Origin of the sequence: Glaciihabitans sp. UYNi722 (assembly GCF_040549465.1) — a bacterium.
Taxonomy (GTDB): domain Bacteria; phylum Actinomycetota; class Actinomycetes; order Actinomycetales; family Microbacteriaceae; genus Lacisediminihabitans.
Map to the genome: position 1 here is coordinate 1 of NZ_JBEPTL010000023.1, position 53,762 is coordinate 53,762.

The following is a 53,762-nucleotide window of genomic DNA, read 5'->3' on the forward strand; positions in this document are numbered from 1 at the left end:
ACACGGTCCCACTGCTCATCAGTTAGTAACGAAGTACGAGACATCGTAAAAGCATCTCAACCAACCACCACAAAGGTTAGGAGACACGCCCTAGGTGCTGGAGTTAGACGGCCGACGAAAGCCGATGAACCTCATCCTGCAGTCGTGATCGTGCGCCATGTTCGACAAGATTCGGAATATAGGTGCTGATCCGGCTATCGGAGAGTGCAGCGTATTCTTCGGCGACAGTCGACGCAATGTGCTCCCGGTGCGTCTTGGGAAAACGAAGCGCAAGCCGGTCGACGAGTTTCGCGACAGCAGATTCCGTGGTCAGTGGGGACATGCCCCAATTCTGCGCTCCGTCTGCAGAGCGCGTCAACGCCTGTCGCAGGCGAACCTCTCCAGGCGTCTTCACCCGGCAGTCGGCGACTACGTCGTCGCCTCGATTGGGCGGAGGGTCGGCGCCGAGGTGAGGCTGGTGATGATCCTGCCGACCCACCACGGGTTTGCCGCGACCGTATGAACCCTCGGTGAGCTCGCTAAGCGCAGCATCGCTGCGCACTATTTCAATGAGATCGACCAGCGATTGGGATAACGAAGCGACGACGAAAGTGCGCACAGTCGGGACTTACGCCTCTACAGTCGCGAAAAACCGCGACCACGCTGGGACGTAGACCACTAGCGGGCAGGCGCCCATGTGCACACAGAGCACCGAAACGGCCCCGAAAGGCGCCGCACAATTCCCTAGCTCGACCATTCAACCGCAACAACACGTCTCAGAGAGAAGCAGACAGAGAGAAGCAGACATCGTGACCACACTCATCAAACCGACCACGCCTCGCGTCCCGCCGCCTGCGCCTCACGGATCGCGGCGTCCTCACCGGGCTCGCCGGATCGTCTTCATCGTGACCGGGGCAATCGTCGCCGTCATCGCCGCGGCGCTTGCGATTATCTTGATTGCCGGGGGAATCTTCGTGCCTGCGAACTATCTGCAACCTTGGGCGAAGAGCTACCCGGGCAAGTTCACCGATCCACGCATGAAGCTGGTGGCATCAGCCCTGCTGGCACCGAGTGGTCACCATATGCAACCGTGGTCGATAAAGCTCGACCCGAGCGATCCGAATGCGCTCTACCTTTACACGGACCCGAAGCGTCTCACCCTTGCGGTGGATCCGCTCGCCCGCCAGACCGTCGTCTCGGACGGCACGTTCCTCGCGTACCTCCGCATCGCCGGTCAGCGCGCCGGATACTCAGTCGCGTTCAACCTTTTCCCCAACGGAACCTACGACGAGTAGCATCTGGCCGCGAGCATGACAGCCCTGCCGGTCGCCAAGATCACCCTGAACCGTAAGGGCGGTGCGAGCGCAACAGCGGCGGCGAAAGACTACGACTCGCTGTATCTCTCGGACACCAACCGCGACCCTTACACCAGCACGCCGGTGACTGCCGCACAGTCCAGCGAGCTGACTTCCCTCGCCAACGGCACAGGTGCGACCCTTCAAATGTTTTCGGACAAGAGCGACATCGCAACCTTGGGCAACTTCGGGAACGAGGGAACCGTGCCATCGCGCTGACCGCATCGGAGGTTTCCCACACCACCGACTACGGGATGATCAGCACGCCAACCAACACGCGAGCAGATCAGGTTCGTGCGGGCATCCTGTATGCCGACTTCTCATTGCGAGCGCGGACCCTTGGCCTCGTCATGCAGCCACTCAGTCAGGTGTTACAGGAGTACCCGACTATGTCCGCGCCATACGCCGCCATCCACGCCGAGTACGCGGCCAATGGCCAAACTATCCAGATGCTCGTCCGCGTCGGTACCGCAACCACCCAGTACCCGGTCACGATGCGCCGGGACGCCGAGTCGCTCATGGTGCGCTAGGGCGTGTTGACCTGTCCTGAGTTTCCCGGACGGTTTCTTTGTGTTGAAGTCGTCATCCACAGTTTCGAGACACCGGAGAGCAGCGCCTGGGAAGGTCGCTCGGCCAGGCGCGAAGTGCGGACAAGTTACCTGTCATAACAAACACCAAGGCGTCGCCGCGGATGAGATGTCAACGGGAAAAGTCAACGTGTCAGAGGGCACGTTGCCTAGTTCTTCGCGAGGAAGTCCCTGCTCGTCTCGTCAAGTCGGCGTTCGAGCGCCGTTCGGAGAGCCGGATGCCCGTCCAGCGACGGATCGTCGGCAAGAACACCCTGCGCAAGCGCCCTGGCCTCGGTGATGAGATCACCGTCCTTCGCCACCCGCAGCAGCCGAAGGGATGACCGGCCACCGGACTGCGTACTGCCGAGCACATCGCCCTCCTGCCGCAACTCGAGATCCTTCTGCGCAAGCTCGAATCCGTCGAGGGTCGAGGCGACGGCGTCAACACGCTCGCGGGCCGGGGTCTCCTCCTCGGCATCCGTGACCATCAGGCAGATGCTCGGCACACCGCCGCGCCCCACCCTGCCCCGCAACTGATGCAGCTGCGAGACGCCGAACCGATCGGCATCCAGGATGATCATGGTGGAGGCGTTCGGCACGTCCACACCCACCTCGATCACCGTCGTGGCGACCAGCACGTCAACCTCACCGGCCGCGAAGGCGCGCATTAGCGAATCCTTCTCATCGCTCGGCAGCCGCCCGTGCAGCGCCTCGATGCGCTTACCCGCCAGCAGCGGATTGGCGCGCACCTGCGCGAGCACGTCGGTAACGTTGGCCACCCCCCCTGAGCGCTCACCGCTCCCTGAGCCGGTCGAGGGGCGCCCGCCACCCCCCTCGCCAAGTTCAGGGAGCGGCGACTCGATCTGCGTCGAGTCGATCGCCGGGCACACCACGAACCCCTGCCTGCCTGTGGCGAGCTCTTCGGCGAGACGTTCCCAGACCCGATTCACCCAGCCCGGCTTCTCGGCGAGGGGCACCACAAACGTCTCGATCGGCACGCGACCGCTCGGCAACTCGGCAATCGTCGACACATCCAGGTCGCCGAATACCGTCATGGCGACAGTGCGCGGGATCGGGGTCGCCGTGAGAACCAGAACGTGCGGTGGGGTGGTTCCTTTGCGCCGCAACGCCTCGCGTTGCTCGACACCGAAACGGTGCTGCTCGTCGACCACCACCAGACCGAGGTCGAAGAAGCCGACGGAATCACTCATCAGGGCGTGGGTTCCGATGACGATCCTCGCCTGCCCCGTCACCGCGTGCAGCATTGCCTTACGTCGCTCGGCGACAGTCAGCTGACCGGTGATCAGCGTCGGCATCAGTTCGGCAGAAAGTTCGGGGCCGAGGGTCTTTGCGATCGAACGCAGGTGCTGGCCCGCGAGCACCTCCGTCGGTGCGAGAAGTGCGGACTGTCCACCGGATTCCGCCACCGCGAGCATTGCTCGAAGTGCGACGAGAGTCTTACCGGAGCCGACCTCGCCCTGCACCAGCCGGTTCATCGGCACGGCCGCCGCGAGATCGGAGGCGATCTCCTGCCCTACGGCCACCTGGTCGGCCGTGCGCGTGAACGGCAGGGCGGCATCAAATCGCGCCAGCAGGCCACCGGTCTCCGGGATTCGCGGCTCCGCCAACTGCGCCCGCACGATGGCCCTCTGCTGCAGCAGCGCCGCCTGCAGCACGAAGGCTTCCTGAAAGCGGAGAGCCTTGCGAGCGGCACCCCAATCAGAATCCTTCTCCGGCCGGTGAATCAGCTCGAGCGCACGCGAATACGCCATCAGCTTGCGATCGCTGCGCACCGCATACGGCACAGGGTCGGCAAGCGATGGCAGCGTGTCCAGCACCACCCCGATCGCTTTCTGCAGCTGCCAGGAGGCGACGGATGCTGTGGCCGGGTAGATCGGGATCGGCAGCTCCGCCCACTTGCGGGCCGTGTCGTCGCTCGCTTCTGCGGCATCCGCTTCGAAGAGTTCGTAGTCGGGGTGGGCGAGCTGCATTGTGCCGCGGTAGTCGCCGACTTTGCCGGCGAAAATGCCACGGACCCCGGGGCGCAGTTCTTTGGAACGCCAGGCCTGGTTGAAGAAGGTGAGGGTGAGGATGCCCTTGCCGTCCGTGATGCGCACCTCGAGGATCGATCCGCGCTTGGCCCGCATCGGCCGCTCGCGCACCTCGATTACCTCTGCCACGATCGTGACGTTCTCGTCGATCGGCAACTGGGTAAGTGCTGTCAGTTCTCCGCGGCGCGCGTAACGACGCGGATAGTGGCTGAGCAGGTCTCCGACCGTCGCGAGCCCGAAGCCCTTCTCGATCGCGGCTGCGGTGCGACCGCCCAGCGCGCTGCTGAGCTTCACGTCGAGCGGGGAATCCACCCTCCGAGGTTACCCGGCACCGCGGATGCTCGTGGTCGACTCCCGAGCGTCGACACAGTCCGGGTTAGAGCCAGTGTTTCTTCTTGAAGATGGCGTACAGGGTGGCGCCCACCACGAGCATGAGGAGTATGGCGATCGGGTACCCGAACTGCCAGCTCAGCTCGGGCATCAACCGGAAGTTCATGCCGTAGATGCCGGTGATGATCGACGGCGCGAAGAGTATGGCGGCCCAGGCTGAGATCTTGCGGGCCTCCTCCGCCTGCCGGTTGCTGGCCTCGCCCACCTTCTGCATGTCTTCGTTCTGCCGCTGGGCCACCAGCGTCGCGTTCACCGTCAGGATGTCGCGCAACAGGATGCGGAACTCCTCGATGCGGTCGACGGCATGTGCCACATGGTCGGCGACGTCGCGCAGGTACTGCTGCAGATCTTCGCCGATGTCGTACTTTTCGAAGCCGTTGGAGATCTGCTCGAGCATGCCGACCAGTGGCTGGGCTGCGCGCTGGAAATCGATGACCTCGCGCGACAGCTCGTAGATTCGGCGGGAGACGCTGGGATCCCCAAGGAACACCTGCGTCTCTATCTCGTCGATGTCGTTGGCAAGACCGGCGACGACCGGCTGGTAGCCATCGACAACCGCATCGAGGATGGCGTAGAGCACGGCCTCGGTGCCGCGAGCGAGCAGGTCGGGCGTTGCCTCGAGCCTAGAACGCACCACCGAGAGGTCAGGCGACTCACTGTGCCGAACAGTGATGACGAAGTTGTGTCCGATGAATACGTGAAGCTCGCCGAACTCCACCTCCTCTTTGTCATCGAGGTAACGCGCAGCGCGCAGAACCACGAAGAGCGTCGATCCGTAGCGCTCGATCTTGGGGCGCTGGTGGGCGAGGATAGCGTCCTCCACCGCAAGCTCGTGCAGGCCGAACTGTTCGGCGAGAGACGTGAGCTCCTCGGTGGATGGGCGGTAGAGACCGATCCAGGCCATGGCGTCGGGGTGGGCGTCGAGAGCGGCATAGGTCGCGCTCAGCGAGGACGGCGTTTCGACGCGGCATCCGCTCTCATAAATGGCGTTGTTGATGATGCTGGAACGGGATTCCGACTGCTCGTCCTCGTCGGCGACCGCGGTTGTCGGTGTGGGCGCCTGGCGTCCGCGAAAGGAGATCGCTCGGAACGGTCTGCGGAAGTCGGGTGCCATGGATAAACGCTAAACCCGCGCGGTGAACAATCGGTGCGGGCACACGGCTGTCCCATCGCCGAAAACGCAGGAGATTCGAGCGCCACGGACGCGAATCGAACCGTTTCGTCGTTGTCGGTCGCCGATCTCCTGCGTTTTCAGCACGCCGCGACTCGCTACCGTTGAATCGTGACTCGCATCATCGCCGGATTCGCCGGTTCCCTGACCCTGTCGACGCCCGGCGCGGGCACGCGGCCCACGAGCGACCGGGTGCGTGAGGCCATCTTCTCCGCGCTCGAAGCCAGAGATGCGATCGAGGATGCGCGCGTGCTCGACCTCTACGCGGGATCCGGCGCCCTCGGCCTCGAGGCGGCCAGCCGTGGCGCAGCCATGGTGCGACTCGTCGAGCGCGGAAACAGCGCGGCGGCCATCTGCCGCAAGAACGCGGGCGTGGTGCTGCGCCGGGCGCCCAGGTCGAGCGCGCTGCGCATCGAGGTGACGGGGCAGCCGACGCAGGCTTTCCTCTCGTCGAACCGGGAGACCTGGGACCTGGTGTTCATGGACCCGCCCTACGACCTCGGCGAGACGGAACTGCTGCACAACCTGCAGTCCCTCGCATCGCTGATGGCCCCCGATGGCACACTCTGCCTCGAACGCAGCAGCCGTTCGCCGGAGCCCGCCTGGCCGGCCGGCATCGAGCTCGACCGGCGCAAGAACTACGGCGACACGACGCTCTGGTGGGCGACCGCCCGATAGGTCGCCATGACGCAGAAAGGGCCAACTGCTGCCGATAGGCCGCAGCACATCCGGAACGGTCGCCTCAGCCGGCCCCGCCGCTCCAGTCGCGGTAGGGGTCCCAGCCCGCAGGATCGTAGGGTTCGCCGTCCACGGTGATCCCGTCGGCCGTGCAGACACCGATCTGCCGAAATGGTGCTGGCAGTTCGGTGTCGGGTGGAAAGGCCGCGAGCAGCGAGTGGTCCTCTCCCCCAGCCATCGCTGCGACCGGATCGTCGCCGAGCATGGCACTGGCAAAGTCGATGCCGACACCGCTCGCTGCGGCCAGCCGTCCGGAGTCGATCGCGAGGCCGTCGCTGAGGTCGAGCATGGCCGTCGCGCCGGCGAGAGCCGCTATACGGCCCGCGAAGATCGGCGGGGTCGGGGCGAGCTGTGACGCCGTCCTTGTACGCAATGGCGTGGCGAGGTCGGCATCCGGAAGCCCGTCGACGTCGACAGCTTCGGTGAAGAGCAGCCGGAGAGCGGTGCCTGCCTCCCCGAGAGCCCCCGCCACCGCGACGATGTCGCCCCCGCGAGCGCCCGAGCGCACGACGGGTTTCCGGCCTTCGAGGTCACCGAAAGCCGTCACGGCGATCGTCAGAGTCGGAGAGACCGACAGGTCGCCTCCCACCACCCCGCAGCCGGGCGCGAGGGCGGCGCAGGCCTCGCGCAGTCCGTCGGCGATGCCCTCCAGCAGTGTGACGGGCGAGTGCGCCGGAGCTGCGATCGCCACCACCATGGCCGTCGGCACAGCACCCATGGCAGCCACATCAGAGAGATTGGATGCCGCGGCCTTCCACCCGAGATCGTGCGGGGTCGACCAGGCCAACCGGAAGTCCGGCCCGTGGATCATCATGTCCGTCGTCACCACGTACCGGCCGTCGGGAGCTGCGACCACCGCGGCGTCGTCGCCAGGGCCGAGCAGTTCGGATGCCGACGCCGGCAGCCGCGGAAAGATCCTGGCGAGCACTGCCGCCTCGCCGACTGCTCCGAGTGTGTCGTGAATCGGCGGCTCTGGCTGGGACGGCATGTATCAAACGGTAGCCTGAAAGCGATGAACTCGAAGCTGCGCGCGGGCGCACTCCTCGCGATCGTGCCGCTCATCCTGGCGACGCTCGCCGCCTGCGCACCCACCGTCGCACTGGAACCCGCTGCTCACGCCACCAACCCCGGATGCGCGGAGATCATCGTTCGCCTTCCTGACTCGGTGGACAACCAGGCGATCCGGCAGACGAATGCTCAGGCTACGGGCGCCTGGGGCAACCCCACCTCGGTGCTGCTGCGCTGCGGCGTGGCACCCCCCGGACCGACGGCTGCCGCCTGTTATACCCTCAAGGGAATCGACTGGCTCGTCGACGACTCCAAGGCGCCACGATACGTTTTCACCACCTTCGGCCGCGATCCGGCCACCGAGGTCATCGTCGACTCGAGTCATCTCACCAGCGGAACCGCCGCCCTTCTCGAGCTGGCCAACGCCATCGGCAGCATCAAGCAGACCAAAGAGTGCACCACCCGCGAGGATGTGCTCGGCGGCTCGGGCTCGACCTCGACCCCGGGTAATTAGCGCCGACGACTCCTCGCCCACCAGGGTCCGTGCTGATAGTCCGTCCAGTGCCAAATGAAGGCACTCTCGCACTGTACATCCCGAGTTTTCGGGAACGAGATCGCCACAGAGGCACAGATTGCCTTCATTTGGCACTGCGCCGTTGACTGGCACTGTGCAGCCGGCGGGCAGAAGCGCGGCGGGCACGACCCTCGGCAGACACGACCGCGGCGGCTACTCGACCAGGACCGCCGGGGTCGCGCTGTCGGTCGTGAGGTGCGGGGCGATGTCCCGCGGATCCATCGTGCCGGCGAGCACCTCGGCCACCTGGGCGACGATGGGCATCTCGACGCCTTTCGCCGCCGCGAGTTCGAGGATGGGAGCCACCGAGGAGAGGCCCTCCGCCGTCTGGTTCATCTGCTTGACGACATCCGTGAAGCTGTAACCCTGGCCGAGCAGGCGACCGGCGGTGTTGTTGCGCGACAGCGATGACTCGCAGGTCGCGATGAGGTCCCCGAGACCGGCGAGGCCGGAGAGCGTCTGGGGCAGGCCGCCGTAGGCGACGGCGAAGTCTGTCATCTCTACCAGGCCGCGGGTGATGATCGACGCTTTGGTGTTCTCCCCGTAGCCGACGCCGTCGACGATGCCGATGGCCACGGCGATGAGATTCTTGAGCACTCCGCCGAACTCGGTGCCGATGACATCCGTATTCACGAAGGAGCGGAAGTAGGGATTGGTCGCCACGGCCGCGACGGTGGTCGCGGTCTCGAGGCTGGTGGACGAGACGACGGCGGCCGTCGGCTGCTCCTTCGCGATCTCGAGGGCAAGATTGGGGCCGGATGCCACGGCGATGCGGTCCGGATCGATGTCCAGTTCCTGCACCATCACCTCGCTCATACGAAAACGGGTGCCCTTCTCGACGCCTTTCATCAGGCTCACCACGATCGCGTCGGACGGGATCAGCTCCCGCACGATCCGCAGGTTCTCCCTGAGCGACTGGCTGGGGATGGAGATGAACACGATCTCCGCGCCATCCATCACATCGGGGATGAGCGAGCTCGACCACAGGTTGCGTGGCAGGTTGATGCCCGGCAGGTAGTCGCTGTTGCGCTTGGACTGCGAGATCTCGCGCGCCAGTTCGGCGCGGCGGGCCCAGAGCGCCACGTCAGAGCCTCCGTCAGCGAGTACTTTGGCGAATGTTGTGCCCCAGCTGCCCGCGCCGAGCACAGCGACTCTTGGCACTCCGGGGCGGGAGATGCGGATCGGGAGGGTCATCGGGTTGGGATTAGTCAAAACGGCCGATCTCACTCTGGTTGTGTTTGGCCGGGTCCCAGACCTCGGCGGGCGGGGTCTCATCACGGAGGTCGGCCAGGAGGACGGTGATGGCGGCCATAAGTAACGCGGTCGCCTCGCGGAGGGTTGCGGGATCAAGTCCACGACCGGCGAAGGCCGACAGGTCGACAGGGTCGCCGATTTTCACACGAATGGTCTTGCGCGGAAAAAGGCTGATCTTCTGGCCGTAGCGCGGCATGATCAGCTGGGTGCCCCAGTGCGCGACCGGAATGAGCGGCACGCCGGACTGCAGGGCAAGGCGCACGGCTCCGGTCTTGCCACGCATTGGCCAGAGGCCCGGGTCACGCGTGAGCGAACCCTCCGGGTACACCACGACAGCTAGGCCCTCTTTCGCGAGCTTGGTGGCCGAGGCGAGCGGATCGCTGGCGCGTACGGCGCCGGTGCGCTCCACCGGCACCTGCCCGGATTTGCGGAGCACCCAGCCCACCACCGGCATCCTGAACAGCGAGGCCTTGGCGAGATAGCGCGGGGCGCGACCCAGCTTCCACATCACCCGCCCCACCACAACCGGGTCGAGCTCGCTGAAGTGGTTGGGCGCACAGATGAATGCGCCGTGTTTCGGCATCTTGTCGCCGTCGATGATCTCGAAACGGGCGAGCAACTCCATCGGCGGGATGAGCACTCCGGCCAGCACCCGGAAGATCGGTATTCTCTCCGATTTGTAGCGCTCGACCGACGTGGACTTCGGCACCGCGGCTTAGCCCTCGAAGACGAAGTCAGCCCCGAGCACCTCGAGCTTGTCGATGAAGTGCTCGTAGCCGCGGCTGATGATCCCCACGTTGCTGATGGTTGAGACGCCGTCCGCACTCAGGGCGGCGATCAGGTAGCTGAATCCGCCACGAAGGTCGGGAACACGCACATTGGCACCGCGCAGCTTGGTGGGCCCGGTGATGACGGCAGCCTGCTCGAAGTCACGACGGGCGACCCGGCGCGGGTGGTCGGGCAGACCCTGCTTGTGCACCACGATCTGCGCACCCATCTCATTGAGCGCCTCGGTGAAGCCGAAGCGGTCCTCGTAGACGGTCTCGTGCACGATTGACGTGCCGGTGGCCTGGGTGAGGGCCACGATGAGGGGCTGCTGCCAGTCCGTCATGAAGCCAGGATGCACATCCGTCTCGATGGTGACCGGCTTGAGTTCGCCACCGGGGTGGTAGAAGCGGATGCCGTCGTCTTTGACATCGAAAGCACCGCCGACCTTGCGGAAGACGTTGAGGAAGGTCATCAGCTCTGACTGCTTCGCGCCCTCGACGAAGATGTCGCCCTTGGTCACGAGCGCTGCGGCCGCCCAGCTGGCCACCTCGTTGCGGTCGAAGAGCGCACGGTGGTTGTAGCCTTCGAGACGGTCGACGCCCTCGATCAGGATCACGCGGTTGGGCTCGACGGAGATGATCGCGCCCATCTTCTGCAGGATGGCGATGAGATCCATGATCTCCGGCTCGATGGCCGCGTTGGTGAGCTCTGTGGTGCCCTTGGCACGCACGGCCGAGAGCAGAACCTGCTCGGTCGCGCCGACGCTCGGGTAGGGCAGCGTGATGTTCGCGCCGTGCAGGCCGTCAGGGGCCGTGATGTAGATGCCCTCGAAGCTCTTGTCGACGATGGCGCCCATGGCACGCAGCGCGTCGAGGTGGAAGTCGATGGGACGGTCGCCGATGCGGCAGCCACCGAGGTCCGGGATGCGCGCCTCACCGAGACGGTGCAGTAGAGGCCCGCAGAACAGGATCGGGATGCGGCTGGAGCCGGCGTGCGCGTCGATCTCGGCGAAGTGCGCCTTCTCGACGTTGCTCGTGTCGAAGAGCATCTCTCCCGGAACCGGGGTGGAGACGATGACACCGTAGACCTCGAGGAGGCCGCGCACCACCTCGACGTCGCTGATGTCGGGGACATCGCGCAGAACGCTGGGTGTCTCTCCGAGAAGCGCTGCCACCATGGCTTTGGTTGCGAGGTTCTTCGCGCCGCGGACGGCGATCCGACCCCTGAGAGGGTTGCCCCCGGTGATGGTTATCTCATCGGATTTCAATCCCACTCGCTGACCTGCCTTTTGGGCGTTCACAAGAGAGCTCATTCATTCACCTGCACTGGATTGGTTCGTAACAGCATGTTGTACCGGAAGTGTTCTCGGACGCCAGGATTCCCGGCCTTCTTCGAACTGTGTGATCTGCGCCTCATTGCGCAGTGTTAGCCCGATATCATCCAGGCCCTCGAGCAGCCGCCACCTAGTGTAATCATCGATCTCGAAGGGAACTGTGAGGTCGCCGATGCTCGCTGTCTTAGCAACAAGATCGATCGAGGCTTCTATTCCGGGGCTCGCCGCGATGATCGCCCAAATCTTCTCGATGGCATCCTCGGTGACCTCTCCGGTGAGCAGTCCTTGCTTGCCTGAGTTACCGCGAAAGATGTCCCCGAAACGGGGGCTCAGCACCGCATCGAAGCCGTAATCGCGTAGCGCCCATACGGCGTGCTCACGACTCGAACCGGTACCGAAGTCGGAACCGGCGAACAGGATGCGCGCACCCGAGAACTCCGGCTTGTTGAGCACGAAGTCTGGATCCTGTCGCCACGCGTAGAAAAGCGCATCGTCGAATCCGGTCTTGGTCACTCGCTTGAGGAAGACTGCGGGGATGATCTGGTCGGTGTCCACGTTGGAACGCTCGAGGGGCATTGCCACGCCGGTGACTGTCGAGACCTTGTCCATTACGCGTTCACCCCCTGCGAACTGGAGCCCACTGTGCTTGACGGCTCTTGGCTCGACGGTACACCCGCGTTTCCCAGATCCCACGGGCTTGACAGCGTGCCGCGAATAGCCGTCGCGGCGGCCACCAGCGGGGACACCAGGTGGGTGCGTCCGCCTTTGCCCTGCCGACCCTCGAAATTGCGGTTGGAGGTGGATGCGCAGCGCTCGCCCGGTGCTAATTGGTCGGGGTTCATCCCGAGACACATCGAGCAGCCGGCGAAGCGCCACTCGGCCCCGAACTCCTCGACGATCTTGTCGAGGCCTTCGGCCTCGGCTTCGATGCGCACGCGGGCGGAGCCCGGTACGACCATCACGCGCACGCCATCCGCCTTCTTCTGGCCTTTGATGATGGAGGCGAAGGCCCGCAGGTCTTCGATACGGCTGTTGGTGCACGAACCCATGAAGACCGCGTCCACATGGATGTCTTTGAGCGGGGTACCGGCTTCCAGATCCATGTACTCGAGTGCACGCTCGGCGGAGGCGCGCTCGTTCGGGTCGATGATGATCGACGGATCGGGGATGCGCTGGCTCAGCGACACGCCCTGGCCCGGATTGGTGCCCCAGGTCACGAAGGGCTCGAGTTCGTTGGCGTCGAGGAAGACCTCGGCGTCGAACACGGCGTCGTCGTCGGTGGCTAGCGTGTTCCAGTACTCGATGGCGGCATCCCAGTCGGCGCCCTTCGGCGAGTGGGCACGGCCCTCGAGGTAGTCGTAGGTGACCTGGTCTGGCGCCACCATGCCGGCGCGGGCACCGGCCTCGATCGACATGTTGCAGACGGTCATGCGGCCGTCCATCGACAGCGAGCGGATGGCGCTGCCGCGGTATTCGAGCACATAGCCCTGCCCGCCGCCGGTACCGATCTTGGCGATCACGGCCAGGATGATGTCTTTGGCGGTTACACCCGGGCGCAGCGTGCCCTCGACGGTGATCGCCATCGTCTTGAACGGCTTGAGCGGCAGCGTCTGCGTGGCGAGAACGTGCTCGACCTCGCTGGTGCCGATACCGAAGGCCATGGCACCGAAGGCACCGTGGGTGGAGGTGTGGCTGTCGCCGCAGACGACGGTGATGCCCGGCATGGTCAGCCCGAGCTGTGGGCCGACGACGTGCACGATGCCCTGCTCGACGTCACCGAGCGAATGCAGGCGCACACCGAACTCCGCGGCGTTCTTGCGCAGCGTGTCAATCTGGGTACGGCTGGTGAGGTCCGCGATCGGCTTGTCGATGTCCAGCGTCGGGGTGTTGTGATCCTCGGTAGCGATCGTCAGGTCGGGTCGCCGCACCGGCCGGCCGGCCACGCGCAGGCCGTCGAAGGCCTGCGGACTGGTGACCTCGTGCACGAGGTGCAGATCGATGTAGAGCAGGTCGGGGGTGCCGTCTTCACCCTTCACCACGAGATGGTCGTCCCAGACTTTTTCAGCCAGTGTGCGGGGTGAGTGGGTCTCTGCGCGCGACTGGCTTCTTTCGTGAGATTGGCTCGCGGGGGTTTCTGTGCTCATAGTTTCGTTCCTTCTTCGATCGAGTGGTCAGCCGACGCAAGAAACTCCGCGACGAGGGTGGCCGAATGACTAAGCCTCGTCGCGGCTACGAAGGAGCGTGAGCCGATCGAAAAACATAGTTCGAGAGTATCACCCGAAAGCGATACGACCGCTGCGTTGCCGCCTGTCGACAGCTTCGGTCAGCGTGCCTCGACGAGCATTCGATAGCGGCCGAGTTCGATCGTCGATCCGCTCGGAATGGAGGCCCGCTCCCCCGGATCGAGCACGCTCTCGACACCATCCGGGGTGGTGACGGCGACGCCGTTGGTGGAGAAGAGGTCGGTGATCCAGAATTCCGGTCCGGTGCAGTCGATAGCCGCATGGGTCTTCGACACCGATTTCTCTGGATCGTTGATGCGTAAGAGGCCGGCCGAGGTCCAGTTTTCGACGCGGGCGGGGTCACGTCCGAGCAGAAGCGTTCCCGAGACATGGATGACAGAGCCGTCATGCAGCCCGAGGCTCCACTGTCCCTGCGGTTTCTCGACGGCCGGGGTGCCCTGTGTCGGTTGCGGCACCGGCACGACCGGGCTCGGCGCGGTGGGAACGGCGGCAGGGGGCAGAATCTGGGGCGCGGATGCCGGCGGCACCGCCGGTCCTGCGGGCACGAAGACGGGCAGCAGCGGTTTGCGCTCCGTTACCCGGATCGTCTCCGAGATCTCGCTGGGACTCTCCGGAATAAGCCCAGGGGGCGGAGTTATGTAGCCTGGCTTGTCCACGACACCAACCTATAGCTCGGCCGCAGGTTGTGCGGAGGTGGGTCGGAAGCGAGACCAACCGCGACGCTGGCGGCCTGTCTTCCGATCGTTGGTTCGACGGTAGCGGAATGACGCGATCCGGCGGCGAAGCCAACCTGCCGACTCCAACGACGCGCTCGTGGTGGAGTCCGTCAACTCCCAGATCGACCCGACCACCTCTTCAGAGGGTTCAGAGTCGCCGAAGACGACGCTGTCGACGCGTGCCGCGAGCGGCGCGAATCCGGTCTCCGGCACGACGAGTCCCTGGGCGCGTGCCTGCGTCCCCAGCACTTCTGCGGTCTGCGTCCTGGTGGCCCGCCGTGGCAGTTCGAGGCCGAGCTCTGCATAGCTATCGGTCAGTTCATCCCATGATCCGGCCACCCGCCGGTCAGGAGGGCCGGTGTCGAAGCGTTGACGACGTCTCTTGCGTTTCAACGCGGCGATGATCAGGAAGGGCACGAAGTAGGCGAGCAACGGGATGCCGATGATCCCGGCCACCACCCACGCCCAGGCCGGGATCTGGAAGCCCGCATTCTTGTCTTGGGGATTCTTGTCGCTGATCTTCACCGGGGTCAGCAGGTCTTCCTGCTTCTGGTCGGTGCGGGGTGGCTGACGCACCTGGGGCTGCGGCTCGATCTTCGGCTTTGTGGTCTGCTCCTTCGGGGCATCCGTCTTGGTCGGGGTCGGATAAAACGGCACCCAGCCGACGCCCGTGAACGCCACCTCGTCCCAGGCCGTGATGTCCTTGCCGGTCACGGTCACCGAGTTCTGGCCGCTGCCGACCTTGGGCGCGAATCCCATGACGACGCGCGTCGGATAACCGAGATGGTTCGCCATGAGGGCGAATGCCGAGGCGTACTGCTCCTCATCGCCCACCATCGGCTCTTTGGTGAACAGCTCCGACATCCGGTCGGCGCCTTCGCCGGCGCGTGACGGCACCGGATCCGAGGCGAGACCGTGGCTGAGGTAGCCGACGGTCTTGAGCGAGCGCTCGAGGTTGCGCAGCTGCTGGATCGTAGTCTTCGCGCTGCCGGCATATTCCTCGGCCTTGGCAGCGACGACGTCGGGAACGTTGGTCACCGGCGGCATCAGGATGCTTGAAGCGGGAACTTTGGCCAGCTTCTTGTCGTTCGGGATCGACGGGGAGACCACGCCCACTTTGTAGACCAGGCCGCGGCTAACACCACTGGTGACGGCCGAGGTGCCCGTCGTCGTGTTGATGCGCACCGTGGTGGTCGGATCTGTTCCGTCGTGCTTCTCGAAATCGAGAGTGGACGGATACTCGGCGTTCGGAAGCCACACGTCTTTGTAGCCGCTGATGGTGAACGTCAGATTCGAGCGGGATCCTGCGGTGAAGAGCGACGGCTCTGGAATGTTTCGGCCGAGCAGCTCGAATCCGCCGGATCCGTTGGTCTGGGTCTCGGGGCTTGCGACGCTCCATACCTGTCCGTCGTAACTGTCGAGGGTTGCCATCCGGATCTTCTGGCCGGTCTCCAGGCCGGTGACGGTGAAGAGGTCGGTCTTTTCGAGCGTCTTGGTGAAGGTACGGTAGCCGGCCAGCGGGCTCGGATACTGCAGCGGATCGAAGGGTGGCGTCACCTCCTGCCGCAGCACGAAGCGCGAAGCGGCCGCGGGAGCGAGCAGCACTCCGCCGACGCCGCCGATCGCGATCGCGCCGAGCACGACGATCGCGACGCCGACCAGGCGACGTCTCTTCATCGCGCCCTCGACGGTGATCGCTACGACACCGGGTTCACGTCGTCGCCAACCGAGCCAGACGAGGGCGATGGCGGCGAAGCCCACACCACGCAGCCCGGCGAAGTAGGGCTCCTCGGTTCCGAGGAGGATGCCGGCGAGAAACAGCAGCGCCGGCGCGATGAGCAGGATGCTCGCTCGCGGCGGTGTTCTCTTCTTACGCGGGAGCCACCTCAGCGATAGGGAAACGCAGATCAGCGTCACGAGCCAGGTGGCGAAGTACGGTACGACCGCGATGTAGGCGGGCGCTTCGACCGGCGTCTGCAGGGTGACGATGTCCGCCCAGCCGAAGATGGCCCCCTGGAACAGGCCGAGGAGGCTCTGCCCGCTCGGGATGACACCGAACAGCGTCTGCGCCGGCATCGTCAGCGGCGAGCCGAGGAGCAGATAGGCGAGGATCGCGATGCCGATGGTCGGAAGTATCGACAGGCGGAAGAGGAAGCAGCCGAGCGCGACCACGGTGCCGACGACGAAACCGCCGAAAGCGGCGAGCAGGTAGTTGTAGGGGCCGAAGGCTGGCTCGAACCCGGCGATGGCGATGAGGCTCAGAACAGTGAGCACCGCGAGGTCGGTCCACATGGTGGCGGTGACGGACGCGCGCAGGCCTGCGGTTCCGAAACGGGCCGAGGCGGCGGTCGTGGCGCTCATCGGCCAGTCCGATCGAGTATGGCCGGCAGGTCGGTGAGGCGTCCGACGGTGGCGAGCACTGTGCCGCCCACCTTCGACAGTCCGGCGGGTTCGCCGAGGGCAACGCGCACGGCGATCATGATGGTGTCCTGGCCGTACAGGGTCGACACCGATCGCACCTCGTGAGTCGAAACCTGTGAGCCGACGACGAGTACGGCGAGCGAAGGAACGGGAAGTTTGCGAGTGGTGGCGCGCACGAAGTCGCGCAGCGTGGGAAACTCGCCGCTGGTCGGCTGAATGCGGCACGAGTCGTCGAGCAGGGCCGTCACCGAGCGACTGCGCAACGCCGCCCTCTCCCAGATGACGTCGAGGTTGGTCTTCTCCCGGATCACCTGGCATCCGATGGACGCCATCACCGAGATGCCGAGTTCGAACTCGTCCTCCGACGCGTAGTGGCTGGTCTCCGCGCTCTGCATCAGCAGCAGCTGCGAACGCCTGGTCTCCGTGTACTGCCGCACCATGAGCTGCCCGGTGCGGGCTGAGGTACGCCAATGGACGTTGCGGATGTCGTCGCCTGGCTCGTACTGCCTGAGCGCATGGAAGGCCAGATCGCTGTTGGTGATGACCGCGCTGGTCTGACCTTCGAGGTCTCGCACCAGTCCACGCGCGGTCGCCAGCAGGCGGGTGGTCTGCGGATGCACGAACAGCTCGACCTGCTCGGTCCAGCTGACCGTCCGACGGACGAGACCGAGCTGGTCACCGCGCACGGAGATGGCCGGACCGGCGAGGATCAGGGCGCGCCGATGGGTCGGCATGGCGAAGAGCTCCTCGCTCTCCGCTCCGGGCGCCAGGCGGGGCACGATGAATTCGGCGACCCCTGACCCGACGGGCAACTCCATGCGGGTGGGAAGAAGCGCTTTCTGCCCGGAGTTGGTCACCAGCATCCGACCGAGTGCACGCTGGCCGGCGACCACCCGTCGGGGATTCAACTCGATCAGGACCTTATAGGTCGCTCGACCGAAGACGAAGCCTACGGCGATCAGGAAGCCGGCGAGCAGGGTGGCACCGAGGAAGGTGAACTCGACCCAGCCGAGTACACCGCTGATGATGAAGGAGACGACGGCTGCGCCGAGCACGATCCATCCGACGGTGCTCACCGACGCGACCGCCGGTTCGAGGTAGCGCCACACGACGCTGATCGTGGGCCGCACGAGCCGCCCCAGGGCCGACAGCCCGGAAAGGATGGCGCGCCACAACTGTCGCAGCGCGAGAAGCGTCTGCGACGGTTTGCGTGGGGCGTCGGTGGTCGTGGTCATGCGGTCAGGCGGCGCGATAGGCCGGGGGCTCGATGTCGACCAGGGCCTTGTTCACGATGTCGATGCCCGAGACGCCGGCGAAGTCGGACTCCGGGTCGACGATGATGCGATGCGCGAGTACCGGGACCGCGAGCTCCCGCACGTCGTCCGGCGTCACGTAGGTGCGGCCGGCAGAGATCGCCCAGGTTTTCACAGCACGGGCGAGCGCCAGGCCGCCACGGATGCTGACGCCGAGGGCGGCATCCTTATCGGACCGCGTGGCGCTAATCAGGGTGCTGACGTACCCCATGATCGAGGCGTCGACGTGCACTTCGCTGGCGAGTTTGGCCATCGCGACGATCGACTCCGACGCGATGATCGGCTGGATGGAGGACGCGCGGGCGCGGTTCGACGAGTCCATCAGCAGGCTGACGGTGGTGTCGTGGTCGGGGTATCCAAGCGAGGTTTTGATGAGGAAGCGGTCGAGCTGCGCCTCGGGGAGCGAATAGGTTCCGGCCTGCTCCACAGGGTTCTGGGTCGCGATGACCACGAACGGCGCACCGACCGGGTGGCCAACGCCATCCACTGTGACGACGCCCTCCTCCATGACCTCGAGCAGTGCGCTCTGGGTTTTCGGGCTGGCACGGTTGATCTCGTCCGCGAGCACCACGGAGGCGAAGATCGGCCCGGGATGGAACTCGAACCGGCCGTTGCTCTGGTCGTAGATGGTGACGCCGGTGACGTCGGACGGCAGAAGGTCCGGTGTGAACTGGATGCGCGAGTTCGTGCCGTCCACCGTGTTGGCAAGCGCCTTGGCGAGCACCGTCTTGCCGGTGCCCGGCACGTCTTCGAGCAGCACGTGCCCGTCGGACAGCATTGCCGTGAGCACCAGCCTGATGCTCTGCTCCTTGCCGAGAATGGCCTTATCGATGTTGCCGACCAGCTGACTGAACGCGTTCGCGAACCAGTCGGCCTGCTCTTGGGTTACGGGCATGAGAGTGTCGTCCTTTCGAGGGCGATGGCTATGGCTATGGCTATGGCTATGGCTATGGGCGGAAGTCCACGGAACCGCTGGATACCCCGTTGACGGTCACCGATGCGTTGTCGTAACCGCAGCGGGATGGATCACTCCCGTCATCGTTGCTGTCGTGGGTCGCCTTTCCGTCGGCCCCAACAGTGATGGTGTGCGGGAATGAAGAGAGCGGTTGTCCCTGGCAGTAATAGACGATCCGATACGTTCCGGGAGTGAAGCCAGTCACGGAAGTGCGATAGGTGTAACAGCCGAAGCTACAGGTCTGCGTCGTGTAAGTACCCTTCTGCAGGCTGACCGAGGGATCGGGATCCTTCACGGAGACGCTGTTCGAGGTCACAACGTCGCTCTCGATGTTGCCGGGGTTCCTGGCCTGCACCTGGAAGGAATAGGTGCCCTTGTTCACATTCATGTCGACACTCCGGGTTCCACTCCACCCCGACCATCCGCCGCTGTTGAAGTTGTAGCGGTATTCCGCCGTGCCGCCGCCGGTGTTGTCGGGAGATCCCCACGTCATACGGAGGGTGGTCGGCGCGTCGCCACCGGTATTCCTCAGGTTCACGGAGGTGGGCGGCCCCGGCTTGCCGTACGGCGTGACAGCCGCACTCGCCGGAGACGCGCTGCTCGGACCATCCGAATTGCTGGCGATGACCGTGAACCTGTACGCGGTCCCGTTCGTAAGCCCCCCGGCGGTGTAGGTACCGGTGGAGGTCATAGTCCCTGACTGGGATGCCGGGCTCGACGTGATCGTGTAGCCGGTGACGGGCAGACCGTGGCTGTCGGTCGGCGCGGAGATGGTCATCGTGGCCTGGCCGTCGGTTGCCTTGACATTCGACGGAGCCGGCGGTGCCTCCGGCACATCGTGAATCGTCACGTTGAGTTGTCCCGTGACGTTTCGCGTCTTGTCTTTCGTGCCGTCCTGAACCGTGTACGTGATGTTGACGTTGCCGGTCTTGGCCGCAGTGCCGGCCGTCACGGTGATGGCCGACGCGGTGTGGGATACCGTCACGCCCGCCGGTGCGGCCGCGGCGGTCGCATCGAGGATTACCAGCGGCGTCTCGGGGAATGGGTTGATCCAGTACTGGTCGGAGACCGCGTTGGAGAAGGTCTTACCGCCTGCCGTGTTCCGCTTGAATTCAGCCGTCTGCGGAGCGTTCTTCTGCTGCGCGAGCGGTCGTGACGATGACACCACACGCACGTTCACAGAACCCGGGATCGTGAAGTTCTGGTATTTGACGGTGAATTTGATGGTCACGGTTGTGCCCGGCTGCACGCCGAGTGGAGACGAGATCGACAGTTGCGAACCGCTCGGAGTGGCGACGACGTCCTTCGTCGATCCGCTGAAGCCGTCATAGGTGACCTGACTGAGCGCGGTCGGGTTGGGGTGATAGGTCGATGCCCGAAGGTCGACCACCTGCGCGGCCTCACCCGCCTCGACCTGGATGTTGGGCGGCGTGAAGGTTGGTGCCACGTCGGACTGGTCAGGATTGCCGACGGTGATCGGCAGGGTCAGCAGCGTTATGCGGTCGCTGGTGGTACCCGCGTCGCGCCCGTCATCGACCCGGAACGTGATAGCTGCGGCTCCTCGATAACCCTTCGCGCCGGTGAAGGTCAGCGTCTGCGCGTCGACGAATGGTGAGCCCGTCGCACTGTTCGTGGCGCTGGTGCCGGACGCTCCGGTCATCTTGACCGGGCGACCGGACGGCACATCGAGGATCTGGCTGAGCGTGAAGGTCTGCGTGCCGTTCATCGTGATGACCGGCGTATAGCCCGGCTTGATGCGCGGCGGCGCCGTGGATGCTTCGGCCGAGCCCGGCTTTGGCGGCACGACGATGAAGGCCTCGCCCGCGAGTCCCGTGGTCTCGTCGGTGAGCGAATAGGTGATGGCCATGCGATGCTCGCCCGGAGTCACCACGATCTTGCCTCCGGTGGCAGCCACATTGGCCGCTCCGGCGTTCGGGCCCTTGACACCGACCTTCAGGTCGGTCACCAGGCCGGAGGGGTTCAGCGCACCGGACAACGCATCGACAGAGATGGTGTCCTTGCCGGTAAGGTCCTGGATGTCGATGATGTGATCGGCGGCCGACGGGTAGGTGGGTTTGGCGTCGTTCGTCACGATCACCTGGATGAACGCGGTCGCCGATCCGCCCTGTCCGTTGGTGATCTGATAGCGGATCACATAGGCACCCTCGTTACCGGGGGCTGTGACCAGCACGGTCGCTCCAGCGACCTTCGCTTTCAGCGGCTCCTGCACCTCTGGCAGCTTCGGCAGCAGGCTCACCGTGTAGCCGTTCGGATCCGAGTCGTTCAGTAGCACCGGTACGGATGCGGTCTTGCCGGGCTTGACCTCGATACGGTCGTCGACGGCCGTCGGCGGCTTCACCGTCGAGGGGCGCGGGATCACTCCGACATTGATCGACCCGATGGCGGTCTTACCCGCAGTGTCTTGCACGCGGTAGGTGAACGTGTCCGTTCCCGCCGAGTTCGCATACGCCTGGTAGGTGAAGGAGGTGGGGGTGGTATTGGTGATGCGGCCGAGGGTCGGCGGAGTCTCGATACCGTCGAGCGATACGGAGTCGCCGTCGGGGTCGAGCCCATCGAGAGGCACGACGACCTCGACCTTCGCCCCAGCGAAGGCTCTCGCGGTGAGAGTGCCGAGTTCGGGCGGGCGGTTCTTGCCCCCCCTCGCTGTGACCAGGAAGGTGACGGTGGCGTTCGCCTGCTGCTTGAACTTGTCGGAGATGCCATAGGTGACGCTGTAGGTACCGGGAGTCGTCGGCGCCTGGTAGCGAACGAGCGAGTTGCTGATGAAGGCGGTGGCGCCGGTGCCGGCGTTGGTCGAGTCCACCAGCGTCGGATCCAGGACGAACGGCTCGTTGTCCGGCGAATGGTCGTTGGCGAGCACGTGCACGCTGGCGATATCGCCGGCCCTCACCGTGACGGTGTCATCTTCGGCGACCGGTGCCTGGTGATTGACGAGCGGCGGGATCGGAACCACAGTAATGCCTGCCGTGGCACTCTTCACTCCGTCTGAGACCGTGTAGGTGAGCTGTACCTGCTGGGAGAGAACACCGGGCGCGGTCACCCTGACTACGGAGTTCGCGAGCACTTCGACGTTGAGGGCGCTGGCATCCGGCCCGCTGGCGACTGACTGCAGCACGAGAACGCGCCCCGACGGCGAGACGTCGTTGTCGAGCACGCTCACCGTGGTCGGCTCACCCGGGCGCACGTAGATGTTGTCTTTGACCGCGATCGGCGGTAGCTGGCTCGACGAGGGATCCGAGACGTTGACGAGTATCAGACCCTCGGTCTGGTGGGAGCCTGCGGCGAGGGTGTAACTCAGGTAGTACGGGCCAGGGGTGTTCGCCTGGAAAGAGATCGTCGATTTCGACTGGTCGGCGGAGACGTTGGCCGCGCCACCGGTCGAGACCTTCGCATCGACCAGAGACAGCGGTGCGCCCGACGGGGACAGGTCGTTGTCCAGCGGGTTGATCACGATCGGAGTGGATGAGACGGCGGTCGAGAAGTCCGGCACGGCGACGGGATCCAGGCTGCCGACCGGCTTGACGTCGACGTCGAGACTGCCGGTGGCTGTGGCGTGCCCGTCAGACACAGTGAAGGTGACCTTCTTCGCGCCGGTCTGGCCTGTCTTGCTGGTGAACGTGATCCGGCCATCCGGGGTGAACTGCACGGAGTCCGGCGTTGTCGGCGCTGCACCGACGAGATAGATGTCGTCGCCGTCGGGGTCACGCCAGTCGCCAAGCACGTTGTATTCGATGGACTGCCCGACCTCCACTGTTGACGCGCTGCTGCGCGCCGCCACCGGTGGCAGGTTCGCGGAGAGGGGACGGATGCCCACATTCACCTGCGCGGAGCCGAGCCCGCCACGACCGTCGCTCACCGTATAGCGGAAGGACGCGCTCGAGATATCGCCGGCCGGTGCCGTGTACTGCAGCGCGCGACCACCCTCGATGACATCGACCACGCCCTGGCTGCTGTCGATGCCTTCGACCTTGGTGATGGTGAGGATGTCGCCATCTTCGTCGGTGTCGTTGTCGAGCACCGGCAGCACCGTGGTGCGGCCGGGCCGGGCGCCGAAACTGTCGTCGACGGCTACCGGTACATGGTTCGTCTTCGTGCGGTTGGCGAGGGCATCCACAAAAGCCTGCTTGACCGGCTTCTCCTTGCCGGTGTCACCATCTTTTGTCACCTCGTCGGGGTTGATCTGCGCCCAATTGTTCACGAGTCGGATGTTCGACGAGACGATCCACGCGTTGCCGTTCTGCAGATTGTTGAGCGCGATCACGCCGTGGTTCACCCGAAACTCGAGATCGCTGCCGCTGGTCGGCTCGCCGATGTCCTGTGGTTTCGGCGGCTTGCCATCACAGGCATAGAGGTACTTCTGAGCGGCTGCCCATGCGCCGTAGGCACAGCCGTTGAGAAATACCGGCGCCGACACATCGGCCGTCCCGGTGATTGTCTGCTTGATCCCCGCCTGCACCGCCGTGACGTCGCCGCCGCCGAGAGGCACCTGGAGGAGGGATTTGCCGGTCGCAACCAGCACGTAGCTGTTGTCAGGGCCAGCCTGCTGGATGCGGATTCCCTTAGCGGGCAGCGCGGTCGTCGATCCGTCCTGCTTCACCAGGGTGTTCGCCTTACGGTCGAGCACCACGGGATGGTCGCCGACGGCCGAGAGCTGAAAGTTCTTCAGTCGCGGAAAGTCGGCCTGGGATGGGGTGCTGTTCGGCCGATCAACGGCGAAGAGCTTCTTCAGACTCGGCGAAACGGCGAAGACCCTGCCCGACTTCGTGACCACGACCTGGGCATCCGCCCCCAGCTTGGCGACAGGCGCCGTCTTGGCCGCATCGAAGGTGAGGTGTTGGCTCGCGTCGAGCACCCAGAGTTTGCCGTCCGCAGAGAGGATTGCGAGGGTGTCGAGTCCGTACGACAGCTGCGACCCGACGGGCACGGTGATCTTGTCGGTGAGGGAGACGAACGACGGGTCGATCATCTGCACCGAGCCCTGTGAGGTATCGGTCAGCAGCGTCGCACCGCCGTCCTGCAGCACATCGAGATGGCTGGAGGAACCGTTCACCTTCGCGTCGAGTTCGCCGATCTGGTGGTTGAGACGGCCACCGAGCAGCTTTTCGCCGTTGGTGACCCACACGTTCTGCGCCTTGAGGTCGACCTCGGTGACGGGAAAACCCTGGTGGAAGATCGCGAGCGACAGCGGCACTCCGGCGAGTACCGCGATGACCACGGCGGTAACCAGAGACTTGCGGCGTCGTATCCACGCTGCGAACGCCCCCACGGTTACCCCGACTCCGTTACTCTCAGCACCCAGTGCCCCACGCAAATTGCCGAGGTCAACGGTAACATGACGAGGTTTCGGGTCCGAACCGAGTAAATCCGACTGAACGCCGCACTTCTCTCAAACACTCGGCTCACGTTTCCAATCCAGCATCGGTAGGTCTTCGCCGCTCACGAGATGGGTCGACACGGCGTACTCCACCAGGCGAGCGCGGCGATTATTGGCCAGCTTGCCCTTGCCCCCGCGGAGCCCTGACACACCGACCTTGTCAAGCTTCTCGCAGACGTTGTCGAGCTTGCGGTTGAAAGTCGTCATGCTCCAGCCGAGCCTGGCCGCAGCCTCCGCGGAGGTCGGTACCTCTCCCCTGCCCGGAATCGACTGGGTCAGCACGTGTTCCGCGAGAGACAGGATGAGCTGCTTCTGGGTCGTCGTGAGCGAAACAGGCATGATCGTCGTCGAATTCACATTCGTCGAGGCGAAGGCCGAAGTGCTGAAGAAATCCTCTTCTGCATGGATGGAGAAATCGTAGGTGGTCGACCCCGCGCTGAACATAACGTGCATGGTCTGGAAGACCAGGGGCAGCCGCGCGCCCGACGACAGCCAGGCCTGCACCGACCCTGTCGAATCGGTCACGGTCGCGGTGAGCAGGTTGCCGACATTGCTCAGCCACCACATATCGTGGTCTTCGTAGATCCGCAGGAACTGGCGGTGAAGGTAGGGATTGTCGTCGATCGCCAGGTCGCCCTCGCGACCCACGAAGAAGTCTTTCGGGGATTCGACGGTGTACCACTCGCCGCAAAATTCGACCTTCAGCGGTTTCACGGGTTGCAGACCTCAAGAGGGTTCGGCGACGTCTTCCCGTCGCGAAGCACCTCGACGTTGATGCAGACGCGCGAACCTGGCACGACACCCGTCACCACCGCCTGCGCCTCGGCCGTCGGGGTCTTCTTGCTCGGAGCCTCGGCCATGGCCCAGAGAAAGCTGTCGTCCTTCTTCGGCTTCGGGTTCTTCCAGGTGAAGGTCACCGAGGTGCCATCGGCACTGGCAGCGGATGAGACCAGCTCGGGCTTCGGCACTGTCGGAACGTCGATGACGCCACCGCCCGTTCCACCGGAAGCGGAACCGGGATCGGGCTGAGGCCCGGGGAGACTCGCTGGTATAACGATGGCCAGGACCACCCCGACCATCACCAGGATTCCGACAACGCTTCCGATGATGAGACCGAGTCTCCTCTTCACCGGGACAACGGTCTCCTGCCCCTCAGCCTCCGAGGCAACGTCGACAACGGCAGGACCCGGCGCCGGCGGGGTGGGCCGTGTTCGTGGCCGCCGCACGGTCTGGTCCACCGGGACCGCGCCGCGAATCCGGGTGGCTTCGATCGGTGCTTCCTGCTGTGGCGGCTGGATCGCGTGCGGGGCGGCGATGGGCGGCCGGATCATCTCCTGCACGGCGATCGTCGAGACGGAACGTGCGCGTGTCGCGTCGTCGTCATCCTCCGCGCCAGCGCGGTCCGGTGCCTGGATCAGCAGGTTCGGAACGTCGATGGTGGTCGGCGCGTAGCCGAGTTCCAACTCAACGCGCTGTAGTGCCCTGGCGAAGTCGACAGCGGTGGCGAAGCGGTCGGCACGATCGGAGGCCATGCCCTTCTTCAGCACGGCCAGCAGCGACTGCGGCACATCGTCGCGCGTCATCGGCGTGATGGCCCCGCGTTCGATGCGCCCGATCAGGTCGAGGGTGCCGTTCGACCGGCCACGCACCTCAAAGGGGGTCTGGCCGGCGAGGATCGTGTAGATCGTCGCCGCCAGGGAGAAGACGTCGGAGCTGACATCGGGGTCAGGGTCGTCTTCGAACATCTCGGGCGGCGACCACGGCACGGACATGCCGATCGACTGGCTTCCTGTACTCCCGGATCCGGTGTCGTTGAGGGCGTCGGCAAGGGTGCCGGTGTGCACAGGCAGGAGCTCGTCATCCACTGCCGAAGAGATACCGAAGTCGGTAAGTGCCGGCCAGCCGTAATCGTTGGTAAGCACGTTGGCTGGCTTGATGTCGCGGTGCAGGATGCCGGCGGAGTGGGCAGTTGCGACGGCACTCGACAGGCGCACCCCCGTTCGCAGCGCATCCGAGACCTCGAAGGTGCTCTGTTTGTACCGCTCGGCGAGGCTCGGACCGGAACAGTACTCCATCACGAAGTATGGCCGGTCGTCGGCCGCGACATCCGCCTGGTAGATCGTGACGATGTATGGATGCGTCGACAACTGGGCCATGAGGTTGGCCTCTGCTGCGAAGGAGGCCCGGTTCGCGACCGTCAGCTCCTCGGTGAGAAGCACCTTGACGGCGACCCGACGCTTCGGCAGCTTCTGCTCATAGAGGAACACATCGGAGAATCCTCCGGAGCCCAGCACCTTGACATAGGTGTAGCCCGGAAGCTCCGGTGGCTGCGAAGACGGACGGCGCATCAGTCCTCTTCCACGGTGAGGGTGATGCCGCCACCGAGGTCCAACACCGTTCCGACGATCACCGAGGTCGGCTCGCCTGCGCGGAGTTTCTGCGGTTCCTTGCCCGGCAACACGACCAGCGTGCCGTTGCGGGAGTGTAGGTCGGTCACCACCACCGTGTCGCCTTCGAGGGTGATCTGCGCATGGTTGCGCGAGATGTCCTGGTCGGCTCCCCCGATGGTGACGAGACGCGGGATCTGGGCGCCTGAGACCTTGCTGACGCTCGGAGAGCGGCCGACGAGAATCGTCTGACCGAGAGTCTCACGAGTGCCGTTCGGCAGCACGAGAGAGATGGATGGTCCTGGCTTGGCGCCGGGCGGGAGCGTCGTCGCCTTCGGCGCTGTGCTGCGCCGTTCCGCACGAAGCTTGGCGATGTCTGAGGTCATCACCGTGTGGCCGTCGTGATCGCCCTCGGCGGTGAGATCCGTCTCGGGGCCTTCCGCTGAACCGGGTGCGTCTCCGGCCGAGCGGAACATCGTGTCACCGACAACAGTGTCGTCGACGGCCTCAGCCGTTGCTGGCGCTTCGCTCACCGTCGCCTCGATGTCCACCTCGGCTACCGGAGCGGTCGGTGGTTCCGGAGCGGTCGGTGGTTCCGGGGCGGGCTTGGGAGTTGGCGCGGCCGCCTGCCTGGCCGCGACCGCGTCCTTCGCTCGAACCGGCTGTGCCGGCGCGTCTGATACGGAGTCCGGACCAAAGCTCAGTGAGGCGACCCACGCGGCGCCAGCCACCAGGGGAAGGGTGCCGGCGGATGCCTCGGCGACCGCTCCCGGAACCTCGAGCGAGAGGGCCGTCACGCCGCTCATCGCACGTTCCATCCAGGTGGACACGCCGGCGCCGGCGAGCTTCTGCTCGCCGCTGGCGTCAGTCACGGTCACGATGACCTCACCGCGGACGATCACGCGCGCGGCGCCGCTGGCCTCCCATTCGGCGAGCGCGAAGGACGGGGTGGCTGCGAGGCCGTTGCTAGTGAGCAGGTCGAGCAGTGCCTGGAAGCCGTCGGGTCGGGTCATGGCCGCGTAGGCATTGTCGGCGAAGCCGGCATCCGGAACCCTGGCCAGCACGATGAGCCGCGCATCGGAGGCGATAGCGAGCCAGCCTCCGGCGGCAGCTGGCTGAAAATGCAAGCTGGTCACGGTGATCCCTATCCCCTGGGCCTGGTCTCTTCGAGAAACCTCGGCATGCCATTGCGGTCGACGGTGTCGTCGGTCGACGCGGCCACCGCCGCACCGACGATATCGGACTCCACCACCACGACAGTGACGTTGTCGGAACCCCCGGCGGCGATTGCCGCGTTCACGAGACGCTCGGCGAGAGTGATCGGCAGTCCGTCTGATTCGCGCAGTTCCTCGGCGTTATGGAACACGATGATACGGGCGATCTCGGCGTCGTCGAGCTCCTTGGTCAGGCCGTCGGAGCAGAGAAGGAAGGTCTGGTGTGCCCGCGCCGGAAGTAACCAGATGTCGGGATCGACGTCGGTGTCGGCGCCGAGCGCGCGAGTGACGACGTTGCGATCGGGATGCCGCGCCGCCTCGCGTGGGGTGATCTGGCCGAGATCGATCAGTTCCTGCACGGCGGAGTGGTCGACGCTCACCTGGCGGAGGGTGCGGCCGTCCCAGCTGTAGATGCGGGAGTCTCCAACGTTGAACGCCATCCAGTGGTAGTTCTCGTTGCCGATGTCGACGAAGGCGACGCCGGTGAGAGTGGTGCCAGAGATCACATCGGCGAACTCAGAGCCGTCGGTGATGCTGAGCACCGCCTCGTTCGCCCGTCGTACGGTCTCGAGCACCTGCTGGGGATTCGCGGGTCTGTCGGTTTCGAAGTCACCGGCGAATGCCGCGATCGCTGTCTGGCTCGCACGATCGCCAAAAGCGTGACCGCCCATCCCATCGGCCACGATGAAGAGTGGGGCCGCGCTCAGGAAGCTGTCTTCGTTGATCCGCCTGACAGCTCCACGATCAGAGGATGAGGTGTAGCGGAACCGCGCCGTCGCCTCGGCGAGCACGAACTCCTGCCGAACCTCTACGGACATCACACCTCCCCCGCCTTACAGAGTGTGGGCACAACTCTATTGGCATCCTCGCGGAATCACCTGCAACCGATCAATGGGGAGCACTGCCCACCTCACGCCGACGGTCCATTCTGATCTTGATGAGACTCGCTCCCACAGCTACCGCCATCGAGACCACGATGACCCCGAGCGAGGTGAGCGTGGGTATCTCGGGCGCCCAGTCGAAGCCCTTGCCGCCGTTGATGAAAGGCAACTCATTCTCGTGGAGCGCGTGCAGCACCAGCTTGACGCCGATGAAGGCGAGGATGAACGCGATGCCGTACTTGAGATACACCAGTTTCTCGATCAGGTCGCCGAGCAGGAAATAGAGCTGCCGGAGTCCCATGAGTGCGAAGACGTTGGCGGTGAACACGATGAAGGCGCTCGTGGTGATGCCGAAGATCGCGGGGATCGAGTCGAGGGCGAAGACGAGGTCGGTGGTTCCGATGGCGATGAAGACGACCAGGATCGGCGTGAACATGCGCTTGCCGTCCACGACCGTGCGCAGCTTTGCGCCGTCGAATTCCTGGGAGATGGGGATGCGACGACGCAGCAGGCGGATGACGCCGCTCTCCTTGTCATCCATTTCTTCGCAGTTCTGGAAGGCCTGCTGGATGGCGGTGTAGAGCAGGAAGGCGCCGAAGATGTAGAAAATCCAGCTGAAATTCTGGATGAGCTGCGCGCCGAGCACGATGAAGATGCCACGGAGCACCAGCGCGATGATGATGCCCACCATGAGCACCTCCTGCTGGTACTTTCTCGGCACGGAGAACCTGGCCATGATGATGACGAAGACGAAGAGGTTGTCGATCGACAGGCTGTATTCCGTGAGCCAGCCGGCGATGAACTGGCCGGCGTGCTCCGCTCCGGCGAAGAAGAACATCAGCACGGCGAAGATCAAGGCGAGCAGCACGTAGAAGCCGACCCACAGGCTGGATTCACGGGTCGATGGGATATGCGGTCGCTTGTAGGCGAGCACGAGGTCGGCGATCACGATGAGAAGGAGCACGGCGATGCTCGTGATCTCGAACCAGAGCGGGAGTTGGAGTTCCAAAGAGGGACCTTCCACGGAGAGTTAAGTTAACTGTCGGATGTCCGAAAGTCTCTTCCGCACCGACAGGCCCGACTCGGACCTGCAGGTGCCGCCGCAACCGGGCCAGCTTCAGCGGTGACCGTATTGACGAGTGCGGCGCGGTGGAATACTCCCCTTCGCGCTGGCAAGCCTAGCCGACGAGTTCCTGTGTTTTCAGAGCAGTGTGTTCCGTCACGCTCTTTGGGCTCTGCGGCACGACGTCGTCCAGCCCACCCGTCCCGCCGATCCGCCGTCATTTGTCGCTTCCGGTGGTTTCTAGGCAGCCAGGCCACAGTTTGCGACAAGCGACGACCTGATTGCGATGCCGCCGAGATCGCCGCGGCGCATCAATGAGAATGTAGCCACGCCGCGCGACCCGGTGGCCGGATGCACTCGCTGCGCGACAGCCGAACCTCGCGGGCCGACTTTCCGCGCTGTCTGACACCGAGATCACCGCTTCACACTGCATTCTCTGACTCGCCGATACACAAGAAGCACACGAGCTGCCTCGGGACGGCGATGCTGATTTGGGGCCTTGCGGAAACCGGCCGCGGAGCGAGACGGCAAGCGTCGCGTGCGGCCTCCTCAACACCAAGGTTGGGACCACAAACGTGCCCCCTGAAGAGCAGGTCTTCTCGAGTCATGCACACTCTAATTGGAACTTGGCAACGATTGGTCAAAGATAGTCCCGCCACGTTGCCGTGAAGGATCCATCCCTTAGGGCGAGCCACGTCTTCAGTGGTTCCGTTCGTGCTGTCGCATTCTGCGAACGCCTTCGCGGCGGCGACCACCACGGCGCCACCGCGAAGGGCGAGTTTGGACTGCCCCTACGACCGACCGATCATGGGCTCGACTCGCCGCACAGAATCCTGGTCCCGAGGGACTAAGAAATCGAAGTCCGCACCGTGGGGGGCCTGAAGAACATGCTCGTCGTACAGGCGCGGCCAGCCGCGTCGGTGTCGCACCTCGGCGGGTTCCCATGCCTCCAGCCGGCGGGCCGGTTCCGAATCGTCGATATCCACAGTTAGCCGCCCGGCGAATGCGTCGAGCGTGACCATGTCACCTGAGCGCAGGATGGCCAGCGGTCCCCTGCTTGACGAGTCGGGAGCTACGTGAAGGACGCAGGTTCCGAAACTAGTGCCGCTCATTCGCCCGTCGCTGATACGGACCATATCTTTGACGCCTTGGCGGGCAAGGTATGACGGGATGGGGATCATTCCCCATTCGGGGAAGCCATCCCCACCTCGAGGCCCGCAGCCTCGGAGTACCAACACACGGAATAGGACAGCCGCATCAGGCGGGGCTGGATGCGGTCGGGGTAGGCGAGTGCGAGTTGGGCGAGGGCCTGTTTTCAGTTCGTGGTGATCTGGCCCTCAACGAGGCGTCCTTCGGCGTTGCGTTTGACTCCTCGGGCTCGTCCGCGTGCCTTGAGCCGGTCGCGGGCCCGTTTGTCTTCGATGTCGCAGATCGCGAGCCAGAGAAGCTTCACGACCGCGTCGTCTGAGGGGAAGTGGCCTCGGTTTTTAATGATCTTGCGCAGTTGGTAGTTGCGCGACTCGATGCTGTTCGTGGGTAGATCACCCGCCGCAGCATTGGCGGGAACGCGAGTAACGGGGTGAACCGGTCCCACGCGCTCTGGAACACCTGAACCGTATCCGGATTCGCTTGACCCAGGTCGCTGGCGGCGAACTCGGTCAGTGCGACCGAGCCAGCGCTTCGATTGCCTCGACCAGCTCCGGCGCGATCCGCCTCGTGCGTCGACCCGGCGGGGACCCTCCAACCCGTGAGAAAGTCGGGTCAGCCCGAAACTGGGTCGACCAGCGGGCGAGGGTACGAACTGGCACCCCGGACTCGGCGGAGATCCGGGTCCATGGGGCTCCGTCATCGTGTTGGCGCAGGAGGGCGAGTTTCGTCTCGACCGTTCTCTGCACGCGGGAAGTCATCGCCTATGCGGAGCTGGCATCTTCGCCGAGGTGCCGGTAGATGGTTCCACGCGAGACCCCGAATGTCTCGGCGATCTGCTGCACCGTGTACGTCTTCTCGTCATACATCGCTCGCGCCTGCCGGGCCTTCGTGACCATCATCTTCGAGCGACCGCCGCCTTTCCGGCCGCGGGCCCTCGCAGCCGCCAATCCGTCTTTGGTGCGTTCGACGATGAGATCGTGCTCGAACTCAGCGATCGCGGCGAGCATGTGGAAGAACAACCGCCCGCCTGGAGTTGTCGTGTCGATTCCTTGGGAGAGGGCTTTCAGGCCGGCACCTCGCCGCTCGAGCCCGTCGACGACTTCTTTCAGGTTGCGGACGGACCTGCCGAGCCGGTCAAGCTTCGTGACCACAAGAGTGTCACCATCCCGGAGACAGTCGAGCGCATCATCCAAGGCCGGCCGTTTCGCCAGAACCCCAGAGGCCTGCTCGATGAACACCTTCTTGCATGCATGCGGCCGCTTCGAGGGCATCCGTTTGCGCGTCGAGATTCTGCTCTCGAGTCGAGTCGAGACGCGGGCGTAGCCAACGGATGCCATACCTAAACTGTCCCTCTGAGGTACCTCCCAGTACATAGGTCTCGGACACGAGCGATGGAACACAACACGCCGATTCGGCGTCTTGATGACCAATGTGTCTCGTGGACGGTCGTCCGTGGGCGTGCTGGAGTTCGCCGGGCTGGGGGGGCTGCACCGAGGGTGCCGACGCGCTCGGGCTTAGGTCGCTTTCACGACTGAGCGCGTCGTTGGCCGGTTATTGTCCGATCTTGTCGAGTTCGGCGATGTCGTCGGCTGAGAGCGAGAGTCCAGCGCCGGTGATGTTTTCGCGAAGGTGGGTGACAGATGAGGTCCCGGGAATCAGCAGGATGTTGGGTGAGCGCTGCAGTAGCCAGGCGAGAGCGATTGACATAGGTGTGGTGTCCAGCCGCGACGCGACCGCGGAGAGCGCGTCAGATTGGAGCGGGCTGAAACCACCGAGTGGGAAGAAAGGCACGTAGGCGATTCCCTGTGTGTTGAGCATGTCGATCAGTTCATCGTCCTGACGGAAGGCGAGGTTGTACATGTTCTGCACGGAGACTATCGGCGCGATGTCCATGGCCTCCGCCACCTGCTCCGGGGTCGCGTTGCTCACACCGAGGTGCCGGATCAGTCCCTGTTCTTGCATGTCCACGAGGGCCTGGAATGACCTCACCTACCGGGCCTGCCACGAGGCCCTCTCCGTTGCCGAGCCGGAGGTTGACAAGGCCGAGCGTCTCAAGGCCAAGGGCTTTGAGATTCTCCCCGATCTGCTTCCGCAATTGGTCAGGCTGGCGGGCTGTTGGCCAGCCGCCCTGATCGTCCCGATTCGCGCCGACTTTGGTGACGATGTGAAGTGATTCAGGGTAGGGGTGGAGCGCCTCACGGATGATGTCGTTGGTGACACGTGGCCCGTAGGCATCACTCGTGTCGATGTGCGTGATCCCGAGGGCGACAGCCTCGCGAAGCACCGCAAGCGCCGCGTCACGGTCGGCCGGCGGACCCATGACCCAGGGGCCGGCAAGCTGCATTGCCCCGTATCCGAAGCGGGAGACGGTGAGGTCACCGAGGTTCCAGGTGCCTCCGGGAAGCGTTAGGGGAAGAGTGGTCACGAGTATTGCCTTTCGCACGAAACTGGGGATGGTGCCGACTGGCTCCTTGAGCGAGTATGAGGTAGTAGCTTCCTGTTCGGAAGTACGCACTTCCGGGTGCGTTAGTCACCCCAGAGCGAGACGGGCAACCCATGACCACGATGACGGCATCCGAGAAGCGAGCCGAGAGCAAGGCAAAGTACAACGCGTTTCTTGCGGTGTGCCCCAGTCAGAAATTGCTGGACCGGATCTCTAACAAGTGGGTGACGTTGATATTGACCGCTCTCGGCAGCGGCCCCGACTGTGCGGGGACGGCCGGAGCATTGCGCTATTCAGAGCTTTCGCGCACACTGGCGGGCGTCAGTCCGAAGATGCTCACCCAAACACTTCGATCGTTGGAGGCCGATGGCCTTGTCTCCCGGACGGCGACGCCGACCGTGCCGGTCACGGTTTCTTACGAACTAACCGAGCTGGGGCTCTCTCTGCAATACACCATCCGCGGCCTCAAGTCTTGGGCCGAGACGTATATGGACGAGGTCCTCGCCAACCGGCAGAAAAGCATCGCCTGAGCGCCCGATCGCTTGAGGCTGGCAATCGTGCCTACAGACGCGCCAGATAGTTCTGCGAAAGCCACGCCAGTTATTTCTGCGACTCACATCGTTGACCCCCGATGCGGTCGACGAGATGCCTCGTAACCCTAGGGGTACGAGACATCGAACGCTTTCAAGATCTGCTCGATGGTGGATTTCAACGGGCCGCTCCGGTCGCCCATTGGGTCAGGCGGGTGATGCCAGACGCTTCGAGAGTGCGTGCGCCTCTTCGAGGAGGATCCTCCCTATCGTGGGGCGGCGATCTGCCGAGAACCGTGACTCGATGCCTGTGACGCTGAGCGCGTAGAGCGGTCGGCGCGCATCGTCGAAGACTGACGCCCCCATTCCCCAGCTGCCCTCGACGATGAGGCCGGGGTTCACGGCGAACCCACTCCGCCGGGTTCCGGCGATGCGCGCACGGATGTCAGCGGCCGAATGGCTCAGGCCCCACTCGCTCTCAAGCCGAGAGGCGCGACGCAGGTACGCGTCGACTTCGGAGTCGGGCAAGAACGACAGGATGGCGAGCCCGGCAGACGCCACGCCGAGTGGGAACCGGACACCCTCGTAGAGCACGAACGAACGCACCGGAAAGCTGCCTTCCTCGCGGATCAGGCACACGGTCTCGTCGCCGCGGCGCACGGAGAGGAATGCGCTTTCGCCCGTGAGGGCGGCGAGGCGTTGCACGAATGGCGCGGCCGTTGCGGTCACGTCATAGCGGCTGGCCGCGACCGCCCCCATCACGAACAGCTCGGGTCCGAGCAACCAGCACCCAGTGTTGGAATCGAGGTCCACGAACCCTTCAGCCGCGAGGGAGCGCAACATTCGGTAGGCGGTCGGTCTGGCTAGGCCGAGGGCGACAGCAAGCTCGCTCGTGCGAATGCCGCTGGGGCCGCTGATGCTGAGCTCGCGGAGGATGCTCGCGACGCGGGCCACGACTTGCCCACCCTGGATTGTGCTCACTATGTGGTCAGGCTACGGCAGTTCCGCCACATGTTGCTCAGATTTCGATCAAACCGCCTGCGTGCTGGCAGTCTAGGATCGTCCACCTTGTGAGCAGGAGTCTTTCAATGTTGAAATTGTGGCCAAGCGCGCGTGAGGCCCTTGAGGGGCTGCTCGTTGATGGAATGACCCTCGCCGTCGGCGGCTTCGGGCTCAGTGGTATCCCCGCTGATCTCATCGACGCCGTCCGTGACACGGGGGTCAAAGATCTGGTCGTCGTGTCGAACAACATGGGAGTTGATGGCAAAGGACTCGGAATCCTTCTCGAGAGCGGGCAGGTCCGCCGCGTGATCTCCTCCTACGTGGGCGAGAACAAGGGATTCGCTGCCGCATATCTGGCGGGCACCCTCGAGGTCGAGTTCGCCCCGCAAGGAACACTCGCTGAACGACTGCGCGCCGGAGGTGCCGGGATCCCGGGCTTCTACACGAAGACCGGCGTCGGCACCCCGATCGCCGAAGGTAAGCCGACCAGGGAATTCGACGGCGAGGAGTACCTCCTCGAACTTGGAATTGTCGCCGACGTCGCTCTGGTTCACGCACGCCGCGGCGACCTGGAAGGCAACCTCATTTACCGGCACACCGCGCGCAACTTCAACCCGCTCGCCGCAACTGCCGGCCGCGTCACCATCGCCGAAGTCGAAGAGCTCATCGAGGATAGCTACCTCGACCCAGACACAGTCGTCACCCCCGGTGTCTTTGTGCAGCGTCTCGTGACCACAACGCGCGACAAGGACATCGAGCAGCGAACCACACGACCACGGAGGACGAACTGATGGCCTGGACACGCGACGAGATGGCAGCGATCGCTGCCCGCGGTCTCAAAGACGGCGACTACGTGAACCTCGGCATCGGCATCCCGACGCTCGTGGCCAACCACATCCCTGCTGGGATGCGCGTGACGCTGCAAAGTGAGAACGGCATGCTCGGCATCGGCCCTTTCCCTTTCGAGGGCGACGAGGACGCAGACCTCATCAACGCCGGCAAACAGACCGTCACGGCAAACCCGGGCGCAAGTTTCTTCGACTCTGCGACCTCGTTCGGCATGATCCGCGGCGGACACATCAACGCCGCCGTGCTCGGCGCACTGCAGGTCTCGGCGCGGGGCGACCTCGCCAACTGGATGGTGCCCGGCGCGATGGTTAAGGGCATGGGTGGGGCGATGGATCTCGTCGCGGGCACCCCCCACGTGGTCGTCATCACCGACCATCTCGCCAAGGACGGCCGCCCGAAGATCGTCGAGAAGTGCACCCTCCCCCTCACCGGTCGCCGCTGCGTCGACGTGATCATCACCGACCTCGCTGTCTTCGATGTGTCGGATGCAGGACTCACCCTGCGCGAGATGGCACCCGGGGTGACCGTTGAAGAACTCGGTGCGAAGACCGGAACAACGTTCGCATGAGCACCCTGATCGTCGGTTACGCGCGGACTCCTTTCGTCAGGTTCAATGGTGTCTTCAAAGACGTCCCCGCGCCGACCTTGGGTGCACATGCTGTAGCCGCCGCCCTCGCCGCCGCCGGGATAACCCCAGAGGGCGTCGAGTACGTCGTGGCTGGGCAGGTGCTTCAAGCGGCGGTAGGACAGAACCCCGCACGGCAAACAGCGGTAGCGGCCGGCATCCCGATGTCTACGCCGGCGATCACCCTCAACGCGGTGTGCCTGTCTGGCATGGAAGCGGTTGTCGCCGGCCACCGGATGATAGACGCAGGGGAGGCGGACGTCGTTGTCGCGGTTGGGCAGGAATCGATGTCGCTCGCTCCGCACGTGCTGGTTGGTTCACGCCAGGGCACGAAGTACGGCCCGGCTGCGCTGATCGACACGCTCGAGTTCGACGGGCTCACCGACGCATTCGAGCGGCGCAGCATGGGCCTCTCGACCGACGAGTTCAACACGTCACTGTCGTTGGGCCGTGAGGAACAGGACGTGTTCGCCGCGTCCTCGCACAGCCGACTCGCGGCATCACGGGTGCTGGTCAGGGAGGAGATTGCCCCATTCACGGTCCCTGGTCGAACGACTGTGACGGTCACCGACGATGACGGCCTCCGCGCGGAGACCACTCCTGAGAGCCTCGGTAGGCTCCGCGCGGCGTTCCGCGAAGGGGGCACCGTCACCGCGGGCAACTCCTCCCAGATCACTGACGGCGCAGCCGCGGTAGTCCTCGTGAGCAGCGACTACGCTGCCGCCAACGGGCTCACTGGCCACGCTCGCATCGTGTCGCACGCCTTCGTGAGCGGCCCAGACGTGTCCCTTCATGCTCAACCCGCTAACGCTATCAATGCTGCGCTCGCTCGCTCGTTCTACGGGGTGACCGATCTCGCGGCGGTCGAGATCAACGAGGCGTTCGCCGCCGTCGTAGTGCATTCGACGCTGCGGCTCGGCGTGAATCCAACAATCGTGAACGGGCACGGCGGAGCTATCGCCCTGGGGCATCCGATTGGGGCATCGGGCGCGCGAATAGTCGGGCTCCTCGCCCGTCGACTCGCGGACCTGGGGCCCGGTTCGATCGGGGGCGCCGGAATCTGTGGCGGGGGTGGCCAAGGATCGGCCGTTGTCCTCGAGGCGATCTAGCTAGGCGAATGCACTCATGGTCGACGCTCGTGGGTCATTCGTTGATCGTCCCAGGGCCACTCGCATCCCCCAACCGCGAGAAATCTCATCGTGGTTCAGGTGGGGCGCCATGGTCAAGGAAGCCAGGAGGAACCTGCCCGTCCCATTGGTTGATCCAATAGAGATCGTCCTCCTTCCACAAACGCGTTTGCCGTTCGGGGTCAAAAATCCGCTCGAGGTCTGTGTAGAGCTCAATGACAGCGCCCGTCGGCTCAAGGTAGTACACGGCAATATTGTCGCCAGCGCCGTGGCGCACGGGGCCCCAAGCAAGTCGTGATCCGCGGCGCGCCAGTCGGTCCCCCAGACGACCGAGGTCCGCAATGCTTTGAGTCTGCCAGGCGTGGTGGTGCATTGCCGCGCGAGTGCTTTTGAAAACTGCCACGCCGTGATGGTCGTTGTTGCAGCGCATGAAGAAGGCCGCATCCTGGCCGATCTGGTCTGAGACGCGAAAACCAAGCACGCGAATCAAGAAGTCACGCATCGCGACGGTATCAACAGCCTGGATGTTCACGTGTCCGAAGCGGTCGGGCCCGAACCCACCCAGCTTCACCATGCTGTAGCTGGTTGGTTCGATGTAGACCTGCCAGGTGAAACCCTCCGGGCCGACGAAGGCGAAGCCCTGCTCGATCGCGTCCTCGATCGGTTGCTCCGACACGATCGAATAGCCAGCACGGCGCACGTTCTCACGCACCTCTTCCAGCGCTCCAGCGTTGCGTGCCACCAACCCGATGTGGTCAACAGAGTCAGTTTCACCCCGGCTGTACACGATCTCGTGGTGGTTGCTTTGAGCCGAGAGAAAGACTTTCCCCTTAGCCGACTCGACCTGATTCAACCCCAGTACCTCGACAGCGCTGCGAATGTTGGCATCGAGATCCCTCGCCCGCATAGATACGTAGCCCAGTGAGGTGATCAGTCCAGTTCCTGTCATTGTTTAGTCCAATACTCTCTGCGAAATATCAATTAACTCGACGCCTGAGTGGGGGCGACGAACGTTTGCCGGATTTCCCCGATTCCCTCGATCCAGGTGGAGAGCGTCTCCCCCGCTTGCAAGAAACGTTGCGGACTACGGCCGAGACCTACTCCTGCTGGCGTGCCGGTGAAGATGACGTCTCCCGGCACGAACGTGAGCACTTCGGACAGTTTTGCTACAAGCTCTGCGACCGGAAATATCAGATCCGACGTGCGCCCGAGCTGCATTACTGTGCCGTCGATCGAACACCCCAACTCGAGATCGTCAGGATCGGCCAGCTCTTCGGCGGTGACCAACCAGGGGCCCATCGGTGTGAAGCCTGGAAATGACTTGCCCAGCGAAAACTGGGGTGCTGGCCCTTCCATTTGGGTGATGCGCTCCGACAGGTCCTGGCCAACAGTCACCCCGGCGACGTGAGACCAGGCATCCTCAACCCGGATGCGTCGCCCGCCCGTGCCGATGACCAGTACCAACTCGACCTCCCAATCGGTGTGACCGCCAATCGGCAGCTCAACCGCGGTATCGGGGCCAGTGATGCTCGAGGGGAACTTCGTGAAGGTTGGTGGAAGAGCCCCGGGCAGGGCGAAGCCGGTTTCTGCGGCATGTTCGCGGTAATTTAGGCCGACCGCTACAACCTGACGTGGCGCGGGCGACGGGCTGCCGAGTTGTTCTCTCTGCACCCCCAGAGCAGGGGCGTCTGACATTTCGGCTGCCCTTGCCCACTGCAGGAACTCGCCCCATGATTCGTAGAGTGCTGGCAGATCGGGACCGTATCGTCCCCCACTGAGTTCAGCGATATCCACTCCGCTCTCGTCGGAAGTCATCAGCACGGCTCGTCCATTGACGTTGGCGATTTTCATTGAAAGTTCCTCTCTCTCGGGTCGCGGACAGCGGGCGGATCAGGCTGCGGAACGACCGCGGTGCGAGACCATCAAGCGGTCTCGTGACTCGCGCGCCATTTCAACGACCCCGCGTGGGTCGCTCACCATGCGGCCTGCACGCTTTCGGTACTGGCCACCGATAAAGACCGTGTCGACGTTGCCCTCGTGCGCTCCCAGGACCACCGCCGCGACAGGGTCGCTCACCGGCGCAATATTGAGGTCGGAGGCGCGGATGCAGACGAGATCTGCCTGCTTTCCCGGCGTAATCGATCCGATTCGGTCATCCATACCGAGGGCCCGGGCGCCCTGCAAAGTAGCGAACTCGAGAACATCGGCGAGTTTGAGTGCGTATGGCTCAGCTACCTCGCTGTGATGCCCTCCGACCCAGGATCGGTAGTAGCCAAAGAGGACCCGCATTTGAGTGAACATGTCGCCAGAACATTTGGTTTCGGTGTCGCCACTCAGGCTGGGACGAACTCCGCGAGCAAGCAGCCGGTCGAGCGGGATGTCGCCGACGCCCTGCGAGTTGAGCTCGCAATGCGGCCCCAGCGAGACCGTGGCTCCGGAGTCAGCAATGAGGTCGAGTTCGCGGTTGGCAAGGTTGTTGCAGTGCACGAAGGTCAGGTCGGCGCCAAGGAGACCGCGCTCCGCGTAACGGGCCACGGCATGAACCTCCGCGTTGCGCGCATAGGCGCCAACATGCACGCTGAGACGTATGCCCATCTCTCGGGCCAATGCGACCTCCCCTTCCCACACCTCCTGTGAAGCCATCTCAGGACCTCGAGCCGCGACGGCCAGACTGACGAGACCCCGGGTCTCATCCAACATGCGGTGGATGCGGTGGATGTCATCCGGATGATGCAATGCGCTGTTGTCGGTCCAGGACCCATCGTTGACCAGCGGCCATCCGTGACCAAAAACGGCGCGGATACCCGCTTCGGTCAACGCGCGGATGCTGGCATCTGAATGCGCGGGGCTGTTCTGAATGTGGGCCCAGTCGAAGAGGGTTGTGGTTCCAGCACTCACCGCCGACACCGCTCCAAGCAGAGTGCCGGCGTAGACATCCTCCGGCGCGTACCTGGTCCCAATGCCGTCCAGAACTTCGCGGAAGTAGCTGAGCGGATCCACGTCCCCGTAGCTGTGCCGAATGGCTGACTGCCAGGTGTGCCGGTGGGTATCAACAAACCCGGGGGTGACGATCCAGTCCGTCCCATCCACAATCTCTGCATCACTCTCGTTGATTGCCGGGCCTACCTGGGCTATCAGGTCGCCGTCGATCAGGATGTCTCCGCGTGGCAATACGCCTATTGCAGGATCGACGGTGATGACAGTGGCGCCTTTGACTAAAAGTCTGCTCATGCCACTGCCCACCGGTCGAGAGGAACAGTGTCGGATCCGATGTTGTCGATCACCCAATCGACATAGCCGTCCGGGCGAATCAGAACACCCTTGAGTTCGCCCCAATCCTCCGGGGGGGTCGGGAGCACTGCATTGACGATCCGAACGCCAGGGTATGTCGCTGAGGAGAAGGAGCCGTCTCCGCTCAGATCAAGTAGGACGAACTCGGCGCCTGAAAGCAACTCGGGCAAACGGTAGAGCCCATCGACTGTTTGGACGGTCAACGGCGGCACCGGACGCCCAACAGCTGCGTGCGAACCGATGCTGGTGGCGTACGGCTCCGTCAGGCCGTTGAGCTGAAGCGCGATCTCCCGGTTCACCTGAGGAAGCGGGAGCAGATTGCGGCTAAACATCCGCCTGAAGGAGATGCCTTCATCGGTGAAGTCGAACTGAATGGCGCACTGGGCCCGCACACTTTCCAGAAGGGCTTCCGCAACTGGCCGACGCTCAGCTTCGTAGGTATCGAGGATTTCCTCGGGGGAAGTGCCTGCGACGACCCGACCGAGTTTCCAGCCCAGGTTGAACCCGTCCTGAATGCAGAAGTTCATGCCTACTCCACTGGAGGGGTAGTGGATTCGCGCGCTTTCCCCGACGAGGAAGACTCTCCCGCTCCTGAACTTTGTGGCAATCCGCATGGCATCGGTGAATCGTGACGCCCAGGTCAGCTGATCAAATTCGATCGGTCGCTCGAAGATCTGCTCGAGACCCATCCGAACCTCCTCTACCGTGACTGGCTCGGACCTGTCGGCGTATCGTCGGTCGGCGTGGACCATGTTGAACCTGGTCGACTTCCCGTCAGCCCCGAAGGGGAAGGAGGTAGCCCAGCCGTACTTGTTATCTCGCATCCCGCGGCCCCCGGGCCAGTTCATGTTGATCGGGATGTCCGCGATGATGCCGGTGAAGGTGCCGTCATGGCCAGGGAAGTCGATACCGGAGAGAGCGCGGACAGAACTGCGGCTTCCATCGGCACCTACTACATACCGGGCCCGGAACTGGGTCCGTGTGCCGTCTTCGCGGGCCGTGCCCACGAGTACGCCATCGTCCGACTGCTCCAGTTGGTCGAGGGTGTGGCCGAACATGATGGTCACGCCCTGATCCGTGGCCACCTCGCTCAGGACCTCTTCGGTGATGTTCTGCGGCAGGATCAATCGATAAGGGAACTCGGTCCCAAGATTGCGCCAGAAGATAGGCTGCATACCGGCCCAGATGTGGGCGGTAATGAAGGGGTTGCTGCGGATCTCCGTCGCCCGGCCGATGAAATGTTGGGCAAGACCGCGATAGTCGAGTAGCTCGAGCACCCGGGGCAGGATGGTTCCCGCGCGCGATTGGACAGGCTCATTCCTTCGCTCCAGAACGATTACGGTGCTGCCCTGTCGCGCTAACTCCGAGGCAACCGTGAGACCTGACGGTCCCGCTCCGACAACGATGACGTCGGCTTCCATGTGGTGCTCCTTAGATTGGGGTTGTGTGACGAATGGATGAATGAAGCAATCTGGTCCATCGCCCACGGCTCTTCGAAGGCGTGATCCTCGTGATTTGCCCCGTGGACGAGGACGAGATTGCATTCCACGCCGAACTGCTCTGCACGGTCACGAAGCCGTTCGGCGTGGCGGTAGTCGACGACGCCGTCGGAGGTCCCGTGCATCAGAAGGAGTCGGGGTCCCTCCTTGCTGAGGATGTTGTATGGACTTATCCGTGCAAGCACCTCCTCTGTCAGCTGATCCACGGGCACCCCCGCGAGGAGGGCGAGGCGCTCATCGTGGCTGAGTTTTGACGCGGCGGATGGGGCAGCGTGCAGTATTTCGGCGGGAATCGGCAGACCAGGGGCAGGAACTAGGGCCCGAGCCGCAGCGCCGAGGTCGTAGCGTCCGAAGAGTCCAACGAAGCCGGCGTAGCTGTGTGGGGAACTGAAAGCCGATAGGGCAGCAAGGTGTGCACCTGCCGAGGCGCCCATCGCAACGATCGAGCTCCGACCAGTCGCGCGAAGCCAGGCAGCAGTCGCATTAATTTCTTCGCCCTGCGCAGGGTACGAGGCTACGGTTGCGAGGCTGTAATCGATTGACGCGACGGTGATGCCCCGATCTTGGAGAGCGGTCAACCGGCGGGAGTGATCTCTGCGGTCACCCATCACCCATGCGCCACCGTGAACATAGACGACAGCTGGAGCGTCTAGGTTCTCGGCTTCATACAAGTCGACAAGGACAGATCTGTCGGCAAGGTTCGGCAACCGAAAAGTGAGTCTTTGCGTGGATTGTCGCGAGTGTTGGTCTTTCAAAATGTTCCTTAAGTTTGAAATCATGGTCCTATGTCAATCCCACGAACGCGCGTCGAGCCTGTGCAAGAACAGCTACGGTCGGAGATTCTGAGCGGTGTCCTCACACCGGGAACGAAGCTCCCGCTGGCCGAGTTGGCGGCTCGCTTGGGGACGAGCATTGGTTCGGTGCGTGAGGCGCTCATCCGACTCGGCTCGGAGGGGCTGGTGGTCGCAGCGCCGCAGTTGGGGTTTCGTGTGACGCCGGTGTCGGAACAGGACCTGCGGGATTTGATTGAGACGCGTTGCGTTTTGGAGGGGGAGACTTTTCGCCGCGCGATCGAAGATGGTTCTCTCGAGTGGGAGTCGGCTGTCACTGCCGCATATCACCGGCTCGATCGAACCCAACACGACATCGACGGTCAGCGGAACGACGCATCCTGGGTTTCGTCCCACCGACAATTCCACGAGGCGCTGATCGAAGGCTGCGCGAACCACCGCCTCATCGTCGTGACGATGCAGTTGCGCGACGCCGCGGAGCTTTATCGGTCCTCTTCCGTGGGAGCGATGAGCCCCGAGCAGAGCGCGCAGCGCGACCGGGAGCATTTTGCGCTGCGCAATGCAGCGCTCACGCGAGACGCCCTCGGCGGACCCGAGATCCTTCGCGAACACATTCGCATGACCGCCCACTACTTCAACCTTGCTCTGTGACATCGACACCGGCGATTTGCGCAGCCTGATCTCGATCGAAATGGGCCAACAGCTGCGCGATCATCCGGTAATAGCCAGCCAGCACGATTAACTCTGCGGCAGTCCGATCATCAACGCTGCGCAGTTCGGAAGGAGTGACAAGCGACGCAGTCAAACGTCGTGCGATGTTCGCGGTGAGTACCTCGACCGAACGGTCAGACACGAAAGTGTCGTCGGCCAACTGCTGTATTTCCGAATCCATCATGCCCACCTGCCTGGCAACCGCCTCATGAGCAGTCCGCTCGAAAGTCGACCCACTCTCGCCGGCGATGGACAGAATCGCGATCTCGCGGACCCTCGCCGAAAGCGACGTGTCGAAGCGGATGGCGGCTCCGAGTTCCTGAAGTGGTCCGCCGACCTCCGGAAACCGCGTCATCAGTTCGAAGGGTCCGGCAAGCGTTCCGTCCTCGAGGACGAGACGGAAGGGTGAACGGGACGCGCGAGGTCCGCCGACGATGGCGTCGCGGACCTTGCGCGCCCGTTCGCTCTCAGGGGATGAGCTCACTTAGTGGCAGCGCCCTCTGCGATCGTGGTCTTTGCGTTGACACGACTCTGTGAGATGCCGACGGTCTTGGCCCACTTGAAACCCGCGTCGAGACCAGCAATCGAGAGGGTCGAATCGTAGTTGTAGCCCTGAATCCGGCTCGCCAGCTGGGGAGTACTCGGGGCACCAGCCGCAAGTACGATTTTGGTGACCGCATCAGCATTCGCTGGTTTCTTCATGAAAACGATCGCCCGTGCGACGGCCTTCTGGATGCGAGCTGCCACGCCGGGGTGAGCATCCAGCGCCTTCGTGCTCATGAAGACGGCGGCGTTGGACTGATCCTTGAACTCCGGGACATCGCCACCAAGAGTGAGTACCTTGACCCCCAGGCCGTTGGCGATCAGGGGGGCGTCGTACCCCCCTCCAGTGAGGACCGCGGCAACCTGGCCCGCCGCCAGAGCGTTGCCCGCGACAGCCCCAGGCGTGTTAATGAGGGTGAAATCGCCAGCGGGGACGCCCGCCTCCTTCATCAGCTCGGTGACGGTGAGACCGATCGGGCCGGCTTTCGCGGCAACGCCGATCGACTTGCCTTTGAGGGCGGCAAATGACTTTTTCCATCCGTTCGGTCCGACTGGGTTGGGAATGTTTGCGCCTTTGGCGGCCACCAGCGTGAAGTCGACGTTGCCGTTGAGTCCGGAGACGAACTTGACGCCAACCCCGTTCTGGAGATACGTGGCAACGCTGTAGACAACATCTGCTGACATGTCAATCTGGCCTCCGACCAAAGCACCAGGCAGTGCCTGCGGCGATGTCTGATTGACCTGGACCGTGATGTTCTCGTCGGAGAAGTAGCCCTCGGCGATGGCCACATTGACCGGTTGGAACGGAAGCGCACCGGGGACCGGCGCACTGTACGTCAGGGTCACCGGGGTATTGTCGGCAGTTGAGGTGGGTGCCGGACTTGACCCGGACCCTACTGAACTGCATGCCGCCAGAGAAGCGGCCATGGCAACGGTGGCAGTGGCGGCTAGGAATGTGGTCTTGTGCATGAGGATTCCTTTCATGGACGCGATGCGACGTCGCATCGACATTTGAGGGGCAAGGCGGAAGTTGGATTACGCGCGCTGCCAACGCAGCAGGAGATACTCGGCCCAGGCGATGATGGCGTTCATGGCTGTCGTGATGATGGCCAGCAGTGCGAGCACCGCGAAGACCCCTGCCGAGTTGAAGTTCTGTCCGTAAAGAACAATTTTTTGGCCAAGTCCGCTGCTTGAGGCAACGATCTCCGATGACACCACGCCGAGGACGGCCGTTACGACGCCAAGGCGCAGCCCGGCCATGATCGCAGGGACGCACCACGGGACAAGGACTGTCCGAAATCGCTGCCAGGGGCTGGCATGAAAGGCGCTGGTAAGTGAGATCAGGTCTGGAGAAACGGTCTTCATGCCGGAAGCGGTGGTGACCAGCACCATGAAAAACACGATCGAAATTGCGAGGGCGATCTTGGACGTTTGGGTGATTCCGAACCACAGTAAGAACAGAGGCGCGAGCGCAACCCGCGGAATGCTCATCAGCACAGAGATCCAAGGCTGAAGTACTCGATCGAGAAGCGAAATCGACGAGATAGCGAACGCCGCTGCGGTACCCGCGATACTTCCGATCGCAAAACCAATGAGGGTCGCGCTCAGGGTGACAAGCGTGTCGCTCCAAAGGCTGGTCCAGTTTGTGACAACGAATGCGCCGATCGCGCTCGGCCGCGAAAAGAACAGCGGGTTCAGTGCGCCGAGTGCGGCGAAGAGCTCCCAGAGAGACAGGAACGCAAGCACACTCGCGACCTGTAGGACTCGCACGAGCAGGCTTCGATGGCGGCGTTCTTTCGTCGTCTTGACCCACGACGCAGCGATGGCTTGTTCGAGTTCGACGGTACCTTCCCCAACTATTTCTGGAGCAAGTGGAACAGTGGTCATGAGTGATCCGGCTCCTCGGAGAGGAGATCCCAAAGGGATCGAACGAGTTCCTGAAATATCGGTTCGAAGCGGAGTGTGTCGAGGTCACGTGGGCGCGGGAAGTCGACGCGGATGTCGCGCCGCACTTCACCTTGGTTCATCACGATGATCCGATCGGCCATCAGCGCCGCTTCGCTGAGGTCGTGGGTGACGAAGACGACGGTCTTGCCCATGCCATCCCAAATCCGCAGGAACTCGACCTGCAGGCGGGCCTTCGTTTGAGCATCCAGGGCACCGAAAGGCTCGTCGACCAACAACAGTTCAGGGTCCATGGCCAGTGTTCGTGCGAGATTCGCGCGCTGGCGCATGCCATGTGAGAGTTGCTGCGGAAGCAAGTGACCCTTCCCACTCAACCCGACCAGTTGAACCATTTCCTCAGCACGCTGACGGCGCTGCCGTTTTCCGACCCCGCGCAGTTCCAAGCCGTACTCGACATTGCGGTGAATGTCCCGCCACGGTATAAGGGAATCGCGAGCGAACATGTAGCCGATCGCGGATGCGGGCGGCGCATCGGTCGTCACCACAACGCTGCCGCGCTCAGGCTTCAACTGGCCGGCGATCATGTTCAACAGCGTCGTTTTGCCGCAGCCGCTGGGACCCACGATGCACACGAACTCACCCCGGTTGATCGTGAGGGAGACGGACGACAACGCAGTATGGGCGCCCCTGAACGACGGAAACCAGTGAGTCAGACTGTCGACTTTGACCACGGGCTGTCCAACATGTGGAATGTCCGTCGCCGACTGGATTATTCGACGTCCCGCAGGTCGACCTGCGACTCCTACAAACTCGGGTTCGGGCATCTTCGCGCCTTTCGTGCTCGCAACTCTTAACTATCTATCCGATAACTTTGGAATGTCAACACAATTTTGTAATTCTCCGAACGGTCCCGGAGTCTTTCGTTGGCGTGGATGCGTCGGTGACTGATTTCTGGCGGTTAGCGATGTCGGACCTCCGGATGAATAGCGCACGCGGGTATCTCGCGGAGTTCCTCGTGGCGAGGGCGGTCGGCTTCGGTGACGTGCGCCGCATCGGGTGGGACGCGTATGACCTGCTCGTCGACGGCTGGATTCGCGTCGGAGTGAAGTCGTCGGCGTCCCTGCAGGTGTGGGAGCAGCGGCGTCTGTCGCGGATCGAGTTCTCGGGCTTCGCGGCGCGAGGTACGACCCGCGGCACGGCGACGACCCGGGCGGACGGCAGTTCAACGCGCATGTATAGGTGTTCGGCGGGCAGACCGCGACGGACCACGATGCCTACGATCCGCTCGACATCGGTCAGTGGGAGTTCTACGTGCTCAGCAAAAGCGACCTCGAGAAGGGTCGGATAGGCGGAAGGGCAGACGGTCAATACCGAACGGTAGTGGTGACGGCCGCGAGTCGGACGGTAGTGTGCTGATCGTCTTATACGGCACGATCACGACGGATGTCGGTGGTCTCGCAAAACTATGTGTTTCGCAAGCCACGCGTTGCTGCTCGAGGGCCGATTGAGGCCCTCGAGCGCGTCCGTAACACGCCCGGTCATCGGGCTTAATGTCGGGCAGGTCAAACGCACGACCATGCGCCCGCGGACGTATCGATACCAATGGTGGCGTGGGAGTGCCCGGTGATCGTCCCTTGGGCAACGATTTGACGCATCAAGAGCTGGTACACGCCGGTCGAACGAGTCAAGCAAAACGAGAGAAGCCCTCGTCCCCAATCAAGAGACTGAGCGCCTCGTATCGTCTAGCTTGGGGAGATGCGACGAATCATTCCGGTCATAGTCCTTGCCGCCACTTTCACGGTTCTCGCCTCGGGATGCACCACCGGCTCAACGCCCGCGACGAATTCGCCGTCCACTACCCCTTCATCCTCGGCGACAACTGCGGCGGGATGCCCGGCGACGCCTGGAAAGACTGTGCCGGCAGGAGCGGTCACGAAAGCGACCCAGGATGTCGACGGTGACGGTAAAGCCGATACCGAATGGATCGCGCGAGTCAATGGTCGGACGGAGTTCGGGGTGACCACAGCCTCTAACGCGACGTTCTCCTACGACGTTTCGTCGGCATCCCCAATCGCCCGAGGCGGTTTTGTGTCGAAGCTGGGGTCGCGATTCATTTCGCTGTTGTCCGATGGTCGCGGTGCGTACGTGCACGTGATCGTCAATTGCTCCTTCGTGCAGCCGAAAGACAGTAAGGGCGTGCCGTACACCTTCGACCTGCAGGATCTGCGCGGCAACGGCACCGGAGTCGGCTGCGTATCCGGCAACCTGGTCGGCTACCTTGCGAAGGGCGACGGCAGCACGTTCACGGTCACGCAGACTATCGTCAAGCTGAGCGCGGATGGAGGGACGGCGTCGAACGGCGCGGTCTCAACGATTGCCACCGGAGTCACTGCCTCGGACCCGCGAGTGAAGACGGCCGAGAGCGTCACCTGCGGAGACGACAACGTTGGTTCCGCAGGGGTCGTGCTGCAGCAGTAACTTTTCAGCCTCGATCCATTGATGGATATGAGGTTAAGTTGGTGCATCAAGCGGAATGCGCCTTCCTGATCAGGATAAATAGGACTTGCCTAGGGCCCCATTCGCCGATACGAAGGTCATCTCACAGGTGCGCGTTCTCACGCCACCCGGACCGCCGTCGCCTCATCCGATGATCCGAACCTCATGTTGGCTGTCGATCGTGCGTCTTGCCGAGGGGGCCGATCTTCGTGGAATTGCTAACCGGTGGTTCAGTGTCTCGACCTACTCAGGAGCCAACGCCGACAAGGAAGTCTCTTCGCTGGCGGGCGGGACGATCGCCAGGGCGGACTCGATCGACGATATGGCCGTGCCGCGCCCCGGTGGGATGAAAAAGATCTTCACCTCCCGTTACGCCCCGTCCATGTCCCCCTGGTGAAGAGCCCGGAGTAGCCACTCGAATCGTTGGAATCTAAAGTGGATGTGTGAATCGCACGGATCGCCTGTATGCGCTCGTGGAGGAGTTGCGTGCGGTAGCGCCTCGGCCGCGGAGCGCCCGGTGGCTCGCCTTGAGGTTCGATGTCAGTTCCAGGACTATCGAACGGGACTTGTCAGCATTGCAACAGTCCGGGGTGCCCATCTGGGCAGAACCCGGCCGGACCGGCGGGTACTGCCTGGATCCGGCGCACACCCTTGCACCGCTCGGTTTCACCGTCGACGAAGCGCTCGCGGTCACGATCTCGCTCGGGATGCTAGCGAGTAGTCCTTTCCGCGACGCAGCGACTTCTGCGTTGCGGAAAGTTGTTGCGGTGATGGATGACCGGAGCCTGGGCGAGACCGCGGAACTCGCCACCCGTATCCATTTTCTTGAAGACGGCCCCGCAGTTGAGATGCCGACGGAACTTGCTTCTGCTCTCCGCACCAGGAACGTGCTCCAAATTGTTTATCTAGACCGCGCGGGCGCCGTGACTTCCCGGGAAATCGAGCCCCTCGGTTACGTCGGAAAGGGACGTGACTGGTACCTAATCGCCTGGTGCCGTCTCCGGAACGCCTTGCGCGCGTTCAAGGGAAACCGAATCAGCGCCGCGGTGTCGACTGGTGAACGATCACCGCGTCGATCGTTCACCATCGAGGACCTCGATATCCCGAACGGAGAGTTACGAACCCTGAATACGGGCATGCCAGAACGCTAAACACCGACAGGACGGTGTCGCCAGACAGCGGCAGCATTGTGGTGTCGAGCCAGCGAGGCCGACCGAAGGGAACACCATGGAATTTGCATCCATCCGGATCATCACCAACAACGTCGACCGACTTGCCCAGTTCTACCAGGTTGTCACGGACACAATTGCGGCGCGACCGGCACCGGTCTTCGCCGAAATACGAACGGGGACGAGCGTTCTCGCAATCGCGAGCACCGCGACGGTCGCGATGCTCGGAGAGCACGCCCCCACCCCAGGCAACAACAGCTCAGTGATGATCGAGTTTCTTGTTACCGACGTTGACGCGGAGTTCGCCCGACTCAGGGACACTCTCGAAGACATCGTGCTCGAGCCAACAACGATGCCATGGGGCAACCGGTCCACCCTGTTCCGTGACCCCGACGGCAACCTCGTCAACCTCTTCTCGAAGCCAGCAAACTGAACACAATCATCCAACTAGCGGGGCCAGTGAGTCCGCATCGTCGCGACAACCGACCCACTCTGCATTACGTATCCAAGACGGCTATTCATCCCGAGAAACGTCCGCACACCGTTCCTCTTGCGAGCGGCCAATACAGCCCCAAAGTGGTCCGGAGCGTGCTCTCACTATGACGGGAAATACCGTCCGCTGATCGTCCGGCTAACGGACGGCATGACCAACTGGAATTCGGTGTAGGGCGCTCAGGTTGCTGGTTATCACCTGACGTTCCCACCTGCATCTCAAGGGCTACGCGGTGGGTGATAATTCGCGCCGGGGAATTCACGGTCACCTTCATCCGCAAACTGGCGCGGACCTTGTTTGAACTGCAACCGATCCTCAGACTGGGTGAATGCGCTCGTTTCAGCCAGATCCTTCCAACCTGTGGCCGCAGGACATGGCAATCACCATCGACAACAGCTCGGGCAAACTAATGTTCCTGCTGTTCGTTCGTGAGGCGTGGAACATGGAAGGTGTCGACCTTCCGGGTGTCAACCCTGCGCCGGACGGCGGCGGATCTGCGCGGCCGGAAACGTCGAAAATGACAAACTTCTCAACGCATGGAATACAGCATGGGCCCACGCAGTCGCAGACCTTTCTTTCGACCGTATCCCTCACCCGGTCGACTCCGCGGCGCAAGCGCGGCTCGACGCAATGTCGATCGAGGAGCTGCTGGCAATCGACGATCCCCGACGGACCGGCATCTTTGCCAACGGAGTCGACCTCGAGGCATACGCCGCATGGGACTGGTCCACAAAATCACTACCGAACCCGACGAGCTTCGAGGATCAACCCGAACGGCGCAACCTCACCGAACTCGTGCCGGCCTGGCGCGCAGGGCTTCGCAAGATCACCGAACTACCGTTCGCCGACGACTGGGCCCGCCGAATCAACACCCCACACCTTCTCGTCTCTACCCACACTCGGTTTGACCGGCAAAGTTACGGGCGCGCCCTCTCACTCCCGGTCGAGCCCGACCGCTAGCCGTTCCGGTTGCGGTCGCCCGGCCCGCAATCGGCTAACGGACACCGCAAAGCACGACCGGCCCCGCAAGCGGCGGTCGACGCCCTCACCGCGGCCGGCCGCCAGTGATAAGAGTGCCGTGTGATGCTTCTCTCATGCATCCCGCGCGTCTCGTCGCATTCATCTTTCTCATGCTCTGCTTGGCCGCGATACTTGCCGGCCTGATTTACGGTGCGATCACACCTAGCCCAGAAGACTTACTCGGTGGATGGACGATTTTAGCGGTTGCCACGATGTTCGCCGTCCTGTCTTTCATAGCCCTCATCATCTGGCGACGTTCGCGATAGTCACCGGCCGCTAACCACGCGCAAGGAACCGCTCTCGTAACCGAGAAATCCCGCTGAAGGTTCCGCTTACGGCGCGGGTGGAGTGGCACGCTGCCGTGGATGCCCTCGTCCGCGACAAAGGCACTGGACGCTGCTGACTGGGTGCTGATCACCATCCCCAACCAGCTCGGCGTTGACTTCAACATCAAACTCCTTACCGCCATCCACAACATCGGCCGCGAACTCGGTTAGACCACACAGAGCGAAACGGGGCGGCCGGTTCGAACGCTCTCGTTCGGCTGAACTTCGTCGTCGTCCTCCGGACTAGTTGCCGCGTCCCGCTGGGCGGAATGTCAACCGGGTCGAATGGCAGTGAGGATGATGTTCAACCAACGCGCCCGAGCCGTTTGCGGCAGGGTACTGGGTGCGCTGAGCATCAGAAGGAAGATGTCGTCCGCCGTGACGCCGTCCCTCAAGTTGCCGTCGGTTCTGGCAGCGGCCACGAGAATCTGGAGAGCTCTTCTTCCCCGGTCTTCGAGTTCCGGGGTCAGGTAGGCGGCGTCGAAAACGAGTGCAGCTTCTTTGACGGCCTGATTGTGTGCTGCCTCCTCGACGAAATCGGTCAGCAGGGTGACGATCCGGGCCATTGCGTCTCCTGGGGCCGCGAGGGTCTGAGAGGCCTCCTCGACCCAGTTGACGAGTGCACCGGAAAACTCTGTGAGCACGGCCTGGACGAGATCGGTTTTTGTCGGGTAATGCCGATACAGCGTGCCGACGGCGACGCCGGCCGTTTTCGCAATCTGCTCCATGGACACATCCGAGCCGGTTTGCGTGATCTGCGCCCGAGCGGCCTCAAGGATGCGAACCTGATTGCGACGTGCATCTACCCGCATGGCCATCCCTTCCTGCCTAAGGCACTTCGAACCGCCACTATCCCATCGAGCGGGACATGAGCCTATCGAAGCTCCGATCGGAGAGTAGTCGTCGGGCCAGCAGTACGCCCCGAGCGCCGAAGCCGGCAGCGTAGCGGGCCTTGGGATTTCGGGCGGTGACGGCGGTGGAGATCGTCTTGGCGATAACCGAGGGATCCGAGGCGCGGTCGTGAAACGGTCCCGTCGTAAAGGACGCAGCTAGTCTTTTGGCCGACGTGGCGTAGGGCCCGTCCCCTGAGGTCTGCAGCACAGATTCCGCCGCAATTCCTGACCATTCGGTTTTGATGGCGCCGGGCTCGATCACGACGACACCGATCCCGAATGGCTTCAGCTCGGCGCGAAGCACATCGCTCATCCCTTCAAGGGCGAACTTGGTGCCGTGATACCAGGCTCCGAAGGGTGTGTAGATCTTTCCGCCGATGGAGCTGATGTTGATGATCCGGCCTGATTTCTGTCGGCGCATCACCGGGATGACGAGCTGAGTCAGGCGCATCGCTCCGAAGAGATTGACGTCGAATTGCCGACGCCCCTCCTCGAGGGTTACTTCTTCGACAGAGCCGTAGGAACCGTAACCGGCATTGTTGACGAGAACATCGATCCTCCCCGCCTCCTTCTCGATCGTTGACACTGCCGCGCGAAGAGAACCTTCGTCAGTGACGTCTAGCGACAAAGTCCTGACGCCCTGTGCTCGGAGGCCTTCCATCCGGTCGAGCCGGCGGGCGCCCGCGTACACCGTGTAGCCGAGGCGGACAAGCCCGACAGTGGTCGCCTCACCGATCCCCGACGAGCCACCTGTTACAAGCGCAACCTTTTCGGACATGACGATTCTCCTAACGTGAATGTGTATTCACCTACTATAGTGAACCCAAATTCAGTTTATGTCAATGTTGATTCGACGGCGCTCTGCCTACGAGTACCTCGCCAAAGGCGAGCCGGCGGGTGAGGGTAATGTCGCCTACATGGGCTGCTCTTATCCTGCATCGACCGTGGTTAGATGCGGCGAATTCAGGTGGTGGTCGCAACACCGGCTTGATTTGACGGATTCAAGAGTAGCTCGGTGAGGACTTCTGCGGGGGTGTGGTAGCCGTGGCGTTTTCGTGGTCGCGCATTGAGTTCCGCGGCAACGTTGGCGAGGATCCCGGGCCCGTGAAACGAAAGATCAGT

51 protein-coding genes and 3 pseudogenes are annotated in these 53,762 nt (G+C 63.5%); 17 read left to right on the plus strand and 37 right to left on the minus strand.

The window, feature by feature from the left end:
* Window positions 1-103: 103 nt before the first annotated feature.
* Window positions 104-541, minus strand: coding sequence for a three-helix bundle dimerization domain-containing protein (locus tag ABIB56_RS14875; protein ID WP_354570011.1), 438 nt, complete (start codon window positions 539-541; stop codon window positions 104-106).
* 247 nt (window positions 542-788) lie between these two features.
* On the opposite strand from ABIB56_RS14875, the gene ABIB56_RS14880 reads away from it, so the two are divergent.
* The 3 genes from ABIB56_RS14880 to ABIB56_RS14890 all read left to right on the plus strand — a co-directional run bounded on the left by ABIB56_RS14880 (window position 789) and on the right by ABIB56_RS14890 (window position 1,864).
* Window positions 789-1,274 carry a hypothetical protein gene (locus ABIB56_RS14880; RefSeq protein WP_354570012.1) on the plus strand — a complete coding sequence of 162 codons (486 nt, stop codon included), beginning with the start codon at window positions 789-791 and terminating at the stop codon, window positions 1,272-1,274.
* A gap of 15 nt (window positions 1,275-1,289) precedes the next feature.
* Window positions 1,290-1,553 carry a hypothetical protein gene (locus tag ABIB56_RS14885; RefSeq protein WP_354570013.1) on the plus strand — a complete coding sequence of 88 codons (264 nt, stop codon included), beginning with the start codon at window positions 1,290-1,292 and terminating at the stop codon, window positions 1,551-1,553.
* Window positions 1,554-1,723: 170 nt separating this feature from the next.
* Entirely contained in the window at window positions 1,724-1,864 is a 141-nt protein-coding gene (locus ABIB56_RS14890; protein ID WP_354570014.1) for a hypothetical protein, read from the plus strand.
* Between the two features lie 206 nt (window positions 1,865-2,070).
* Here the strand turns inward: ABIB56_RS14890 and ABIB56_RS14895 are convergent, their stop codons facing one another.
* Both ABIB56_RS14895 and ABIB56_RS14900 read right to left on the minus strand, forming a co-directional pair.
* Window positions 2,071-4,266, minus strand: coding sequence for an ATP-dependent DNA helicase RecG (locus ABIB56_RS14895; RefSeq protein ID WP_354570015.1), 2,196 nt, complete (start codon window positions 4,264-4,266; stop codon window positions 2,071-2,073).
* A 64-nt stretch (window positions 4,267-4,330) separates the two neighbouring features.
* Entirely contained in the window at window positions 4,331-5,458 is a 1,128-nt protein-coding gene (locus tag ABIB56_RS14900; protein ID WP_354570016.1) for a magnesium and cobalt transport protein CorA, read from the minus strand.
* 168 nt (window positions 5,459-5,626) lie between these two features.
* On the opposite strand from ABIB56_RS14900, the gene rsmD reads away from it, so the two are divergent.
* A complete protein-coding gene (gene rsmD / locus ABIB56_RS14905; RefSeq protein ID WP_354570017.1) occupies window positions 5,627-6,193 on the plus strand; it encodes a 16S rRNA (guanine(966)-N(2))-methyltransferase RsmD in 567 nt (188 codons plus the stop codon).
* Window positions 6,194-6,257: 64 nt separating this feature from the next.
* On the opposite strand, the gene thiL is transcribed toward rsmD, so the two are convergent.
* Window positions 6,258-7,241 carry a thiamine-phosphate kinase gene (gene thiL, locus ABIB56_RS14910; protein WP_354570018.1) on the minus strand — a complete coding sequence of 328 codons (984 nt, stop codon included), beginning with the start codon at window positions 7,239-7,241 and terminating at the stop codon, window positions 6,258-6,260.
* 24 nt (window positions 7,242-7,265) lie between these two features.
* On the opposite strand from thiL, the gene ABIB56_RS14915 reads away from it, so the two are divergent.
* Window positions 7,266-7,775 (plus strand): DUF3515 family protein, encoded by a 510-nt coding sequence (locus ABIB56_RS14915; protein ID WP_354570019.1) that lies wholly within the window; start codon window positions 7,266-7,268, stop codon window positions 7,773-7,775.
* A 213-nt stretch (window positions 7,776-7,988) separates the two neighbouring features.
* Here the strand turns inward: ABIB56_RS14915 and ABIB56_RS14920 are convergent, their stop codons facing one another.
* The 20 genes and pseudogenes from ABIB56_RS14920 to ABIB56_RS15015 form a co-directional block, all read right to left on the minus strand.
* The gene (locus ABIB56_RS14920) at window positions 7,989-9,029 is read right to left on the minus strand and encodes an NAD(P)H-dependent glycerol-3-phosphate dehydrogenase (RefSeq protein WP_354570020.1); all 1,041 of its coding nucleotides are present in this window, start codon (window positions 9,027-9,029) and stop codon (window positions 7,989-7,991) included.
* Window positions 9,030-9,039: 10 nt separating this feature from the next.
* Complete coding sequence (locus ABIB56_RS14925) at window positions 9,040-9,714, minus strand: lysophospholipid acyltransferase family protein (RefSeq protein WP_354570061.1); 675 nt, start codon at window positions 9,712-9,714, stop codon at window positions 9,040-9,042.
* Between the two features lie 90 nt (window positions 9,715-9,804).
* On the minus strand, window positions 9,805-11,169 hold the full coding sequence (gene murA / locus ABIB56_RS14930) for a UDP-N-acetylglucosamine 1-carboxyvinyltransferase (protein WP_354570021.1): 1,365 nt from the start codon (window positions 11,167-11,169) through the stop codon (window positions 9,805-9,807).
* Window positions 11,170-11,799, minus strand: a complete 630-nt coding sequence (gene leuD / locus ABIB56_RS14935) for a 3-isopropylmalate dehydratase small subunit (RefSeq protein WP_354570022.1) — start codon at window positions 11,797-11,799, stop codon at window positions 11,170-11,172.
* The gene (gene leuC / locus ABIB56_RS14940; protein ID WP_354570023.1) at window positions 11,799-13,334 is read right to left on the minus strand and encodes a 3-isopropylmalate dehydratase large subunit; all 1,536 of its coding nucleotides are present in this window, start codon (window positions 13,332-13,334) and stop codon (window positions 11,799-11,801) included. The genes leuD and leuC overlap by 1 nt, the downstream gene beginning before the upstream one ends.
* 179 nt (window positions 13,335-13,513) lie before the next feature.
* The gene (locus ABIB56_RS14945; RefSeq protein ID WP_354570024.1) at window positions 13,514-14,089 is read right to left on the minus strand and encodes an FHA domain-containing protein; all 576 of its coding nucleotides are present in this window, start codon (window positions 14,087-14,089) and stop codon (window positions 13,514-13,516) included.
* Window positions 14,090-14,098: 9 nt separating this feature from the next.
* Window positions 14,099-16,510, minus strand: coding sequence for a transglutaminase TgpA family protein (locus ABIB56_RS14950; RefSeq protein ID WP_354570025.1), 2,412 nt, complete (start codon window positions 16,508-16,510; stop codon window positions 14,099-14,101).
* The gene (locus tag ABIB56_RS14955) at window positions 16,507-17,805 is read right to left on the minus strand and encodes a DUF58 domain-containing protein (protein ID WP_354570026.1); all 1,299 of its coding nucleotides are present in this window, start codon (window positions 17,803-17,805) and stop codon (window positions 16,507-16,509) included. The genes ABIB56_RS14950 and ABIB56_RS14955 overlap by 4 nt, the downstream gene beginning before the upstream one ends.
* Before the next feature lie 4 nt (window positions 17,806-17,809).
* Window positions 17,810-18,778, minus strand: a complete 969-nt coding sequence (locus ABIB56_RS14960) for an AAA family ATPase (RefSeq protein ID WP_354570027.1) — start codon at window positions 18,776-18,778, stop codon at window positions 17,810-17,812.
* 52 nt (window positions 18,779-18,830) lie between these two features.
* Window positions 18,831-24,125, minus strand: a complete 5,295-nt coding sequence (locus ABIB56_RS14965) for an Ig-like domain-containing protein (RefSeq protein WP_354570028.1) — start codon at window positions 24,123-24,125, stop codon at window positions 18,831-18,833.
* Window positions 24,126-24,245: 120 nt separating this feature from the next.
* The gene (locus ABIB56_RS14970) at window positions 24,246-24,947 is read right to left on the minus strand and encodes a hypothetical protein (RefSeq protein WP_354570029.1); all 702 of its coding nucleotides are present in this window, start codon (window positions 24,945-24,947) and stop codon (window positions 24,246-24,248) included.
* Complete coding sequence (locus tag ABIB56_RS14975) at window positions 24,944-26,581, minus strand: serine/threonine-protein kinase (RefSeq protein ID WP_354570030.1); 1,638 nt, start codon at window positions 26,579-26,581, stop codon at window positions 24,944-24,946. The genes ABIB56_RS14970 and ABIB56_RS14975 overlap by 4 nt, the downstream gene beginning before the upstream one ends.
* Entirely contained in the window at window positions 26,581-27,756 is a 1,176-nt protein-coding gene (locus tag ABIB56_RS14980) for an FHA domain-containing protein (protein ID WP_354570031.1), read from the minus strand. Before ABIB56_RS14980 ends, ABIB56_RS14975 begins: the two co-directional genes overlap by 1 nt.
* A gap of 8 nt (window positions 27,757-27,764) precedes the next feature.
* Window positions 27,765-28,652 (minus strand): PP2C family protein-serine/threonine phosphatase, encoded by an 888-nt coding sequence (locus ABIB56_RS14985; RefSeq protein WP_354570032.1) that lies wholly within the window; start codon window positions 28,650-28,652, stop codon window positions 27,765-27,767.
* Window positions 28,653-28,722: 70 nt separating this feature from the next.
* A complete protein-coding gene (locus tag ABIB56_RS14990; protein ID WP_354570033.1) occupies window positions 28,723-29,724 on the minus strand; it encodes a TerC family protein in 1,002 nt (333 codons plus the stop codon).
* Window positions 29,725-30,569: 845 nt separating this feature from the next.
* Complete coding sequence (locus tag ABIB56_RS14995) at window positions 30,570-31,016, minus strand: IlvD/Edd family dehydratase (RefSeq protein ID WP_354570034.1); 447 nt, start codon at window positions 31,014-31,016, stop codon at window positions 30,570-30,572.
* Window positions 31,017-31,093: 77 nt separating this feature from the next.
* Window positions 31,094-31,455: pseudogene (locus ABIB56_RS15000) on the minus strand (transposase); the annotation flags it as partial.
* Window positions 31,437-31,685 carry a helix-turn-helix domain-containing protein gene (locus tag ABIB56_RS15005; protein WP_354570035.1) on the minus strand — a complete coding sequence of 83 codons (249 nt, stop codon included), beginning with the start codon at window positions 31,683-31,685 and terminating at the stop codon, window positions 31,437-31,439. The gene ABIB56_RS15005 and the pseudogene ABIB56_RS15000, both read right to left, overlap by 19 nt.
* A gap of 3 nt (window positions 31,686-31,688) precedes the next feature.
* Window positions 31,689-32,264 carry a recombinase family protein gene (locus ABIB56_RS15010; RefSeq protein WP_354570036.1) on the minus strand — a complete coding sequence of 192 codons (576 nt, stop codon included), beginning with the start codon at window positions 32,262-32,264 and terminating at the stop codon, window positions 31,689-31,691.
* A 214-nt stretch (window positions 32,265-32,478) separates the two neighbouring features.
* A pseudogene (locus tag ABIB56_RS15015) lies at window positions 32,479-33,271 on the minus strand (oxidoreductase).
* 212 nt (window positions 33,272-33,483) lie between these two features.
* Between ABIB56_RS15015 and ABIB56_RS15020 the strand changes: the two are divergent.
* Entirely contained in the window at window positions 33,484-33,900 is a 417-nt protein-coding gene (locus tag ABIB56_RS15020) for a winged helix-turn-helix transcriptional regulator (protein WP_354570037.1), read from the plus strand.
* Between the two features lie 207 nt (window positions 33,901-34,107).
* On the opposite strand, the gene ABIB56_RS15025 is transcribed toward ABIB56_RS15020, so the two are convergent.
* On the minus strand, window positions 34,108-34,881 hold the full coding sequence (locus ABIB56_RS15025) for an IclR family transcriptional regulator (protein WP_354570038.1): 774 nt from the start codon (window positions 34,879-34,881) through the stop codon (window positions 34,108-34,110).
* A gap of 107 nt (window positions 34,882-34,988) precedes the next feature.
* Here ABIB56_RS15025 and ABIB56_RS15030 point away from each other — a divergent pair, with 107 nt between their 5' ends.
* From ABIB56_RS15030 to ABIB56_RS15040, 3 genes are read left to right on the plus strand one after another with little or no spacing between them, the layout of a single operon-like run.
* Complete coding sequence (locus ABIB56_RS15030) at window positions 34,989-35,693, plus strand: CoA transferase subunit A (protein ID WP_354570039.1); 705 nt, start codon at window positions 34,989-34,991, stop codon at window positions 35,691-35,693.
* Window positions 35,693-36,319, plus strand: a complete 627-nt coding sequence (locus tag ABIB56_RS15035) for a CoA transferase subunit B (protein WP_354570040.1) — start codon at window positions 35,693-35,695, stop codon at window positions 36,317-36,319. The genes ABIB56_RS15030 and ABIB56_RS15035 overlap by 1 nt, the downstream gene beginning before the upstream one ends.
* Window positions 36,316-37,485, plus strand: coding sequence for an acetyl-CoA C-acyltransferase (locus ABIB56_RS15040; protein WP_354570041.1), 1,170 nt, complete (start codon window positions 36,316-36,318; stop codon window positions 37,483-37,485). Before ABIB56_RS15035 ends, ABIB56_RS15040 begins: the two co-directional genes overlap by 4 nt.
* A gap of 85 nt (window positions 37,486-37,570) precedes the next feature.
* Here the strand turns inward: ABIB56_RS15040 and ABIB56_RS15045 are convergent, their stop codons facing one another.
* From ABIB56_RS15045 to ABIB56_RS15065, 5 genes are read right to left on the minus strand one after another with little or no spacing between them, the layout of a single operon-like run.
* Window positions 37,571-38,452, minus strand: a complete 882-nt coding sequence (locus ABIB56_RS15045; RefSeq protein WP_354570042.1) for a VOC family protein — start codon at window positions 38,450-38,452, stop codon at window positions 37,571-37,573.
* 32 nt (window positions 38,453-38,484) lie between these two features.
* Window positions 38,485-39,354 carry a fumarylacetoacetate hydrolase family protein gene (locus ABIB56_RS15050; protein WP_354570043.1) on the minus strand — a complete coding sequence of 290 codons (870 nt, stop codon included), beginning with the start codon at window positions 39,352-39,354 and terminating at the stop codon, window positions 38,485-38,487.
* A 39-nt stretch (window positions 39,355-39,393) separates the two neighbouring features.
* On the minus strand, window positions 39,394-40,734 hold the full coding sequence (locus ABIB56_RS15055; protein ID WP_354570044.1) for an amidohydrolase family protein: 1,341 nt from the start codon (window positions 40,732-40,734) through the stop codon (window positions 39,394-39,396).
* A complete protein-coding gene (locus ABIB56_RS15060; protein WP_354570045.1) occupies window positions 40,731-42,215 on the minus strand; it encodes an FAD-dependent oxidoreductase in 1,485 nt (494 codons plus the stop codon). The genes ABIB56_RS15055 and ABIB56_RS15060 overlap by 4 nt, the downstream gene beginning before the upstream one ends.
* Window positions 42,152-43,072: an alpha/beta hydrolase gene (locus tag ABIB56_RS15065; protein ID WP_354570046.1), complete on the minus strand. Its 921-nt coding sequence runs from the start codon at window positions 43,070-43,072 to the stop codon at window positions 42,152-42,154. Before ABIB56_RS15065 ends, ABIB56_RS15060 begins: the two co-directional genes overlap by 64 nt.
* Window positions 43,073-43,078: 6 nt before the next feature.
* Between ABIB56_RS15065 and ABIB56_RS15070 the strand changes: the two genes are divergently transcribed.
* Complete coding sequence (locus ABIB56_RS15070; RefSeq protein WP_354570047.1) at window positions 43,079-43,735, plus strand: GntR family transcriptional regulator; 657 nt, start codon at window positions 43,079-43,081, stop codon at window positions 43,733-43,735.
* On the opposite strand, the gene ABIB56_RS15075 is transcribed toward ABIB56_RS15070, so the two are convergent.
* The 4 genes from ABIB56_RS15075 to ABIB56_RS15090 all read right to left on the minus strand — a co-directional run bounded on the left by ABIB56_RS15075 (window position 43,719) and on the right by ABIB56_RS15090 (window position 47,067).
* Window positions 43,719-44,279, minus strand: coding sequence for a carboxymuconolactone decarboxylase family protein (locus ABIB56_RS15075; protein ID WP_354570048.1), 561 nt, complete (start codon window positions 44,277-44,279; stop codon window positions 43,719-43,721). The two genes, ABIB56_RS15070 and ABIB56_RS15075, sit on opposite strands and share 17 nt — an antisense overlap.
* The gene (locus ABIB56_RS15080) at window positions 44,276-45,184 is read right to left on the minus strand and encodes an ABC transporter substrate-binding protein (RefSeq protein ID WP_354570049.1); all 909 of its coding nucleotides are present in this window, start codon (window positions 45,182-45,184) and stop codon (window positions 44,276-44,278) included. Before ABIB56_RS15080 ends, ABIB56_RS15075 begins: the two co-directional genes overlap by 4 nt.
* Window positions 45,185-45,373: 189 nt before the next feature.
* Window positions 45,374-46,225, minus strand: coding sequence for an ABC transporter permease (locus ABIB56_RS15085; protein ID WP_354570050.1), 852 nt, complete (start codon window positions 46,223-46,225; stop codon window positions 45,374-45,376).
* Window positions 46,222-47,067 (minus strand): ABC transporter ATP-binding protein, encoded by an 846-nt coding sequence (locus ABIB56_RS15090; RefSeq protein ID WP_354570051.1) that lies wholly within the window; start codon window positions 47,065-47,067, stop codon window positions 46,222-46,224. Before ABIB56_RS15090 ends, ABIB56_RS15085 begins: the two co-directional genes overlap by 4 nt.
* A gap of 155 nt (window positions 47,068-47,222) precedes the next feature.
* Between ABIB56_RS15090 and ABIB56_RS15095 the strand changes: the two genes are divergently transcribed.
* The 7 genes from ABIB56_RS15095 (at window position 47,223) to ABIB56_RS15125 (ending at window position 51,918) form a co-directional block, all read left to right on the plus strand.
* Window positions 47,223-47,591 carry a hypothetical protein gene (locus ABIB56_RS15095; RefSeq protein ID WP_354570052.1) on the plus strand — a complete coding sequence of 123 codons (369 nt, stop codon included), beginning with the start codon at window positions 47,223-47,225 and terminating at the stop codon, window positions 47,589-47,591.
* Between the two features lie 407 nt (window positions 47,592-47,998).
* Window positions 47,999-48,721: a hypothetical protein gene (locus tag ABIB56_RS15100; RefSeq protein WP_354570053.1), complete on the plus strand. Its 723-nt coding sequence runs from the start codon at window positions 47,999-48,001 to the stop codon at window positions 48,719-48,721.
* A gap of 169 nt (window positions 48,722-48,890) precedes the next feature.
* Complete coding sequence (locus tag ABIB56_RS15105; protein WP_354570054.1) at window positions 48,891-49,136, plus strand: hypothetical protein; 246 nt, start codon at window positions 48,891-48,893, stop codon at window positions 49,134-49,136.
* Window positions 49,137-49,182: 46 nt separating this feature from the next.
* On the plus strand, window positions 49,183-49,890 hold the full coding sequence (locus ABIB56_RS15110) for a helix-turn-helix transcriptional regulator (RefSeq protein ID WP_354570055.1): 708 nt from the start codon (window positions 49,183-49,185) through the stop codon (window positions 49,888-49,890).
* A gap of 76 nt (window positions 49,891-49,966) precedes the next feature.
* Window positions 49,967-50,341, plus strand: a complete 375-nt coding sequence (locus ABIB56_RS15115; RefSeq protein WP_354570056.1) for a VOC family protein — start codon at window positions 49,967-49,969, stop codon at window positions 50,339-50,341.
* Window positions 50,342-51,031: 690 nt separating this feature from the next.
* Window positions 51,032-51,361 carry a hypothetical protein gene (locus ABIB56_RS15120; RefSeq protein WP_354570057.1) on the plus strand — a complete coding sequence of 110 codons (330 nt, stop codon included), beginning with the start codon at window positions 51,032-51,034 and terminating at the stop codon, window positions 51,359-51,361.
* A 425-nt stretch (window positions 51,362-51,786) separates the two neighbouring features.
* Window positions 51,787-51,918: a hypothetical protein gene (locus ABIB56_RS15125; RefSeq protein ID WP_354570058.1), complete on the plus strand. Its 132-nt coding sequence runs from the start codon at window positions 51,787-51,789 to the stop codon at window positions 51,916-51,918.
* Between the two features lie 101 nt (window positions 51,919-52,019).
* On the opposite strand, the gene ABIB56_RS15130 is transcribed toward ABIB56_RS15125, so the two are convergent.
* From ABIB56_RS15130 to ABIB56_RS15140, 3 genes and pseudogenes are all read right to left on the minus strand, one after another.
* A complete protein-coding gene (locus ABIB56_RS15130; protein ID WP_354570059.1) occupies window positions 52,020-52,559 on the minus strand; it encodes a TetR/AcrR family transcriptional regulator in 540 nt (179 codons plus the stop codon).
* A gap of 37 nt (window positions 52,560-52,596) precedes the next feature.
* Entirely contained in the window at window positions 52,597-53,418 is an 822-nt protein-coding gene (locus ABIB56_RS15135) for an oxidoreductase (RefSeq protein ID WP_354570060.1), read from the minus strand.
* Window positions 53,419-53,603: 185 nt separating this feature from the next.
* A pseudogene (locus ABIB56_RS15140) lies at window positions 53,604-53,762 on the minus strand (IS30 family transposase); the annotation flags it as partial.

What these genes read in the sequence shown, in the direction of transcription:
- ABIB56_RS15130 (WP_354570059.1), bottom strand. Translation starts at nt 52,559, where the DNA reads ATGCGGGTAGATGCACGTCGCAATCAGGTTCGCATCCTTGAGGCCGCT.
- ABIB56_RS15050 (WP_354570043.1), bottom strand. Translation starts at nt 39,354, where the DNA reads ATGAAAATCGCCAACGTCAATGGACGAGCCGTGCTGATGACTTCCGAC.
- ABIB56_RS15115 (WP_354570056.1), top strand. Translation starts at nt 49,967, where the DNA reads ATGGAATTTGCATCCATCCGGATCATCACCAACAACGTCGACCGACTT.
- ABIB56_RS14960 (WP_354570027.1), bottom strand. Translation starts at nt 18,778, where the DNA reads ATGCCCGTAACCCAAGAGCAGGCCGACTGGTTCGCGAACGCGTTCAGT.
- ABIB56_RS14925 (WP_354570061.1), bottom strand. Translation starts at nt 9,714, where the DNA reads ATGGAGTTGCTCGCCCGTTTCGAGATCATCGACGGCGACAAGATGCCG.
- ABIB56_RS14950 (WP_354570025.1), bottom strand. Translation starts at nt 16,510, where the DNA reads ATGAGCGCCACGACCGCCGCCTCGGCCCGTTTCGGAACCGCAGGCCTG.
- ABIB56_RS15100 (WP_354570053.1), top strand. Translation starts at nt 47,999, where the DNA reads ATGCGACGAATCATTCCGGTCATAGTCCTTGCCGCCACTTTCACGGTT.
- ABIB56_RS15055 (WP_354570044.1), bottom strand. Translation starts at nt 40,734, where the DNA reads ATGAGCAGACTTTTAGTCAAAGGCGCCACTGTCATCACCGTCGATCCT.
- leuC (WP_354570023.1), bottom strand. Translation starts at nt 13,334, where the DNA reads ATGAGCACAGAAACCCCCGCGAGCCAATCTCACGAAAGAAGCCAGTCG.
- ABIB56_RS14920 (WP_354570020.1), bottom strand. Translation starts at nt 9,029, where the DNA reads ATGACCCTCCCGATCCGCATCTCCCGCCCCGGAGTGCCAAGAGTCGCT.
- ABIB56_RS14975 (WP_354570030.1), bottom strand. Translation starts at nt 26,581, where the DNA reads ATGCGCCGTCCGTCTTCGCAGCCACCGGAGCTTCCGGGCTACACCTAT.
- ABIB56_RS15105 (WP_354570054.1), top strand. Translation starts at nt 48,891, where the DNA reads ATGATCCGAACCTCATGTTGGCTGTCGATCGTGCGTCTTGCCGAGGGG.
- ABIB56_RS15060 (WP_354570045.1), bottom strand. Translation starts at nt 42,215, where the DNA reads ATGGAAGCCGACGTCATCGTTGTCGGAGCGGGACCGTCAGGTCTCACG.
- ABIB56_RS15005 (WP_354570035.1), bottom strand. Translation starts at nt 31,685, where the DNA reads ATGACTTCCCGCGTGCAGAGAACGGTCGAGACGAAACTCGCCCTCCTG.
- ABIB56_RS14985 (WP_354570032.1), bottom strand. Translation starts at nt 28,652, where the DNA reads ATGTCCGTAGAGGTTCGGCAGGAGTTCGTGCTCGCCGAGGCGACGGCG.
- ABIB56_RS15125 (WP_354570058.1), top strand. Translation starts at nt 51,787, where the DNA reads ATGCCCTCGTCCGCGACAAAGGCACTGGACGCTGCTGACTGGGTGCTG.
- ABIB56_RS15035 (WP_354570040.1), top strand. Translation starts at nt 35,693, where the DNA reads ATGGCCTGGACACGCGACGAGATGGCAGCGATCGCTGCCCGCGGTCTC.
- ABIB56_RS14885 (WP_354570013.1), top strand. Translation starts at nt 1,290, where the DNA reads ATGACAGCCCTGCCGGTCGCCAAGATCACCCTGAACCGTAAGGGCGGT.
- ABIB56_RS15065 (WP_354570046.1), bottom strand. Translation starts at nt 43,072, where the DNA reads ATGATTTCAAACTTAAGGAACATTTTGAAAGACCAACACTCGCGACAA.
- murA (WP_354570021.1), bottom strand. Translation starts at nt 11,169, where the DNA reads ATGAGCTCTCTTGTGAACGCCCAAAAGGCAGGTCAGCGAGTGGGATTG.
- ABIB56_RS15040 (WP_354570041.1), top strand. Translation starts at nt 36,316, where the DNA reads ATGAGCACCCTGATCGTCGGTTACGCGCGGACTCCTTTCGTCAGGTTC.
- ABIB56_RS15010 (WP_354570036.1), bottom strand. Translation starts at nt 32,264, where the DNA reads ATGGCATCCGTTGGCTACGCCCGCGTCTCGACTCGACTCGAGAGCAGA.
- ABIB56_RS14900 (WP_354570016.1), bottom strand. Translation starts at nt 5,458, where the DNA reads ATGGCACCCGACTTCCGCAGACCGTTCCGAGCGATCTCCTTTCGCGGA.
- ABIB56_RS15030 (WP_354570039.1), top strand. Translation starts at nt 34,989, where the DNA reads ATGTTGAAATTGTGGCCAAGCGCGCGTGAGGCCCTTGAGGGGCTGCTC.
- ABIB56_RS15095 (WP_354570052.1), top strand. Translation starts at nt 47,223, where the DNA reads ATGAATAGCGCACGCGGGTATCTCGCGGAGTTCCTCGTGGCGAGGGCG.
- ABIB56_RS14890 (WP_354570014.1), top strand. Translation starts at nt 1,724, where the DNA reads ATGTCCGCGCCATACGCCGCCATCCACGCCGAGTACGCGGCCAATGGC.
- ABIB56_RS15070 (WP_354570047.1), top strand. Translation starts at nt 43,079, where the DNA reads ATGTCAATCCCACGAACGCGCGTCGAGCCTGTGCAAGAACAGCTACGG.
- leuD (WP_354570022.1), bottom strand. Translation starts at nt 11,799, where the DNA reads ATGGACAAGGTCTCGACAGTCACCGGCGTGGCAATGCCCCTCGAGCGT.
- ABIB56_RS15135 (WP_354570060.1), bottom strand. Translation starts at nt 53,418, where the DNA reads ATGTCCGAAAAGGTTGCGCTTGTAACAGGTGGCTCGTCGGGGATCGGT.
- ABIB56_RS15085 (WP_354570050.1), bottom strand. Translation starts at nt 46,225, where the DNA reads ATGACCACTGTTCCACTTGCTCCAGAAATAGTTGGGGAAGGTACCGTC.
- thiL (WP_354570018.1), bottom strand. Translation starts at nt 7,241, where the DNA reads ATGCCGTCCCAGCCAGAGCCGCCGATTCACGACACACTCGGAGCAGTC.
- ABIB56_RS15045 (WP_354570042.1), bottom strand. Translation starts at nt 38,452, where the DNA reads ATGACAGGAACTGGACTGATCACCTCACTGGGCTACGTATCTATGCGG.
- ABIB56_RS15090 (WP_354570051.1), bottom strand. Translation starts at nt 47,067, where the DNA reads ATGCCCGAACCCGAGTTTGTAGGAGTCGCAGGTCGACCTGCGGGACGT.
- ABIB56_RS15120 (WP_354570057.1), top strand. Translation starts at nt 51,032, where the DNA reads ATGTCGATCGAGGAGCTGCTGGCAATCGACGATCCCCGACGGACCGGC.
- ABIB56_RS14955 (WP_354570026.1), bottom strand. Translation starts at nt 17,805, where the DNA reads ATGACCACGACCACCGACGCCCCACGCAAACCGTCGCAGACGCTTCTC.
- ABIB56_RS14915 (WP_354570019.1), top strand. Translation starts at nt 7,266, where the DNA reads ATGAACTCGAAGCTGCGCGCGGGCGCACTCCTCGCGATCGTGCCGCTC.
- ABIB56_RS15020 (WP_354570037.1), top strand. Translation starts at nt 33,484, where the DNA reads ATGACCACGATGACGGCATCCGAGAAGCGAGCCGAGAGCAAGGCAAAG.